This window comes from Acinetobacter sp. YH12117, assembly GCF_013418865.1.
GTDB lineage: Bacteria > Pseudomonadota > Gammaproteobacteria > Pseudomonadales > Moraxellaceae > Acinetobacter > Acinetobacter indicus.
Map to the genome: position 1 here is coordinate 1 of NZ_VPBF01000024.1, position 50676 is coordinate 50676.

Below are 50676 nucleotides of genomic sequence, written 5' to 3' on the forward strand. Positions count from 1 at the left end.
TCAAACGATGAAATAGAGCAGATAGAATTGTCACTTAACCATCGTCCTAGAAAAACACTAGGCTGGTATACACCGAGTGAAGTTATGGCTGGTTTTTATACTGTTGCACTTGCCGCTTGAATCCGCCCAAGTAAAATGACAAGGAATGCAGGAAGAATGAGGATTAAATTTTTACTCAACACCTCGATCAATTCATTTTTGTTGGTATTTAAGATTGACTCCAAAATACCCTCATTAAAATCCTTGTATTTTAAAACTACAAAAGTTTCAAGCACAATAAAACATAAAGCAATGTTCAACAAAAACAAGGCTAAAGGTTTATAAATAAAAAAGAGTGAGCACAACATAGAGGAAACAACGACAACATTGTTCACTCTATATCTATTATTTTTAAATTTAAATAAAAAGCTTAACGATAAAATTAAACTAAAAATGATGAAATATAGCATTATAAAAACTTCGAATGAAAATATACCAATAGCATCAATTTACAAATTGACTTTTCCAATGCGCGATCGCATCAAACGGCAAATGAATCTCAGGCTGCCATTGCATATTAATCCGTTGTTTCAATAAGGTTAGATCATGGCGTTCTACAACTGGCAGATTAAAGTCTTTATGCATTTCTAATGCACGGTTATCAATCCCAATAATAATCACACGTTTCTTTAATTGTAGAGCGCGAATCCCAGCGTGTAGGCGTGTACCGATAAAATCAATCTCATGATCTTTTAATAACGTATTATAGGCAGTTAAATTTGTTGCTATACGCACAATACCATTGAACAGTTCAGGTTGCTGCTGTGCAAGTTGATCGAAATATTGATTATCCTCCGAACCTTGTGCCCAAAAGTATAAGCTTGAATAGTGCTCTTTGAGACACTGAACCAACTGTACATCGGCCTCAATATCACGGCTATAGTCTGTTAAAGTAAAGACCACTGACTGCGCTTTTTGGCTTGGGATTTGCTTGAGATGTTCAGGGGTTAGCTGCCACAAGGTTGGACAGCCCGTATTGATCACATTTTCAATACCACACGCTTTTAGTTTCTCTAAGGTGTACTGATCACGTACAGAATGAAGATACTGTTTAGACAGCGCATAGTTATAAAAAACTTTCGCTTTCAATTCAGGTTTTTCTGCATAGCTATTCCAACCAGCCCCCATTAAAATGGCAGGTTGCATCTTAAAGCCATCAAAAAAGCCAATCGACCATTGGTTTTTACGGGCACGAAAACGCCAATAATTACGAAGTAAATTGGTTCCCCCAACAAAGGCCAACTGATTTTGCCACGCTTTTTTTAAAGTCTTGGCTGCTAATGCATAATGTGTTGGGTAACGACAGAATTGCTCATGGCTAAATAGAGACTCCAAATGCATCATCACCGCATCCATGATGATTTCATCCCCCATATTTAGAGAACCACATGCTGTATCGTAAACTGTAATCATAGCGTCATGCCGTTGGGTAAAATTAAATTTCTTGTAGATTTAAATAGTGTGTAACTGCTGTTTCAATTAAAAACAGTGCATCTAAATGGCTGTGCACATTGATATCACCTTTTGCCACAGCACGTAACTTGGCTGCTAATGCATCGACATTTTGCACAGGTACTAGACAATTTTCAGGCAAAACTTCCCGTGGCCCAGAAGGACAATCCGTGCTGATGACTGGGGTACCCAACGCCAAGGCCTCCAAAATCGCAATACTAAAGCCCTCAAAATCAGAAGACACCACCATCACCGTCGCCGCTTGAATATAAGGATATGGATTTTTTTGAAAGCCAAGAAAATGCACTTGATCTGCGACCCCTAGGTCTTGAGCAAGTTTCTCATTTTCAGCCATGAGTTCACCTGTTCCGACTAACAGTAAAGGTAAATCAATTTGAGCCTTCGCATAAGCACGGATCAGGATATCGTGGCGTTTTTGTTGTTTAAACTTGCCCACATTTACTAAATAACGTGCTGGTAAATCCGGCTGAAATTCTGCTGCTGCCGCTTGAACTACTGCGATATCAATTGGATTATAAATCGTCGTAATACGGCTCTTTTCACCAAAGACCTGACGGAAATCCTGCTCCACACCTTGGCTCACCGCAACACATGGTTTGGATAGATAAACCTTTTTTAATTGTTCTAGCATCTTGCCATCTAAACGACCAGCATATTCCTGACTTGTCGTATTATGGATGACCATATGAACATTCGACAAAGTACTACGGCTTAAAATAAAATCCACTGGGAAAAGATTCGACAAAACTAAATCGGGTTCACCAATGTGCTTGCGGACAAAACGGTCAAAGGCTTTCGCAGCAAGGCCCGGACGCATAATTTTTGGAATAGCACGGAATTTTTGATAATTAAAAAAGTGTGTTCGTACACCATCGGGTATTGGTAAATCAATTATATCTTTAAAGTAAACGATGTGAGCTTCATGACCTGCATCATTAATCCCTTTCGCTAGAGTTAATGCAAAACGTTCCGCCCCATTACCCTGTAAAGTAAAAATAGCTAATACGACCTTTTTCTTCATTAAGTTGAACCTTATTAAAATCGGTTTTTATCTAAAAATATAAAACGCTTTTCTGCTTTAAATAGTACTTGTAAATAACGAAAAGCCATTTGAAATTGCCCCATAACACGGCGCTTCCTAAACATTTTCTTTTCGGATACAGACTTATAGGTAGGCTTGAAGTTTTCAGAGCGACCAATTGTTGATTCAAAGTTTTCCGTATCTGATAAGCCATACGCAATCATTTGATCTTCTTGTATCAAAGCTGCTGGTTCAACCTGATAAGCATTTAAATTATAGGTACTGAAAATAAAAGCATCTGCTGTAGCAGCTGCAGAGTGAGCCGCTTTTTCCAATAATTTTTGCGCACCCGTTGGGAACAATATATAGCCCCCTGTTCCTGTTCTCTCTTGGAACAAGTCTAATAATTTGTACCCTGAACTATTTAAATGACAAGCTGGCTTTTTACTTACGATTTTTTTACGACTTCTAACTTCGAGATTAATTAGATCAGGACATAAATTTAAGGTTTGAGATTGTATATCTTCTAGAAGTTGCACAATATCACTTACCACGACAGCATCATCTTCTAGAATAAGCATAGGTTGATTACGATCTACAACCTGTTGCCATGCTTTTTTATGACTTAGAAAGCAAGCTAACTCTACTTTTTTTAACGGTCGCTGCCACCCGAAAGCTTCCGCATTAAATTGCTCTTCTGAAATCTGATCTATCGACACAGCTTGTAAAAAAGTAGGTTGAATCCCAACTTTTAAAAATTGTTGTTCTTGAAAGACACGTCGTTCCTTAGATTTAGGTAAATTAATAATTAATATTTCCATCTTTACCACCAACGTGTCTTTTCACGCGTATGTTGTTTCTTAAATCTTAAATAAACCGTATTGTTCTCCTCATGTTGTAATCGATCGAATATTTCTAAAACTATCACTCCAAGTGGATGTATCTTGCAAATTTGATCTAAACGCCAACGCATATTTCGTAATGTATCATCAGTCCCTACAACGAATGCTGAAGTTCCATCAAATAATGTTACACGTTCTTGTGGTAACCGATCCCGCTTTAATTCACACACTACCGTAGACTGATCACATAAATAACGTTCAGTTTCTTGTAATTTCAATGTATTAATCAACACAACTGCATTCATTAATGTCGCTTTAAGTGCGATATCATCGTGCAAATCTAAAAAAGTATCACATGCTGATATTAACCATCGAATATTTAAAGTCTTGAGCAAAAAATCTCGCTCATTCATCCATAATGCTTTAAATTTTTCAAAATTTTCTTCGACATCTACTTCACGCCGAATCAAAACAATAAGGCTTGCATGATAATGACTTAATGCCGGTTGACCAACAAACTCATGTTTAAGTTGTTCAATATGCTCATTTAAATCTTTCGCTGAACCATGCGTATACCGGATTTGATCACCGATAATAACTTCATTTTTCAGTTGTTCAATATCTACGCCCTCAAGCTGAGCATAGACTTTATCTGCGCCAAAACGACGCTGATGTCGGCTAAATGAAAACCATTGTTCAAACTTACTTTTCTTTCTTACGGGCATGTTTAAACCATTTAATTTGAATTACTGCCAAGCATCCTTGATCCACTGGGATGGCAACACATAGCGATACCATTTACCACCACCACCATTAATAGCATCAGGTGGATTAATCTCCCCATGGAAAATAATAATTTTTACGCCCTCAGGCTTTACTGGTGGCTTGAAATAAGCCATTGGAATTTTTTGCAGACAATGATATTTATAACTCTTGCACCAGCTATCTGGCCAATAGCTGAGTTTCTTCTCCTGATCTACATACCAAGAAAGATAAGCTTGCTCATTACGGAATTTTTGACGGATTTCATCAAAATGTTCGCGGAAATATGGCAAAAGACCAGGAAAAGCTCCGAGCTTAAAGCGATAAACTGAACTATTACCCGTAATACGCCATGGTCGTTTCCAGTCATGGATAATCAGAAACTCACCCGGATGTGTAAAGAATTCATCAATATTATCGACAATCACCACATCCAGATCTAAAAATAAAGCATTTCCTTTTAAACCATAGAGATCAGGTTCAAAGGTAGACAGCTTATTCCAGCCACGTTCTGGCGCCCCTTCTGGCAAAGCCAGCGGCGGGATCGGAAAACATTCTACTTCCGGATTAATGCCTTCAGTACGGTCAGTCAGGCAGACCATTTTAAAGTCGACTGTGGTATGGCGTTTGACCATATTGTACAAACGGTTAACGTATTCCGAACCGTATTTGGTTCCCCATTTCATGCACAGAACAACATTCTGTTCCTGCATTAAAGAAGATTGAGAGTTCATCTCTGTTTCATGTAAAGCCATGCCGCATGATCCACCTGAGCAATGGCGCCATCATATCACAGAGTTACAAATTAGCAGAATGGCTGCAAAGAAAAGCCACTGCAAAATAACTGTCAGAAAAGCGTCATCGAACTTGCACATTCAAAATGCAGATTAGAACTCATCGCAGAACAACAATAGATTATGAAAATTAGTATTGTCGGTACCGGCTATGTTGGCCTTTCCAATGCCATGATTTTTGCGCAGCAGCATGAAGTAGTGGCGCTCGATATCATTCCTGAAAAAGTCGAACTGCTGAATTATGGCATTTCTCCCCTGCAAGACCCTGAAATTAGCGACTTCCTGAAAAATAAAGACCTGAATTTTAAAGCCACCCTGCATCAGGCCGATGCCTATCAGGATGCTGATTATGTGATTATCGCCACGCCTACCGATTACGACCCGCAGACCAATTATTTTAATACCGACAGTGTTGAAAGCGTAATTCAGGATGTACTGTCAATTAATCCCTGCGCCACCATGATCATCAAATCCACCGTTCCGGTCGGGTTTACCGAAAAAATCAAACAGAAATATCGTAGTGGAAATATTATTTTTTCACCGGAATTTTTGCGTGAAGGCAAAGCCCTACACGACAACCTGTATCCCTCACGGATTATTGTCGGAGAGCAGTCGGAGCGTGCCCGACTGTTTGCCGATATGCTACTCGAAGGTGCCATCAAAAAAGACTGCCCGGTGCTCTTTACCGGTTCCACCGAAGCCGAAGCCATCAAACTATTTGCCAACACCTATCTGGCTATGCGCGTGGCCTATTTCAATGAGCTGGACACCTATGCGCAGCTATTTCAGCTGGATACCCGACAGATTATTGATGGCGTCTGTCTGGATCAGCGGATTGGCAAATATTATAACAATCCGTCCTTTGGCTACGGCGGCTACTGCCTACCCAAGGACACCAAGCAGCTGCTGGCCAACTATCACAATGTACCGAGCAATTTAATTCAGGCCATTGTCGATGCCAATGCCACCCGTAAAGATTTTATTGCCCAGTCCGTCCTGCAACGCAACCCGAAAGTAGTCGGTATTTACCGTCTGGTCATGAAAAGTGGTTCAGACAACTTTAGGGCATCGGCCATTCAGGGCGTGATGAAACGCATTAAAGGCCGCGGCGTGGAAGTGGTGATTTACGAGCCGACCTTGCAGGAAAATGAATTCTTTCACTCCAAAGTTATGCAGGATCTGGATGAATTTAAACAATATAGCGATGTGATTGTTGCCAATCGCCAGTCCGATGAGCTGGCAGATGTGCTGGAAAAAGTCTATAGCCGCGATATTTTTGGTATGGATGATTAAGAGTATTTCCCAGCCCATAAAAAAGGACTCATCTGAGTCCTTTTTTATCTGTTTAACTTATTTTACATAAGTTAACCAGTGTGCATATTTCGGATCTTTGCCCTGCACTGCATCAAAGTAGGCTTTCTGGATTTGCGTGGTGATTGGACCACGGACACCTTCACCAATCTGACGGTCATCGTATTCACGAATCGGGGTGACCTCTGCAGCCGTACCCGTAAAGAAGGCTTCATCGGCAATATAGAATTCGTCACGGGTAATACGGCGCTCAACCACGTCATAACCCAAGTCTTTAGCAATGGTAATAATCGATTGACGGGTAATCCCATCCAGCGCACCACCAGCGATATCTGGGGTATGAATCACACCATCTTTAACCAGGAATACGTTTTCACCCGAACCTTGACACACATAACCTTGTGGATCCAGCAGCATCGCTTCGTCATAACCTGAATGCGCCACTTCTTGGTGTGCCAGAATCGACAGCGTATAGTTACCAGACGCTTTGGCTTTACACATGGTCACGTTTGGATGATGGTGGGTAAATGATGAGGTTTTTACGCGAATACCCTTCGCCATTGCCTCTTCACCCAAGTAAGCACCCCAGCTCCACGCTGCAACCACGGCATGAATAGTGTTGTCTGTTGCCGCAATACCGAGTTTTTCAGAACCAATAAAGATGATTGGACGTAAATAGCAAGATGCCAGTTTATTTTCACGCACCACATCAATTTGTGCTTGCTCTAAAGTTGCCTGATCAAACGGCACTTTCATTTGATAAATTTTTGCAGAATTTAACAAACGCTTTGTGTGCTCTTTTAGACGGAAAATAGCCGTTCCATTCGGGGTTTCATAGGCACGGACACCTTCAAACACACCCATGCTGTAATGCAGGGTATGGGTCAACACGTGAGTTTTGGCCTCACGCCAGTCAACCAGTTGTCCATCTTGCCAAATAAAACCATCACGATCAGCCAAATTCATGCCATAAACTCCAATTTTTCACAATTATTCACTCTCCAGCGCAAATGCTGCAGCTGGATCAATCAGTCTTTGCCATAACTTGCAAACGGTCATTCGGGTATCGTGCCAGTCGCTTGCAGACACTTGCATGGATTGATTTGCAAGGGCTAAGCGGTGGCTCTCTGCGCGTTCACGGAGATAAGCTTGAATCAGAGCAGTCGCATCGTTGCTGGATAAGCAACCTGTCTTTGCGGCATCCTCAAGGATTCGTACATTGTCGGAGTAATGGGCGAGATCTTTATTCGTCCCACTCCACGCTAACACCGCATACTGTGCCATAAATTCGATATCAACGATACCACCTGCATCCTGTTTTAAATGAAAAATTCCATCTTTTTTTTGCTCATTTGATGAACCGAGATGGTCTTTCATCTTCTGGCGCATTTTCAGTACTTCGGCACGCACATGCGCCTGTTCACGCGGCTGGGTCAAAATCCGGCAGCGTAGCTGCTCAAACTTGTCCCGAAGGCAGCGTTCACCGGCAATACTGCGCGCGCGCACCAATGCCTGATGCTCCCACAGCCAGGCACTTTTTAGCTGATAATGCTCAAAGGCTTTCAGGCTGGTGACCAGTAATCCTGCTTCCCCAGACGGACGTAACCGGGTATCCACTTCATAAACGCGGCCATCTAAAGTCTGGGTGGTCATCAATGACACAAACTTCTGTCCCACCCGCATCGCAAACTCAAAACCGCTGATGGGTTTGAGCCCGTCGGTATCGGCCTGTTCATCCATATAATGAATAAAGACCAGATCCAGATCTGAGCCATAACCGAGTTCAATCCCGCCCACCTTGCCATAACCAATCACGGTAAAAGCCATATGATCCAGCGTACAGCGCTGACCTTCAGCATCCAGCGGGAAACCATGTTTTTTCGCGGTAATCTGATAAGCCAGATGCAAGGCAGCATTGACTGACACTTCAGCAATATCGGTGAGCGCATCAGAAACTTTCATCAGCGGACTTTCGGCCAGCACATCACTGGCTGCCACTGCCAGTACATTGGATTTTTTAAACAGGCGCAGTACCCGCATCTGGTCTTCGACCTGATCGACCTCAATCCGCAGCAATTGCTGACGCAAGGAATCTTCCAGATCCTGACGTTTCGGCAATTCAAAATCCATCGACAGAAACTCATCCAGCAGCACCGGATAATGGGTCAGCTCTTCACAAATCCATGGACTGACGGTGGCCATTTTTACCAGACGTTGCAATGCGCCTTTGCTTTCAATCAGCATCACCAGATACACGGTACGGCGCATTACCGATTCCACCAACGGCATCAACCGTACCAGCGCAACTTGCGGCATATCTGACTGCAACACTGCTTCGACCAGATGCGGCCAGAAGGTTTTCAGACGCTGTACCGCTTTGGCCGGTAATTTTTTCAGCGCATGTCCATACCAGAATTCATGCACCAGATTTTTGGCCTGATCATCCAGCACTTCATTCAGGCGCTGTTCCAGCTGGCTAAAACTTTCGACCAGCGGATCAGGTTCTTTTTCTTTAATTAAATGCTCAAACTGATAGATGACCTTGGCGCGTTTTTCATCTAGAAAAGCCATAAAATCTGGCCAGCTCGCAAAACCTAAAGTGCTGATCAAACGCTGACGCAATTCTGGCTCGGTCGGTAAGGACTGGGTTTGCTGGTCATTCAGCGCCTGAATCGCATGTTCAACCCGGCGCAGAAATAAATAGGCATCTTCCAGCTCGGCCACGGCTTTGCTGTCCAGCAATTCAGCTTCATCCAGATGATTCAGGCTGACCAGACATTGCCGGTCTTGTAGCTCCAGCTTGGACCCGCCATAAATCAGTTGAAACACCTGCACAATAAACTCGACTTCACGAATCCCGCCAGCGCCGAGTTTAATATCATCTTCCAGATGACGGCGCTGCACTTCGCGCTCAATCATGGCCTTCATTTCACGCATGGCTTCAAAGGCGGTGTAATCGACATATTTGCGGAACACGAACGGCCGGGTCATCTCCAGCAGTTCATCCCCTTCTTTGCCTCCGGTGACAATGCGTGCCTTGATCCAGGCATAGCGTTCCCATTCACGGCCGTGCTGGCTTAAATATTTTTCCAGCGCCACATGGCTAATCGCCAGTGCCGAACCGTCGCCCCAGGGACGCAGGCGCATATCGACCCGGAACACAAAGCCATCGGCGGTGATATGGTCGAGCAGATAAATCAGTTTCTGTCCCCATAAAATACAGAACTGCTGCACATCAATACATTTACGACCGTTGGTTTCGCCCTGCTCATCGAAGGCAAAAATCAGGTCAATATCGCTGGATAAATTCAGTTCCTGCGCGCCATGTTTACCCATGGCAATCACAATCAGGTCCTGTACTTTACCGTTATAGCCCACCGGCTCGCCATGCTTGGCCACCAAGGGAGCCCGGGCAAAATCTTTGGCTGCTGTTACACAGACATCGGCGAAATCGGACAGTTCACGGGTCAGGGTGACCACATCGGTTAACTGGTTGGCATCTTGCCAGATCCAGCGAAACATCAGCCGGGCACGTAAAATCCGCAGACTACGCATCCACTCGGTTTCATCCTGAATATCCTGCAAGGTCGTTTGCACGGTGTGCTGAATCTGCTGGGTGCTTAAAGGGGTTAAAAACCGGTCAACTGCATAATCTTGTTCTAAGAGGGGTTGGTGCTTGGCCAATACCTGTTCTGCATATTGGCTGGCACCTAAGGTTTTGCGCAATTGTTCCGTATTCATTCACACACCCAAAGCTGACTGTTTTTTCTAGTTATATCAGGAGTCTGGCTAGAGGGGAAAAGAAAATTGCGTTTTCTACATTTTTACTTTTTCGAACTGTATATCCTCCGGCATTAAAGCCTGATGCGCGCTGGTGGCCTGCGGCAAGGTCACAATAAAGGTGGTTCCTTCGCCTTCATTGGATTCCACCACAATTTCGCCTTTGTTCAGGTCGACAAAACGTTTACACAATACTAAGCCCAGACCGGTACCTTTTTCACCCGCCGTACCTTTGCTACTGGCCGTGACCGCAGCCTGGAACAGCTGATCCATTTGCGACTGGCTCATGCCCAGGCCGGTATCCTGAATATAGATGTGTACGCCATCGTCTGCCTGTTCGGCGCGTAAAGTCACCTTGCCGGTACCATCTGTCGGGGTGAATTTTAGCGCATTCGACACCAGGTTCTGGATAACCGAAGTAATCATATTAATGTCGGCATAGACTTTAATATCATCATCAATCTGGTTAATCAGCTGAATATTCTTTTTCACCGCCAGACTGTTCAGGACATCGCAGACAATTTTCGACGACTGTTGCAGCTTGAAGTTAATTGGATGATAGATAAAGCGGCCGCCTTCTGCCATAGCCCAGTTCAACAAGCTTTCCAGCAGGTTATAGGTCGATTGCGCAGTATCATATAAATAGTCGGCAATATTTTGCACACTGGAATCATCCAGCGTCTCGCGTTCTTGCGCCAGAACTTCGGAAAAACCGAGCAGGCCATGAAACGGCGCTCTCAAGTCATGCGCAATAATCTGGAAAAACTTGGTTTTACTAAAATTCAGCGCGGCCTGCTGCTCATACATTTCTTTTAGTTCAGCATGCTCGGCTTTTAACTCCAGATAATTCACCAGGTTAGTGGCCAGATCACTGAGAATTTCAATCGCCTGTAGCGAAAAAGGCTGCTCGTTCTGGTCGAAAAACAGGATTTGTCCAATCGAACGACCATCGGACATTTTCAGATCAAAGGCCATAAAGCGTTTTGCTTCTACGCCTAAAGAGCCAATACGCTCAACCAGTTGTATATAGTGAGGATGCTCGGTATGAATGCAGTCCTGACCATCAAACAGTTCGACAATCTGGATATGATCGGGTGCAATAAAGGCTTTAAAACAGTCCTGATGAGCATACCATAAATAGGGTTCGCCCTCGAAGGCCAGTGCGGAACGCTCTACCCCTAAAATTTTACGGGCAGATGATAAAAAACGCTCAATCTGATTGGTGGCAGTAAATACCCCCAATAACAGAGACAACCTGCATGAACTCAGCTGTTCAGTTTCTGAACCTATTTCAAGCAACTGCAACTTCATATCTGCCTCATCCGAGATCCATTCTTATAGAATATTTAGGCCATTTTTAAAGCCGATTGCTCAGCCCGGTTAACAAACTTTAACAGAGAATATAACACCAAACCCAAAAGAATAAACCAAGCTCCTTCATTAATTTGTAACCTGAAAAAATTTTAAAAAAAGGTATATTTTCATTAAATTTATTAAATAAATTCACTACTTTTTGTTTATCTCTTTTTAAACAGCAAGCTACTTTAACTGATTTTGGTTAAAAATAAATTGGCACATTTTCATACACTTTTTCAGTGTTATGTTAGGTATGATTTCTGTAAATTCATCGGATTTTTAAGGGAATTTCCTGGTTAATTTTCACCGGATAATGGGTTCACCACGTTACTTTAGTTTTACATATTCTGTTCATGTTTTTGGACGATAATATATCCGCCTGATCAGTGAATCGTCATCAAATTATCAATCTGTCTTATTGGTATTGAAAAAATCAGGTTAATCATTCAAATCTGATTAACAGATGTGCTGGATGGAATGATCGAGCTTGAGGGAAAAAGACGGTTTTTTTTAGTATTTTTCTTCCCCAAACAGGTAAGCGTAGATTCATATCAGGCACAAATATCACGAATTAAAATGCATCATTTTTCAGCGAAATGTCGTTATCACGGATATTACGTTGACTGAAAAGGCTTGAGGGTCGATACTCTCAAGGTTTTACTTAAGCAAACCGGTTCGCAGGGGCTGATTCATCACTTTCACCCCCTCAAAACTCAATCAACGCAAGGGGCTATATATGGCTGGTGGAAAGTCAACCATCATTTACACACTGACTGACGAGGCGCCATTACTGGCGACTTATTCGCTGCTGCCGATTATTGAGACCTTTACTAAGCCGGCCGGCGTAGAGATCGTTAAAAGTGACATCTCCGTGGCCGCACGCGTGCTCGCAGAATTTTCTGACTACCTCACCGACGAGCAAAAGGTCACTGACAACCTCGCAGAGCTAGGTCGTCTTACACAAGATCCAGATACGAACATCATTAAACTTCCAAACATCAGTGCTTCTGTTGCTCAGTTGACTGCATGTATCAAAGAACTTCAGTCTAAAGGCTATGCGATTCCTGATTACCCTGAAAATCCGACCACTGAGGAAGAAAAGGTAATCAAGACCCGTTATGGCAAATGCCTGGGCTCTGCAGTAAACCCGGTATTACGTGAAGGTAACTCTGACCGTCGCGCACCAACTGCAGTAAAGAACTACGCGAAGAAAAACCCGCACTCAATGAGCGAGTGGAAACAGTGGTCACAAACTCACGTTTCTCACATGGACGAAGGCGACTTCTACCATGGCGAAAAGTCCATGACTTTAGACCGCGCGCGTAACGTGAAAATGGAACTGATCACCAAGTCAGGTGAAACCATTGTTCTGAAGCCAAAAGTTGCGCTGCAAGACGGTGAAATCATCGACTCGATGTTCATGAGCAAAAAAGCGCTTTGCGACTTCTATGAAAAAGAATTGGATGACTGTAAAGAAGCCGGCATCCTGTTCTCTTTACACGTAAAAGCGACCATGATGAAAGTTTCACACCCGATCGTATTCGGTCACTGTGTGAAAATTTACTACAAAGATGCTTTCGAAAAACATGGCAAACTGTTCGACGAGTTAGGCATTAATGTCAATAATGGTATGGCCGGTCTTTACGAGAAGATCGAAACCCTGCCAACTTCTTTACGTGAAGAAATCATCGAAGACCTGCACGCGTGTCAAGAACACCGTCCTGCACTTGCAATGGTGGATTCTGCAAAAGGCATCACCAACTTCCATTCTCCAAACGACGTCATTGTAGATGCTTCTATGCCTGCAATGATTCGTGGTGGTGGTAAAATGTGGGGTGCTGACGGCAAGCCTTACGACTGTAAAGCAGTAATGCCAGAATCGACTTTCGCGCGTATTTACCAGGAAATGATCAACTTCTGTAAATGGAATGGTAACTTCGACCCACGTACCATGGGTACTGTGCCTAACGTTGGTCTGATGGCGCAAAAAGCGGAAGAATACGGTTCTCACGACAAGACTTTCGAAATTCCTGAAGCGGGTGTTGCCAACATCACGGATCTGGAAACAGGTGAAGTGTTGATGTCCCAAAACGTGGAAGAAGGCGACATCTGGCGTATGTGTCAGGTGAAAGACGCACCAATCCGCGACTGGGTGAAACTGGCTGTTACACGTGCACGTAACTCTGGTATGCCAGCCATCTTCTGGTTAGACCCGTACCGTCCACACGAAAATGAACTGATCAAGAAAGTACAAAAATACCTGAAAGATCACGATACAGACGGTTTAGACATCCAGATCATGTCACAAGTCCGTGCAATGCGTTATACGCTTGAGCGCGTTGCTCGTGGCCTGGATACCATTTCTGTAACTGGTAACATCTTACGTGACTACCTGACTGACCTGTTCCCGATTATGGAACTGGGTACATCTGCGAAGATGCTGTCAATCGTGCCGTTAATGGCTGGTGGCGGTATGTACGAAACAGGTGCCGGTGGTTCTGCACCAAAACACGTACAACAGCTAGTTGAAGAAAACCACTTACGTTGGGATTCTTTAGGTGAGTTCCTGGCACTGGCGGTATCTCTAGAAGAGCTTGGCATTAAAGAAGACAACGCGAAAGCGAAACTTCTGGCGAAGACTTTAGATGCTGCAACAGGCAAACTGCTGGACAACGACAAATCTCCATCACGTCGTACTGGCGAGCTGGACAACCGTGGCAGCCACTTCTACCTGGCAAAATTCTGGGCAGAAGAACTTGCTGCACAAGACGAAGATGCTGAACTGAAAGCGAAATTTGCTCCACTTGCACAAGCTTTAGCTGCAAATGAAGAGAAAATCGTGGCTGAACTTGCAGAAGTCCAAGGCAAATCAGTAGATATCGGCGGTTACTACGCGGTAGATCAAGCGAAAGTAAATGCCGTGATGCGTCCAAGCGAAACCTTGAATGCAACGCTGGCTTCATTACAAGCTTAAACTGGATTTGACTGACCTTTGTTAGTCAACTCATAAAAAAACCGGTGCTAAGGTGCCGGTTTTTTTATCTCACTACTCATTACAAGCTGAACCAATACCTATTTTCCCTCTTTAAATATTTCATGCGTACGTACGTGAACTCATTGGTATTCAATAACCTACAATAGAAATTACAATTTTAAATTATGCTTATTACTCGTTTTGAACAAGCACCTGTTATATGCAAAAAATTGAAATTAATATTGGCAAAAGCAAACAAGTATCTGTCACCATGGACTACGCAGAATATCTTCAACTAAAAGAGGACTCACATCAAACAGGGAAAACACATCGACAAATTTTCCTAGAGTCTTACCGGCTATGGAGGAAACTTAAAATATGCAATCAGGATTGATCAAAATACTCGATTAGTCATTTATTTTTTGATTGTAAATACAGTATCGAATAACAAAGCGATATGAGATAGCTATCCATAAATTTGAGGCAATAAAAAACCCCAAGTCTGAATATGCTTGGGGTTCTTTAAAATCTGTGGTCCCGAGGGTCGGACTCGAACCGACACGTCATCTCTGACAGCGGATTTTGAGTCCGCCGCGTCTACCAATTTCACCACCTCGGGAAGGTGTTGATGCGTATAATAAACTGTTTCACCCGCTTGTCAACGCTCGCCTCCCATATTTGTTTAAAAATAAATCAACCCGATTTTTTTTGTCTTATAATTAGGCAATTTCAGCGATAAAACCAAAAAACGCATATACTACGCCCAATCCTGTTATTGTTTTGCGCATTTATTTAACCATGCAACTTTCTGATTTTAATTTCGACCTCCCTGATGAACTGATTGCCCGTTACCCGCTGGAACAGCGCAGCGCCTCACGCCTGCTGCATGTCAATGCCGAAGGTCAGTATCAAGATCATCAATTTACCGATCTTGTCGATTTACTTGAAGCTGGTGATGTGCTGGTCTTAAATGACACCAAAGTCATGAAAGCCCGCCTGAAAGGTAAACGTGCTACCGGTGGCGCTGTGGAAGTGCTGGTTGAACGCATGCAAGATCAGTTTATTGCGCATTGTCATATTAAAGCCAGCAATTCACCAAAAGCTGGTGCTGAACTCTTCATTGGTCCAGATGAAGTGAAAGTCACGGTACAAGGCCGGCATGAGAACCTGTTTATTGTCGAGTTTTCCCAGCCCATTCTAGAGGTGCTGGATCGCTACGGCGCCCTGCCCATTCCGCCGTACTTTAACCGTGAAGCAGAAGCGATTGATACCGAACGCTATCAAACTGTATTTAATGATCCAACCAAACTGGCCAGTGTTGCCGCCCCGACTGCCAGCCTGCATTTTGATGCCGAACTGCTGGCCAAGCTTGAAGCCAAAGGCATTCAAAAAACCTTTGTAACCTTGCACGTCGGTGCTGGAACCTTCCTGCCGGTACGTACTACTGATATTGAAAACCATATCATGCACAGCGAATGGTGTGATGTACCAGCCGCCGCTGTGGAGATGATCCAGCAGGCCAAAGCACGTGGCAATAAAGTCATTTCAGTTGGCACCACGGCCACCCGTGCAGTCGAAAGTGCAGCACAGGCACACGGTGGCACACTGGCCGCCTGGACCGGTGATACCCAGATTTTCATTTATCCGGGCTATAAATTTAAAGTGGTAGACCGTCTAATCACCAACTTCCACCTGCCTGAATCAACCCTGCTGATGCTGGTGTCGGCCCTATCGAGTCGTGAAAATATCATGCGTGCCTATCAACATGCGGTGGCTCAGCGTTACCGCTTTTTCAGTTATGGCGATGCCATGCTGATTGATCAGGCCCACAGCTAGAGCACTGTCCCATGCCAATCGAGAATATTCAGCACAGCATTCATATTCGCCGCAAGAAGAATCAGCTGGTGTGGAATAATCTCGCCCGGCTCTGGGAAATTGGTGCCCAGGCCAAATCTCAGCAGGAACTGCTTGACCGGCTGCATCCCTGGAATGCCCCGATCAGCCTGCGTTTTGAAAACAAGCTGCCAATTTTGCTTGGCATCATCGGCCTGATACTGATCCTGCTGTTCTGGCTGGCCCCGGCGCACTGGGCCTTGCAGCTGTGTCTGCTGCTGGGAGGCCTTTTGATCTTTGGTGCGTTTCTCTGTTATGAATCCAGCCGCCCAATCACCAATGCCATTCAGGAACTGGAGCAACAGGCACTGGCGCTCAAGTATCAGTTGGCCTTTAACAGCATTCCCCGGCATGAACAGATCATCTTCCAGCCGGTCCGTTTTATTGCGCAAATCAAACAGCTGTTTCCGCTGTTCCAGCAAGGCAATCTCAGCAATGACATTCGCCGCTATGCTCTGACCCACTGGCAGGATGAACAGGGCCAGACCCATCAGGTGATGCTGTTTGAATATCGCTATGTCTCTGAAATTCAGGTCCAAGACCAGAATGGCAACAAAATGCGGCTCAAAGAAATTGAAAAATTCCTGTGGGGTGCCATTGTCTTTGGGGTCGAGTTACAGGGACTGGCGCTCAGCTCGCAGCGTAAAAGCTTTGCCTACCCCTATACCCAGCCGTGGCATACCAGTGATATTCAGATTAACCGGCAGTTAAACATCTATGGCACCGATACTCATCAGATGGCCCGGCAGCTGACTCCGGCGGTGGTGCTGAAACTGGCCAATTTTCTGAACGCGCAGCCCGGCGATCTGCTGTTTCATCCTGAACAGAAAATCCTGTGCTATGTAGGTAGCCAGAACCTGTTTCAGGCCAGCAGCAACTATAAAACCATTCAGGATATTTCGGCTTTACGTGGACATCTGCGTACATTTAAATTACCGTATCTAGAACAATTACAACGCCATTTGCTGCAGCTTTTATAAATTTGGACGTGGGGAGATTTCTATGGGATTGATGATTTTTCTGGCTATTATTCTGGCCGTGCTGATTATCGGGATTCTGATTCGCAACAATATTGTGCGTTATCACAATGCCAGTATTCGTGCCTGGGCCGATGTCACCAGTTATGAGCGCCAGAAAGTCAAGATTCTGGAACAGCTGATTCCAGTGGTGGAGCAATATTCTAGTTTTGAACAGGGCACGCTGGCCAAAGTGACTGAACTGCGCCAGAACGTGTTAAACCTGAAACTGGACAGTACCGACAGCGCCCAGCTGCAACATATTGAGCGTTTGAGTAAAGAGCTGCTGCACAACCTAAACGTGGTGGTCGAGAACTATCCTGAGCTGAAAGCCAATGACATCTATTTAAAAATGATGCACGAAATTGAAGAACAGAATGAAAATGTCGGTGCTGCGATTACCATTTTTAACCGCAATGTCGAGCTGTTTAATAACCAGATTCAGATTTTCCCAAACAACATCATTAACACCTTAACTTTGGGCAAAAAAGCCATTCGCCCGTTCCGTGATCCAAGCATGCAGCAAGGCTTTGAGTATCGCCCGAATTTTTAAAACCAAGATGACCTCTTGATTCAATGTCAAACCGCCTGTCATGATTACAGCGAGATTTCTCCCACGCAGATGACATCCGGTTGACATTTGGCTGTGCTTTGTCACAATCAGAACACTGAGCAAAATATCAATAACAGCTCAGGCATTACCACAGCATGATTAAAAAATAAAAAAGTTAGTTTCGACCATGTTAGAACACCTACAGAGCTTTCAAGCGGCGCTCATTCACGAGTTTTTTCAACTCTATGAGCAGTATGAACAGGACCAGATTTATGCCTGCGCCCTGGTGCTGAATGAATATCTGGGTTTTGAATATCTGGCCATTTCCACCCGGCGCAGCCTGTTTAGCGAGCAGGAAGATCCGGCCCAGTACCTGTCAGACCATGACAAATGGTCAGTCCAGAAATGGCGCTATCGCAGCCAGCCACATCAGCAGCATTTGAATCAGTTTAAACGCCTGTTCACAGACTATTTCCAGAAGCGCCATATCTTTGGGCATCCACTGGCTCAGCAGCGTGACTCCGCGCAACAAAACCATCTACAGGTTTTACTAAATGTGTTTCAGCAGGCCCGGCAGGCCTTGTCGAATGCCTATGGACTGGACCTGAGTTCAATGGTGTTTTTCATGCAGGTGGCCAAACAGCCACAAATGGCAGCGGACTCTGCGCGGCAACTGAATGCGCCTGGCCCCTTACTAGAAGAGTTTCTGGCCCATCAACAGCGCCCTGCTCTGCTGGATGCTTCATCCCATCCACCGGCGATAAAACTGCAACAGATTGATAAAGACCTGCTGATTGATCTGGCGCAGCTGCTGGAAATTGAACCCTATGATTATCTGGAAATAGCCCACGCCGCCTATTTGCTGACGCTAGAACCGGGCTTTATTGACAGCAATCTGTATATCCAGCGTCTGATTCACTCGATTGCCGCCATGGACAGTAATGAACAGGGCCTGTTTGCCCTCCCGAAAGATGAAATCCAGCAACGGATTCAGCAGTTTTATGCCATGTAATTGCCATGATTTTCCTCCACAATATTTACCCAAGAAAACGCATCAAAACTAGCAATTCACGGCAGAATCTAGGAAAATGATGAACTTTTAGCGCAAACAATCAGCGAACTGTTTTTTCGCCTTGATTTGGAACCTGTATGAAGTTTGAAAAATTAGGCCAATCGGGTCGCGCCCGTCGTGGTCGTTTAACTCTTGAACATGGTGTGGTAGAAACCCCCGTGTTTATGCCTGTCGGCACCTATGGCACCGTTAAGGGCATGCTCCCGCGTGATATTGAAGACATTCAAGCACAAATTATTTTAGGCAACACCTTCCATCTGTATTTGCGTCCGGGTCTGGATGTCATTAAAGAACATAGTGGCCTGCACGAATTCATGAAATGGGACAAGCCGATTCTGACCGATTCTGGCGGTTTCCAGGTCTTTAGTCTGGGTGCCATGCGCAAGATTAAAGAAGAAGGCGTTACTTTCCGTTCACCAATTGACGGCTCCAAAGTATTCCTTTCTCCAGAAATTTCCATGGAAATCCAGAAGGTTCTGAACTCAGACATCGTCATGATTTTTGATGAATGTACGCCGTATCCAGCGACCCATGAAGAAGCACAGAAATCTTTACAGCTGTCGTTACGCTGGGCCAAACGCTGTAAAGAACATCATCACAATGTCCTTGAAAATAAAAATGCCCTGTTCGGGATTATTCAGGGCGGGATGTATGAAGATTTACGTGATGAGTCTTTAAATGGTCTGCTAGACGTCGGTTTTGATGGCTATGCCATTGGCGGTCTGTCGGTGGGTGAACCGAAAGAAGAAATGATCAAGGTGCTGGATTATCTGCCGAACAAAATGCCGGAAGATAAACCGCGTTACCTGATGGGTGTCGGCAAACCGGAAGATATCGTGGAAGGTATTCGCCGCGGGGTGGATATGTTTGACTGCGTAATGCCAACCCGGAATGCCCGTAATGGTCATTATTTCGTGACCGATGGTCTGGTACGGATTCGTAACAGCAAATACCGTCATGACCAGAGCCCGCTCGATCCGCACTGTGACTGTTATACCTGCAAGAACTTTACCCGCGCCTACCTGTTCCATCTGGAAAAATGCGGCGAGATGCTCGGTTCAATGCTCGGTACCATCCACAACCTGCGCTATTACCAACGCTTTACCCAAGATATCCGTAATGCCTTGGACAATGGCACTTTTGATGACTTTGTACAGGACTTTTATGCCCGTCGCGGCCTGGATGTGCCGCCTTGTCCGCAAGATTAATCTTTTCAGTATTTGCGCTGAAGAAAAAGACAGGGTAAATTGCAGAACAAGTCAATTTATTATCAATGTTATTGATTCCAGTTTTTAGTTTAGGAAAATGAAATGAGCCTTTTTATTTCTACTGCTCACGCAGCAGGTGAAGCTGCACAACAACCAAGCATGGTTGCTAACCTTTTGATGATTGCAGTATTTATTGCAATTTTCTACTTCCTGATTTGGCGCCCGCAATCAAAACGTGCCAAAGAACACCGTGCCCTGATCGACAGCCTGGGCGTAGGCAGCGAAGTGGTGTTTGCTGGTGGCCTGATGGGCAAAATCACCAAACTTGAAGGTGATTTTGCAGTGGTTGAACTGAACCGCGGCGTAGAAGTAAAAATTCAGCGTGCCAGTGTGATTTCAGTTCTGCCTGAAGGCACATTAAACAACCTTTAATCAAAAATTAGTCGTGCGCCCGCACGACTTTTTCATTTTAAGAAGAAAATTAAATGCGTTACCCAGCATGGAAATATCTACTCATCCTTGTGGTTCTGGTGGTGAGTACATTATATGCCCTGCCAAGTTTGTATCCAGATGAGCCTGCGGTTCAGATTTCTGGGGCCAAAGCCGGTACCCAAATTGACCAAAGCATCGTACAAAAAGCAGAGCAAATTCTAAAATCAGAAAATATTGCCAGCCATGACAACAGCTTTACCAATAACGCAGCCCTGTTGCGTCTGGACTCAAGTGAAGCACAGCTTAAAGCCAAAGATGCATTACGTCAGGGCTTGGGTGATGATTATGTCGTGGCACTCAACCTGGCGCCAACCACTCCAGAATGGCTACAGAAAATTGGCGCCAAGCCAATGAAACTGGGTCTGGACTTGCGTGGTGGTGTTCACTTCCTGCTGGAAGTGGATATGGACAAGGCCATCAGCCAGCGCATGGAGACCTCTGCGACTGACCTGCGTCGACAACTGCGCGACAACAAACTGAAATTCAACAGCCTGTCTTTGAATAACAACACCATTACCGTGCAGTTCGCCAACAATGACGACCGCTCAGCCGTAATGGACTTCTTGCGCCGTAACGGCAACGAGTTTAACCAGCAGGCCCTGGCCACCACAGATGGTGCCATGTTGCGCCTGACCTATACCGACACGCGCAAGCAGGAAATTGAATCCTATGCCGTGAACCAGAACTTGACCACGCTACGTAACCGTATTAACGAGTTAGGTGTGGCCGAAGCACTGGTCCAAACCCAAGGCAGCAACCGTATTGTGGTGGAATTGCCGGGTGTACAGGATACCGCTGAAGCCAAGCGTGTTCTGGGTCGTACTGCGAATCTGGAATTCCGTCTGGTCTCTGATCTGAATGATCAGCATATTGACCCGTATACCGGTCAGCTCAGCAGCCAGACCTTACCGCCGGGCACTGAAGCCTTTGCCTTTGAATCGCTCGACAGTGGCCGTCAGTTGCTGCTGAACCGTAGCCGTATTTTAACCGGTGAACGCGTACAGAATGCATCGAGTGGCTTTAGCCAGGATACTGGCGGCGCCGAGGTAAACATTACCCTCGACTCTGCAGGCGGCAAGCTGATGGCAGACGCGACCCGTAATGCGGTCGGCAAACGTATGGCGGTACTGTTCATTGAGAACAAGCAGCGCATCAGCTATGTAACTGATCCGGAAACCGGCGTCCAGACTGAAGTGCGTACCCCATACACCGAATCTGTGGTGATTAACGCCGCAACCATTCAGGCGGTATTAGGTTCACAGTTCCGGATTACCGGTCTGGATTCACCGCAAGAAGCGGCTGAACTGGCACTGATGTTACGTGCAGGTGCCCTGGCTGCGCCAATGTACTTCGTTGAAGAACGTGTGATTGGTCCTAGTCTGGGTCAGGAAAATATCGACAAGGGTGTAACCTCGACCCAGATCGGTTTTATTCTGGTTGCAATCTGGATGGTGGTGTTCTTCCGTCTGTTTGGCGTGATTGCCAACTTCGCGCTGGTATTTAACCTGGCGATGATCCTGACAGTGATGTCATGGATTGGTGCTTCTTTAACCTTGCCAGGTATTGCCGGTATCGTGATTACCATTGGTATGGCGGTCGATGCCAACGTCCTGATCTGTGAGCGGATACGGGAAGAGATCAAATGGGGGGCCTCACCCAAACAGGCCATCGTAGCCGGTTATGACCGGGCCTATAACACCATTTTCGACTCGAACTTAACCACCTTCCTGGTGGCGTTCATTCTGTTCGCGATTGGTACCGGTCCGATTAAAGGCTTCGCCGTGACCTTAATGATTGGTATTGTCTGCTCGATGTTTACGGCCATTACCGTAACCCGTGCGATTGTACAGATCATTTATGGCAAACGCCGTAACCTGAAAAAGTTGAGCATTTAAGGAGATCGATGATGACTGAGAATACTCAACTGAATCCGAAAAAATACGGCCGTCCGGATGATGAGCGCGTCATTCCGTTTATGAAGATTGCGTTGCCGGCGGCATTGCTTTCGATCATTTTAACCGTGGCCAGCATCTTCTTTATTGCCACCAAAGGCTTAAATCTGGGTCTGGACTTTACCGGCGGTATTGCCGCAGAGCTGAACTACAGCAATCCGGTGAAAGCCAGCGATGTCTCTTCTGCCCTGACGCAGGCCGGTTTCCGTGATCCGGTGGTACAGACCCTGGGTTCTGAACGTGACCTGATGGTGCGTATGCCGGTGCAGGACGAGATTGAAGTCGAAGACCTGACCCAGACCATTACCGCAGCGGCACAATTGCCGGGCAACAGCGCCGATGTGACCAAGGTCGATGTGGTCGGCGGTCAGGTCGGTAACGAGCTATATGTGCGTTCTGCAGGTGCCGTGGCACTGGCGCTGATCCTGATGCTGATTTATGTCACCATCCGCTTCGAGTTCAAACTGGCGATGGGTGCGGTACTGTCCCTGTTCCACGATATTATCGTGACGGTGGGTATTTTTGCGATGATGCAATGGCCATTTGACCTGACCGTTTTGGCAGCCCTGCTGGCAATTATCGGCTTCTCGCTCAACGATAACATTGTAGTCTCGGACCGTATTCGTGAAAACTTCCGTAAAATTCGGGGCGCTTCGCCGCTGGAAGTGGTCAACATTGCCTTAACCGAAACCTTACGTCGTACCATCCACACTTCGATGACACTGTTACTGGTGGTGGTGGCGATGATGCTGATGGGCGGTGATGGCCTGAAATGGTTCTCGATTGCCATGTTTGTCGGTGTCTTTGTCGGGACTTATTCTTCGATTTATATTGGTACCGCCTTTGCACTGTGGCGTGGTCTGAACCGTCAAGACTTTATTGTGCAGGTAAAACCGGAATTTGAAGAGGAAGAAATTCCTTAATTCTTATCCCTCCCATACCAGCAAAAGCCCATCTCCGGATGGGCTTTTTTAATGGCGGATCAGTTGCAGCTTGGGAAACTGAAATCCCTTGCAGGAACGTTCAGAACGCCAGGCTACGGTCAGCATACAGCCACCAATCTTCAGATGCTGATAGGCAAACGTACCCAAGCCCTCATGATGGCAGAATCCACCCTGCTGATGCGGATGAACCCCGCTATTCAGCTGGTTCAGGCTCATGCGAATACCCAGCCCTGACGCTTTCAGAACAGCCTCCTTGGTGGTCCAGACCTTAAACCAGTAATCTGTCTCCTGGCCATAAGCCTGCCACAATTCCCATTCAGCCGGATGAAACATGTGCCTGGCCAGACTCTCAAAGCGCACCTTGCGATCCAGATCTTCAACATCCACCCCAACATCTTGCAGCTGCTCGCTATAGGCCAGTGCATAGTGCTGACGGCTGTGACTATGATTCAGGGCCAGCTGCGGATACGCAGGCAAAAACGGCTTGCCATACGCAGTACGGTCAAAATCTTCCGAGCAGATTGGCGCGTTTAAATAGGCCGATAGGCGCTGGTTACGAAAAGCATAAATGGCCTGCTTTTGCTGCTGGATGTGCGCTTTACGCTCCAGCGCCGGCTGCTGCGGTGCAATCTGTGCCAGACGGGCCAATTCTAAAATGATCTGTGCGCTCATGTGTAGACGCATTTCCTGCATAAACAAAAACCAGCGATCAAGATCACTGGTTTTTTCAAAGATAAGAAAGAAAGTTTAATTGCCCTGTACCAAACGACGTGCGCTGATAATCCCCGGCTGCTGCTCCAAACGTGCCAGCAGACGTGACAGTTGGGCCAGACCTTTGACTTCAATTAACAGCTTCATATTGGCAATACCATCATTTTCGGAAATGGTATTCACCTGACGAATATTAATCTGATCGGAGAAAATCACCTGAGTCAGATCTTTCAGCAGACCACGGCGATCATAGGCTTCCACTACAATCTGCACGCTTTGACCACGGGTTGGCTGCATTTCCCAGTCGGCTTCGACCGCACGTTCCGGCTCCTGGCTGATCATGCGTACATAATCCGGACAGGCCACCTTATGAATGCTGACGCCGCGATTCAGGGTAATATAGCCGGCAATGGATTCACCATGTACCGGCTGACAGCACTGGGCAATATGCAACTCGACGTTATCCAAACCATCAATCAGAATGCCATGCGCCGACAAGGTATGGCTGGCACGCGGATTCAGGGTCGGTTTTAATACCAGTTCCGGTTCATCCTGATCCAGATGCATATGCCGGTTAACCTGGTTAATCAGCGCATGCAGGCTGATTTCACCATTGACCAGACCAATCAGAATGTCTTCACCGAGTTTGACATTAAAGTGATTGCAGTAATCATTCAAGTCGATACTTTTCGGGTGAATCGCCAGACGCGACAATTCCTTATTCAGAATATCACGGCCAATTTCCAGATTCTTGCTGCGGTCCTGCTGTCTGAACCAGTGGCGTAACTTGTCACGCGCCCGCGCAGTCTTGATATAACCAAGTGAGTTCACCAGCCAGTCACGGTTTGGTTCACGGTCTTTCTTGGTCAGAATTTCGACCTGTTCACCGGTTTTTAAGGTATAGGTCAGCGGCACATAACGCTGATTGACCCGCGCGGCATAACACTTGTTACCAACCTCGGTATGCACATGGTAGGCAAAGTCCAGCACGGTCGAGCCACGCGGTAATTCTTTAATATCCCCATCGCGGCTAAACACATAAATCTTTTCAAAATCTTCAAACTCTTGCAGCTGCTCGAAGTTTTCAGTTTCATCATCGGACTTATGCGCACTGGCATCATTACGCTCCTGATAATGCTCCAGCACCGCACGCAAAGAATGCAAACGATGGTTGAAGGAATGATCGGTGGTTTTGCTGCCTTCTTTATAGTTAAAGTGCGAACACACGCCAAGTTCCGCTTCTTCATGCATTTCCATGGTACGGATTTGCACTTCCAGCGACTTGTTTTCAGCAATCACTGCAGTATGTAGCGAGCGATAACCATTGGCTTTCGGATTGGTAATGTAGTCATCAAACTGATGCGGAATATGCCGCCACAGCTGATGTACGATACCGAGCGAGTGATAACATTCCGGAATGGTTTTGACCAGTACCCGCACCGCACGAATGTCATAGAGCTGGTCGAAGCTCAGGTCTTTACTCTTCATTTTTCGATAAATCGAATAAATGTGTTTAACCCGGCCGGTAATTTCCGACTCAATGCCATGCGCCGCCAGTTCACTCTTGAGCTTATCAATTACAAACTGGATATATTGCTCACGTTCCAGCCGTTTTTCATTCAGTAAAGACGCAATTTCTTTATAACGGTCCGGCGCCAGATAACGGAAAGCCAGATCTTCCAGCTCCCATTTTAACTGGGCGATGCCCAGACGGTGCGCCAGCGGCGAGTAAATGGTCAGAATTTCACGCGCGACCCGTTCCTGACGCTCTTTAGATGCAGTGGTCAGTTCACGTAAGGCATAGGTACGTTCGGCCAGCTTGATCAGCACCACACGCACATCTTCAGTCACGGAAATCAGCATTTTATAAATGCCGGTCAGATGCTCGCGCTGGTTGTTATTGAAGTGATCTTCCAGCCGTTTATTCTTTTCAATCAGCTCGGACAACTTACCCATCGACAGGGTACCTTTGACCAGGGTATGTACGCTGTCACCGAAATGCTCACGCACTTCTTCCAGGGTCATCACCCCTTCACGCACACTGCGGTACAGCATAGCAGCCGACAAGGTATCTTCATCGACATGCAAATGAGCCAGAATATCGGCCATTTCAATTCCGGTATACAAGGTATTGGACCGGTGCTTGACTGTCGTTTCCAGCTCTTTTTGTAACGTATAGGTGGCAACTTCTTCGAGTTTTGCTAATGCTGCCCCATCTAAGATGTCACGAACCCGGTCCAGCCATTCTGCCAGATCCTGTCGTGCTTGCTCGGCATGTTCTACAGTCGTTTCCTCAGACAATTCGTTTAATCGTCCAGGAAGTTGTTCACGTACTGTGACCATACCCTACTCCTACCTCTATATACTTCATTTTCTATAAATCGTTTATTGATTTTTCTTGCTCAAATAAGGCAATCGATTCTACATGACCGGTATGGCTAAACATATCCATCACCCCGGCTTTGCTTAAACGATAGCCCTGTTGCACCAGCATCCCCGCATCCCTTGCAAGTGTAGCCGGATTACATGACACATAAACGATTCTTGCCGCACCAAATTTGGGCACATAATGCATGACTTCCTCGGCACCGGAGCGCGGAGGGTCAATCAATAATGCATCAAATCCTTGATTTGCCCAAGAATGATGCGAAAAATCTTTTGTTAAATCTTGTGAAAAGAATTTCACCTGAGTTAACCCGTTCAGCTGGGCATTTTCCGCACCACGATGCACCATTTCATCTGAACCTTCCACGCCAACCACCGTACCGTTTTCGCCGACACAGCGCGCCAAAGGTAAAGAGAAATTGCCTAATCCACAAAACAGATCCAGCACACGCTCACCTGCCTGCAACTGAAGCAAATCACATGCCAGCTTGACCATTTGCGGATTCACGGTGGAATTTACCTGGGTAAAATCCAGCGGATGAAAAGCAAATTTCAGCTCAAATTCCGGCAGTGCATAATGCAGACGCATGGCCTGATCGGGTTGATCTACACGTTGCACACTGTCTGGTCCCGCAGGCTGCAGATACAGTTGCCATTGTTTCTGTAACGCAAATTTGAGCAGTTGGTTGACATCTGACTCAGATAATTTTTCCGTATGCCGGACCAACAGGGCAATTTCCGTATCACCCATTGCCAATTCTACATGACCAATGTCGGCTTTGCCTTTTAGACTTTGGAGTAGTTGTTTCAGGCGGGTGATTGAACCGAGTTCACGGTCCAGAATCAGACAGCGGTCAATTGAGGTCAGCCGGTTGCTCTGGCGTTCCCGGAAACCGACCACCAGTTTGTCTTTATTCGAGAAATAACGCACCCCGATCCGGGCACGGCGGCGATAATCCTCCCGGGTTGAACGTAACGGTGTCAGCCATTCATCCGGTTGAATGCCGGCAAAATGCTGCAGGTGCGACTTGAGTACATCCTGTTTTAAACGAATCTGCTCATCCAGCTGGATATGCTGCATATTGCAGCCGCCACAGACACCAAAATACGGACACGGCGGCTCGACCCGCATCTCGGCAGGTGCAGATAACAGTTCGATACAGTCGGCTTCTTCTAACCGTTTGGTGACATGATGAATCCGTGCTTTGACTGTTTCACCCGGCAAGGCGCCTTGAATAAACACCTTCTTGCCGTGTTTATCCTGCGGATGCTCAGGCTGTGAACCATAGTGTGCAATCCCGCGCCCTTCATGGGACAGCGACTCAACCTGAAAGGTATGGATCAGGGGTTGAGCTGGACGAGCGGATGGACGATGTTTCATGAGCACCTAAAGTGTGGAAGATGGGAAATCTGCAGCAGTAAAGTCTGTGGCTTGTGCATTCTGGCGCCAGGCTGCAAGGAACTCGCCATGCTGTGGCAGGCTGGATAAATACTGGATGGTGGTCTGAACCCACAGGCGATGATCATCCAGCTGCAACTGCCCTTTCAGCAAGAGCCAGCGCAGATAGATCAGCCAGGTATTCAGCACATCGCCTTCACAATAGCTGGTGAGTTTGAGCCATTCACCGGCGCGGATATATTCCGGCACATGATAACCGGCTTCGCCGCGTTTACCCGGAAAACCGAGCAGATGCGCCATATCATCCAGTTTCTGGAAATTCCGGCCATTAAACATGGCCATCACATCCATCAAGTCAATATGCCGCTGATGATAGCGGTTCTGGTAGTTATTATAGCGCTTTTGCGTGTCAATTTCGCCCTGATCAAACAGACTTGGCGCAGACAGGCCATGATACATGGCGCGGTATAAAATTACCGGCAAATCAAACTGCGAACCGTTCCAGCTCACCAGGGTCGGATGGCGCTTGTCAAAAATCGACAGAAATTTTTTCAGGATTTCGGCTTCGGTATACTGTTCCCGGCTAAAAGAAAACAGGGTCATTAAGCCGGTTTCATCAATCCACAGGCCGGAAATACAGACAATTTCATGCAGCGGCAAACGCTGAAAATCCATACCTGATTCCTGACGGCGCAGCTTCATCAGTGCCTGCTCCAGATCTGCCTCCGGCAAATCCAGACCATACAAATGCGCCCCCGACTTCAGGTCGGTCCATGTTTCAATATCAAATACCAACACCGGTAGACGCATAATTTTCTCTACAGCTTGACAGTGGTTTATTCAGGATCTTGAACTGAAAATAAACCGGTCGATAAATAACGGTCACCCCGGTCGCAGATAATGCAGACAATCACCGCATCCGGGTTTTCTTCTGCCAGTTTCAGCGAAGCCCAGACTGCACCACCCGATGACGTTCCGGCACTGATGCCTTCTTTTTGCGCCAGTTTACGCATGGTCCGCTCGGCTTCAATTTGTGGAATATCAATAATCCGGTCGACACGACTACGATCAAAAATGGTCGGTAAATATTCTTCCGGCCAGCGGCGAATACCGGCAATACTGGAACCATCTGAAGGCTGTAAACCGACAATCTGAATATCCGGATTCATTTCTTTCAGGTATTTGGATACCCCCATAATGGTGCCGGTGGTCCCCATCGAGCTGACAAAGTGGGTAATTTTACCGCCAGTTTGCTGCCAGATTTCCGGCCCGGTGGTCAGGTAATGCGCTTCGACATTGTCCGGATTACCAAACTGGTTCAGTACCAGACCTTTGCCTTCGGCCTGCATTTGCAGGGCCAGATCACGCGCTCCTTCCATGCCCTGTTCTTTGGTCACTTCAATCAGTTCGGCACCATAGGCACGCATGGCATCTTTACGTTCCTGACTCATGTTGTTCGGCATGATCAGCTTCATATTATAACCACGCATGGCAGCCACCATGGCCAGTGCAATCCCCGTATTTCCGCTGGTGGCTTCAATCAAGGTATCACCCGGTTTGATCTGACCGCGCTTTTCCGCCTGCATAATCATGTTATACGCTGGGCGGTCTTTGACTGAACCTGCCGGATTGTTGCCTTCCAATTTGGCCAACACCGTGGCTTGGGTATGACTTGCAAGACGCTGCAAGCGTACCAATGGCGTTTTGCCCACATAATGATCTAATAGAAATTCATCGGCTTGGAAATCAGGGGTGGTATTACTCATTATTTGCACCTTTCTCTAGGTGCGCATATTGTATGAAAAAAACCACCCGCCTGCACTCTTTTCACCAGCTTTTTCGTGAAAGTGCTTAAAGCACAGTCAGTTTTAAAATAAAGCATGCTAAACTGCTCGGCAGAACGAATAAACTGCTTTAACCATGTCAAATATCAATAAAAAGTTATTTAAGCGCCTACATTTAAATCATGCTTATGGGCAACTGATTGCCCTGATATTTGTGCCCATTATGGTGCTGGCGGCAGTCGGTGCAGGGCTGGTTCTGACCGAAACCTCGAATGCAGCGCGCGCCCAGCAAAAGCAGATGGCGATTGCAATTTTAACCCGCTATGAAATGCTGTCTGAAGTGGCCTTGCAGCAGCTCAACACCTTTCCCTGGCAATATGAGCAGGCGCGCAGCTATATGCAAAACCTGCTCAATGAAAAGCATTTACTTCGGACTGCCATTATTGATTCCCAAGGCCGTAGCCGCCTGAGTATGGGCTATCAGGATCAGGCCGGCTGGCCCAGTTTTCCGCGCGATGCCGCCTTCTTTGGCCCCATTCAGCATAAAGACAGCCATGTCTATGGCTTACGTATTGATGAAAGCCAGAGCCAGTATGCCTGGTTGCTAATCGAGCTGGACAATCAGCCCCTGGAAATTGCCCGTTATCGGGTCATGACCGTGCTGATTGCCACTGGCCTGTTGACCCTGATGCTGCTGTTGCTGTGCCTGAATTTCTATTCGCGTCGCTGGATTGCGCCAATGTACGAAATCCGTATGCAACTGCAACGCCTGAATGCCGACACGCTAGATCAGCACATGGTAATTAACAGTACCGGCGAGCTGCGTTTATTGCAGCGTGATATTGCCAATGTGGTCAAGCGTCTGCATTTCAGCTTTCTGGAACTAAAAGAACATACCGAACAGACCGAAGATGACTTGCGCCGCACCCTAGATACCTTGGAAGTCCAGAACATTACTTACCGTCAGGCACGTGACCAGGCGATTTCCGCCAACCAGTCCAAATCGGTCTTCCTGGCCAACATCAGCCATGAATTGCGTACTCCCCTAAACAGTATTGATGGCTTTATCCATTTATTACTGCGTCAGGGCAACCTCAGCAATGAGCAGAATCTGTATCTGCAAACCATTCGCAAATCCTCGGCGCATCTGCTGGCGCTGATTAACGACGTCCTGGATTTCTCAAAAATTGATGCCGGCAAACTGGAACTGGAAACCGCACCTTTTGATCTGGAAGAAGCCATTTATGATGTAATGGACATGCTGTCGCCGCTGGCCGCGCAGAAGCAGATTGCGATGGCCTTTTATTATGCTGACAACGTGCCAAAGCATGTGATTGGCGATGCCCTGCGCTTTAAGCAGGTGCTGACCAACCTGATTTCCAATGCCATTAAATTCACCCCGGATGGTGAAATTATTGTACGTGCGCGCATTGAACATGAAGATATCGGTCAGAGCATGATTCATTTTAGCGTGCAGGACAGCGGTATTGGTTTAAGCGGCACCGACCGGAAAAAACTGTTTGAATCCTTCTCGCAAGGCGATGCTTCTGTGACCCGTCAGTTTGGCGGGACCGGTCTGGGTCTGGCGATTTCCAAGCAGCTGGTACATTTAATGCAGGGCCAGATTGGCTTTGAAGACAACCAGGAACGCGCACCGACTGAAAAAGGCTCGACCTTCTGGTTTACTGCCGTATTCAGCATTGATGAAGATGAAATTATTGTGCACCCACGCTTTGCCAACAAGCATGTGGTGTCCTATCTGGCGCATCCGGCAACCGCCAATGTGCTGCGTCACTATCTGGAAAATTATCAGGTCCAGCATACCGAAACCACTTCGATTCTGGACTTATTCAGCCGACTCAATCACCTGTCTACACCGGAAGAAGACACCTGGTTAATTGTCGATCATAGCGGTGACACCGAAGCCTTACTGAAAGAAATTCGCAGCCGCTATCAGGGCAATCTGGCCATTTACGGCTACCAGATGGCGCTTGATCCAAGCATGCTGAATGAATATCGCACCCGCCCGCTGTATCAGCCTTTAAGCCGTGGCGCGCTGATTCAGTTACTGAACAATGAAAATCCGTTTGAAGATACAGGCACCGAAGTCTTTGATGGACAGGGGCTGCATGTGCTGGCGGTAGATGACCACTTGCCAAACCTGATTGTTTTAGAAGCCTTGTTAGGTGAACTGAATGTCACCACCACCAAAGCGCTGAGCGGTCAGGAAGCCCTGAATATCCTGCAAGAGCGGATTGAACAGGATGCCAAACCGTTTGATCTGGTGTTTATGGATATTCAGATGCCGGTGATGTCCGGGATTGATACCACCCGCGCCATCCGCTCGCTGGAGTCCACCCTCGACAAGCATAAACGCCTGCCAATTATCGCCCTGACCGCGCATGCGCTGGCCGATGAAAAACAGAACCTGCTGAAAGTCGGCATGGATGATTACGTCACCAAGCCAATCCAGATTGAACAGATCATCCAGATTCTGACCCACTGGACCACTGAAAACTTTAACAAGGTGCCGGCAGTGGAAAAAGCCGTGGTGATTGAAGCGCTTGATCCGCTGGTTCTTGACTGGCAGCAAAGCCTGATGCTGGCCGCCAACAAGGAAGATCTGGCACTGGATCTGCTGCGTATGCTGCTCGACAGCTTTGCCACCGAACTGCATGAAATGCAGCAGCTAATTGAACTGGAAGATTTCCCGCAACTGGAGCATGTGCTGCATCGTCTGTATGGCGCCACCCGTTATGTCGGCACCCCAAGCCTGCAGGACGCCACCGGTTCTTTTGAGCAGTTTGTTTCAACCTTGCGTAAAGAACGCCGCAAGGCTGATGACGCCTTTATTCAGGAAGTGTTACGACGCTTTGATGAATTACAAGCCGTGATTGCTCAGGTTGAACATGCCGCCGAGCAGATTCTAAACAAGCACACGCAGTAGTCTGACTCGACTAAAGTCAGGGTGTTGAAAGATGGATGTGACTGCCCTGTCATGTATCATGCGTATCTGCATGCTATGCTCAACAGAGGAAAAATAAGAGTTTAGACCATGACCATAGTACAGGTAGAAAAAAATAACGGCATTGCCATTGTGCGACTGAATCGCCCGGAAAAACGCAATGCCATGAGCTTTGCATTATTAAAACAGCTGGTCAAAACTGCCAGGCAGCTAAAAAAAGACCGTAGCTTGCGCTGCGTCATTCTGACTGGTGAAGCCGAAGTGTTTAGTGCCGGTATTGATCTGGCCGATTTAAACAATCCGCAAAATCGTGCCTTTGCCGCCTGGGAATTACTCAAACCCGGCCAGAGCCTGTTTCAAAAAGCCTTTCTGATCTGGCAGGAATTGCCCGTCCCTGTGATTGCTGCGATTGAAGGTTACTGTTTTGGAGCCGGGATGCAACTGGCACTGGCAGCAGATATTCGTATTGCCCATCCTAAAACCCAGATGTCAATTATGGAAAGCCGCTGGGGGCTGGTACCGGATATGGGTCTGAGCCGCTCTTTAAAAGGCCTGATTGGCCTGGACCTGGCCAAAGAACTGACCCTCACCGCCCGTATTTTTGAAGCGCAATATGCCAAAGAAATTGGCTTAGTCACCCACTTAAGTGACACACCACTGGATCATGCCCAGATTCTGGCGCAGGAACTGGCGCAGCGTTCTCCGGATGCGCTGGCTGCGGCCAAACAGGTGCTAGATGCCATGGAACATAATCCACAAAAATCCTTACGTCTGGAAAAAATCTGGCAGCTGAAATTACTGCTTGGCAAAAACAGTCAACTGGCGCGTAAAAAAGACAAGCAACCTGACACCAGTTTTTTACCGCGTCAATTTAACTAAGCATAGAGCATCAAGATCGGGAAGAGAAGCATGAGTTTTGATCGCAATACGCCCATCGCCTTTCTGGGTATGGGCTTAATGGGCACACGCATGGCAGCACGTCTGATTCATGCCGGTTTTCGGGTCGCGGTCTGGAACCGCACTGCTGCTGCCTGTGAGGAACTGCTGGACATGGGTGCTGAAGCACTGGCCCTAGAAAAGATTGGTCAATATCCGGTAATTTTAAGCTGCCTGGCCGATGACAATGCAGTCCAAGCCGTTTTTGAGCAGATTCAGCCGCATTTACAGGCCAAGCAAGTAATTGTGGATTTCTCCAGCCTGTCTGTGGATAAAACCCTGACACTGGCTGAACAGGCAGCCCGTCAGCAGGTGAAGTGGATTGATTCACCAGTGTCGGGCGGCACAGCGGGCGCAGAACAAGGCACCCTGGTTATCTTTGCCGGCGGTGATGCCGCCACCATTGAAAAACTGACCCTGATTTATAATGTGCTCTCACAGCGCGTGACCCGTATGGGCGCCAGTGGCACCGGACAGGCCACCAAAATCTGTAATCAGCTGATTGTCGCGGCCAACAGTACCCTGATTGCCGAAGCTGTCGCGCTTGCAGCTCAAGCTGGGGTAGACACCACTTTACTGGCACCCGCACTGGCCGGTGGATTTGCTGACTCCAAACCGTTTCAGATTCTAACCCCGCGCATGGCCAGTCATAGCTTTGAACCGGTGCAGTGGAAAGTCCAGACCCTGTCCAAAGACCTGAACAATGCCCTGACCCTGGCTGCGCATTATCAGCTGAATATTCCGGTGGCACAGCAGGCTTTGCAACAACTGCAAGCGCATCAGGCCAAAGGCTTTGCGGAAGCAGATTTATCCACGGTCATTCAACAGGTGGAACAGACCACTTAATTTCACCCTTTGCACAGGGAATGCAGGACATTGTTTATGACGAAACTTGCCGTAAATCTTTCTATGATTTTTACTGAAGTGCCGCTACTTGAGCGCTTTGCACTGGCCAGACAACACGGCTTCCAGCATGTTGAAATCCAGTTTCCGTATGAACTGAGCATTGCGCAGATTCAAAGCCAGCTAACCTTGCATGAACTGACGCTGTGCCTGATTAATGTTCCGGCCGGAGATTTAATGCAAGGCGGCAACGGGCTGGCCGGTGTGCCGGGCAAGGAAATCGAGTTTCGTCATGCCGTTGAACAGGCCATTGAATACGCGGTTGCACTCAAAGTGCCAAGTGTCAATATTCTGGCTGGTAAACAGCCTCAGGATGCCGATCTGCTGCCTTGCCTCAGAACACTGGCCGAGAACCTGAAAATGGCCAGCCATATGCTTAGCAGCCAGCAGATCCAGCCGGTAATGGAAATGATTAATGGCACCGACATGCCGCGCTTTTTAGTACAGAACATTGCCCAGGCCCAAGAGATGCTTGAAGCGGTGCAACATCCGGCGCTAAAAATGCAGTATGACTGCTATCACATGGCCATGATGGGTGAAAACGTACTGGAAGGACTGATCGAGAATATCCAACAGATTGGCCATATCCAGTTTGCCGACTGCCCGGGTCGTCATGAACCGGATACCGGCGATATTGCCTTTGCGGAAGTGTTTGACTGGCTCAAACACAGTAACTATGCAGGCTATGTGGCGGCGGAATATCGACCGAGCAAAGATTCAGCAAATTCCTTTGCGTGGAAAAACAAATACTTTGCCGAATATCAATAATTCGGCACTGTCATAGATTTGAAATTTAGGCTCAAAGCCGCTATATTAGACAATGAATAATTGTCAGGAAATTATACCCTTTATGAATTTAGAACCATCGCCCGGCGCTTCTAATTCTCACGATCTCGCAATGACTTCCCCAAACAATGACGTACACGCTTGCCTGCAAGTTGTGCGCGATGCCCTTGAAGATGTAAAAGCCAAAGAAATTGTTGAGCTTGATGTTAGCAGCATCAGCAATGTTGCAGATGCTATTGTGATTGCTAGCGGCACCTCAACCCGTCATGTTAAATCTCTTGCTGATAACGTTGCTGAAGAAGCACGTAAAGCAGGCTTCCGCCCGATTGGTATGGAAGGTGAACGCGATGCTGAATGGATCTTGATTGATCTGGGTATCGTGGTGGTACATGTCATGCTTCCAACTGCCCGTAAGTTCTACGACCTAGAAAGCTTATGGCGTACAGCACCTGAATCTGTAAACTAAGATTTCCCAAAAAGCGACCTGAAGGTCGCTTTTTTATTGGGTCAAAATAAGAGCTGGTCACAGCTGAATCCAGACACCGACTGATTTTTCCACTTCCCAATAGCTGAACTTAAACCTCTCGGCAGTGCTTCTCGATCTCCCCCCCAACCCAAAGATTGAATCGTATGTAATAAAAGATTCTATTTAGTCACAGATATAAAAAATCCCCCTCAATCGAGGGGGATTTTGAACGCGGGTATCGGACGTCTTAGTGACCCGTACCGTTAATCGCTTTGGTCATGTCTTCAACCACTTTCTTGGCATCACCGAAGACCATCATAGTCTTGTCGTTATAGAACAGGTCATTGTCCAGACCTGCATAACCAGTCGCCATTGAGCGCTTGATCACCATAATGGTACGTGCTTTATGTGCTTCCAGAATTGGCATACCGTAAATTGGCGAGTTTGGATCGTCTTTGGCTGCCGGGTTGACTACGTCGTTGGCACCTATCACCAATACCACATCCGTTGCCGGGAAGTCCGAGTTAATCTCGTCCATTTCCAGAATGTCTTCATACGGCACGTCGGCTTCAGCAAGCAAGACGTTCATGTGACCTGGCATACGACCCGCCACCGGGTGAATCGCAAAACGCACCGTTACACCCTGCTCTTTCAGCAAGTTGGCCAGTTCTTTCACCGCATTTTGCGCACGGCCTTGTGCCATACCATAACCCGGCACAATCACCACGCTGTCCGCATTGGACATTAAGAAGCCAGCATCATCTGCAGAACCTGAACGGTAGTTACGCTGTACCTGCTCACCCGCACCTGCGGTAGGCGCTGCCGCCCCACCCATCGCACCACCAAACAAAACGTTGATGATTGAACGGTTCATGGCTTTACACATGATGTACGACAGAATTGCACCTGATGAACCAACCAGTGAACCCGCCACAATCAGCATGTTGTTTTCCAAGGTAAAACCAATCCCTGCTGCCGCCCAGCCCGAGAAGGAGTTGAGCAGTGATACCACCACCGGCATGTCGCCACCACCGACTGGGGCAATCCAGACCCAGCCAAAGGCTAAAGCCAGTGCGGTCATGGCCCAGAACGAGGTCATGCTACCGCTTAAGAAGAAGTGAATCCCAAAGCCCAGCATGGCAATGAAAATCAGTGCCTGAACCGGTTTAACCCAGCCACCCGAAATGGTCTTGGCCCATTTTTTCGCTGCCAGTTTACCGTAAGCAAATACCGATGCAGTAAAGGTAATCGCACCAACAAAACAGCCCACGAACAATTCAAACAAATGCACTTTGCTCATTTCATGGAAGCTGACGCCATTGGCTGCCAACAGCTCTGGACCCAGTTCAACCAGCTTGTTGTTATGAATAATCGCTGCAATTGCAATTAACACCGCTGCCAGACCGACCAGTGAGTGCATCAGTGCTACGGTTTCTGGCATTTGCGTCATCGGTACGGTACGCGCACGGGCAATCCCGACAATGGCACCCAGAATCATCGCCCCCACAATCATCCAGATAACCGGATGATCCGCCACAAAGAAGGTAGTCAATACGGCAATCGCCATGGCGATCATGCCGTAACGGTTACCAGCAATCGCCGTTTTTGGCCCAGACAGGCCTCGTAAAGTTAAAATAAAGAGGACAGCCCCAATCAGGTAGAACCAATCCGCATAGTCTCGAATAAATTCCATCAATTAGCCCTCTTTTTTCTTTTGTTTTGGTTTAAACATTTCCAGCATACGCGCAGTCACTGCGAAGCCACCGAAAATATTAATACTGGCCAGGAATACTGCAATCGCACCAAGTACGCTCACCACGTTAATGCTCTGGAACTGCACATTGGCATCCACACCTAACACAGGCAAGCCGACCGTTTGAATCATCGCCCCCACGATAATGATCGAAGACAGCGCATTGGTTACCGCCATCAGTGGCGTATGCAATGCAGGTGTAACCCCCCAAACCACGTAGTAGCCTACGAAAATGGCCAGGACAAAAATTGTAATTGTTTCAACCATGACTGTTCTCCTTAACCTCGTTTCAACAGCACTTGGCCGCCGTGCGTAACCAGTAGGGCTTTTTGAATTTCATCGTCCTGACTGATGGCAAAATTCTTTTCACTATCAAAAAGGGTTTCCACAAAATTCAGCACATTACGTGCATACAGCGCCGATGCTTCAGTAGAGACCGTTGATGGAATATTCGGTACACCGAGAATTTTCACGCCGTTGTCGGTCACCACGGTTTCACCGCATTGAGAACCTTCAACGTTACCACCCGTTTCTACCGCCATATCCAGAATGACTGAACCCGGTTTCATCTTGGCCACAGTTTCCGCCTTGATTAAACGCGGTGCATCACGACCTGGTAACAGCGCTGTGGTAATCACGATGTCAGCATTGGAAACGGCTTTATCGACAATAATGGCCTGATCTTTGATGTACTGTTCGCCCGGCATCCAGCCATAGCCATTTTTGGCAGCATCAGCGGCTTTTTGCTGTTCTTCTTCAGACATCGGCACGTCTAGCCATTTCCCGCCCAGAGATTCAACCTGATCTTTGGCAGTTGGACGCAGGTCAGTGGCTTCTACCACCGCACCCAGACGTTTTGCGGTCGCAATCGCTTGCAAGCCGGCAACACCAACACCCATGATCACGACACGGGCAGGTTTAACTGTCCCTGCTGCGGTCATCAGCATCGGGAACATACGCTGGTATTCAGCTGCAGCCAGCAATACCGATTTATAACCGGCCAAGTTGGCTTGTGAGGACAGCACATCCATGTTTTGCGCACGGGACAAGGTTCGTGGCAATAATTCCAGGGCAAATGCAGACACCTGCTGTGCAGCAAATTGGTCAAGTTCAGTATTGCGGTATGGGTCAAACATTGCCACTACGGTAGAATTAGGAGCAAGTTTTTGAATTTCTTCACCTTTCGGTGCGCGAACTTTCAAAATTATTTGACTGCCGGTATAGGCATCATCCGTAATTTTGGCACCTACGTGCTCATAGGCGCTATCGATATAGGCAGCTTTTAAGCCTGCACCACGTTCAATAACCACGCTATGACCCGCGTTGATCAACTTCTTTACTGTCTCTGGCGTTGCAGCGACACGATTTTCACCGACGACAGTTTCGGTTGGGATTCCGATCTGCATGAGCGTTCCTCAAGCTAATTTTTCTTAAGTAAACATCGCCGAAACGATGCTTCCCCTCAGGTTATGTCCTTGTTGAATTTTTGGATTCTAATTGAACTTTTTTAAATTACCACCCAATATTTATTTAATAAATACCCATATTTTGAACTGATGATTCATAAAAAGAAGGGTGGCAGATATAATTGATCAGTTTGGCTTTCTATTCTTCATGGCGACGCTCTGGAAATAAGGTGTATAAATTTTCAGCACAGCTCCTGACTTTTTACAGCGAATTGCGTCCTGTTTTGTTTTTTCTTTCCTTAAAATTGATTGTTTTGACAAATCTTATCGTGTAGTGCCGGCTTACAACAGGCTGATAAATACCAATAATGAACGGCTTTTTCGCAGCAAAAAATGAATATCCAGTTCATGATTGACTAAAATGACATCTTAATCACAGAAGAATCCAGGAGAAATTGGTCAAAACTGCCCAATGTTCGGGCAGAAAAGTAAATCCTTCGTCAAATGCATCAATTGGCTAAATGATTTCCTGCCTGATGATCTGGCCTTAACCCATACATCTGGCTGTGAAAATGCGATAAAAAATTAAAAGTTTTTTTATTGATCATTTTGCCTGATGATGAATAAAGCAGCGCAACTGCTTAAATTTGCGTATTTTGCACTATTTTTGTGCAACAATTACCTATAAGGAATCAACAGGTATTTAACTTAAAAAAATCACCTTAAAATTTTCATAAAATGAGAATAAAGCCTATCTTTACACATTCATTTCTTCGAGCAGACAGCTTATACTCAACGCATGAAAATCTGGTGACACCTGCCCTCTTGATTAAATTGCTCTGAATATGTCCATTTCCCTGACCAGAACGCAGTTAGGTTCACTATTTGCACTGTGCGCGGCCTTTTTATTTAGCACCAAGGCTATTTTTATCAAGCAGGCTTATGCGCTTTCACCTCTGGTGGATGCCACTACCTTAATGACCCTGCGGATGGCCAGTGCGCTGCCGTTTTTCCTGCTGATCTGCTGGTTTAACCGGCATCGTAATGCACAGATTCAGCTGCGCGAATGGATACTGCTCGTGGCTGCCGGGCTGCTCGGCTATTATTTTGCCAGCTGGCTCGACTTTCTGGGGCTCATGTTTATTAGCGCCTCACTGGAACGGATTATCCTGTTTCTGTATCCCACCTTAACCGTTCTAGCCAGCAGCCTGATCTACAAGCAGCGCTTAAGCCTGAAAACGATACTGGCCTTGCTGCTCAGTTATGGTGGAACGGTACTGGTGATGTTACAAGAACAGCAAAACATGCCAGATGGCCATTCCTTCTGGCTCGGTGCCAGTCTGGTATTTGCCAGTGCGGTGGCTTTTGCCGCCTATTTACTGGTGACGCCGCGGCTGATCCAGAAATTTGGCAGCTGGAATTTTACCGGCCTGGCGCTAAGTGTGGCCTGTTTCGGCACCTTACTGCATTATCTGCTGGCCGTACCGGAGCCACTGCAACGGCTGAGTCAATTACCGGGCAGCGTCTATGCCTATGGCATTGGACTGGGTATTCTGGTCACGGTGTTGCCAACCATTTTATTAATGCAAAGTATCGAACGCCTGGGAGCCGCTCATTCGGCCATGATCGCCTCTATCGGCCCGATTCTGACCATTGTGCTGGCCACCCTGTTTTTAGATGAATATTTAAATGCCTGGCAATGGCTGGGTTGCGCCCTCAATATCATTGGGGTGATGATGATTAGCCTGTCCAAGAAAAAGCTGATGGCCTGATCCATGATCAGTCAGCTCAGCCTGTTCCGGACTGCTACGCATGTATCTCGCACGTGCAAAAAGAATGTTGCAAATGGTGATCTTTGGCCGTCATGCTGAATATTGCCGAAGATGCGATTGAATGAATTGACCTGAACTGGACCTTGTATGAACACCTCTCCCGATATTAGTCAGGATAAAACCCTGCTCTGGCTTATGGCGCTGGCTTGCGGTCTGTGTGCTGGGGCCAACTATTATTGCCAGCCGCTGATTAACTCGATTCATACTTATTTTCAGGTGCCCGAATCCCAAGTCGCGCTCACAGTGACGTTTGCCCAGGTGTCCTATGCACTGGGGCTGTTATTTATTGTTCCAGTTGGCGATACCGTCAATAAAACCAAATTCATTCCGCTGCTGATGTTTCTGGCCGCGTTTGGCCTGTTTCTATGTGCTTTTTCAGTGAATCTGCCAATGCTCTGGATTGGCACCATCATGACCGGGCTATTTTCAGTGGCCGCACAGATTCTGATTCCGTTTGCCACCATGTCGGTCAAGCCGGAGAAAATGGGCGAAGTGGTCGGACTACTGATGAGTGGTTTACTGGTCGGGATTTTACTGTCGACCAGTCTGGCCGGACTGTTATCCAATTTATATGGCTGGCAGCTGATTTATATCATCAGTGGCGTGTTGATGATAGGACTGGCGATTATTCTGAAAAAACGCTTGCCGCATATTCCGACGGTGCGTATGGCCTATGGCAAAATCCTGCATTCGATGCTGCAACTGATCCGCCAGGAAAAACGGCTGGTCTATCGCGCCCTGATTGGTGCCAGTGCCTTTGCCGCCATGAGCGTGCTGTTTTCCACCATTGCGGTGTTACTTGGCTCCTCTTTTGGTCTGCCCGATGTCGCAGTCGGTTTAGTCACTTTAATTGGGGTATTCGGCGCACTCTCCACCAAAAAAATTGGCAAAATTGCCGACCGCGGCCATGGCAAGCTGATCACCTGGGCCGGACTCTCTTTATTGGCGGTCAGCTGGAGCTTCCTGTATTTCGGCGCGCAGTATTTATGGAGCTATATCATTGGTTTTGGCCTAATTAACTTAGGTCTGGCCAGTGTACATACCAGTAACCAGAACGTGATTTTCCATTTACGCCCCGATGCCAAATCGCGCCTGAACGCAGTCTATATGACCAGCTATTTTATTGGCGGCGCCTGCGGTTCTGCACTGGGCATTTACGCCTGGCATCATGGCGGCTGGAGCATGAGCTGTCTGGTTGGTTTAACCCTGGTGCTCTGCTCGGCCTGTTTTGCCTGGTTAGATCAGTAACATCTGCGCCGCCAGCAACTGGCTTAAAACTGTATAAATCGTGCAGGCAGGTTTAAGACACCTGCACCATCGGATAATGCGGCTGGGCCGAATCAATACTGGCCGGATATTCCAGCAGAATCTGAATAAAGGATGGAATTAAGGCAGCAAAAATACTGGTTGCCCCAGCCAGAATGTCACGGTTTAGCAGGCTGTTATAGTTGGCACCGCCACTGGCAAACTGGTGACGCAGACTGTCAAAGCGTTTAAATACCGCCATCAGCAAAGCGACTGACTGTTTATTTTGCAAGGTCTGTTGCAGATCAATCTGCTCTTGTGCGGCACGCTGCTGCCATTCATCGCGCGTGAGCTGTAAATGCTGATAGGCCCAGAATTCCGGATGGGTATAGGGATGTGCCAACAGGGCCTGAATCTGCTGCTGGTATTTTTCCCATAACACATAATCAATTTTTCGGGTTTCATCCTGCTGGTGCAGAAGCTGAAAAAACTGCTGTAACTGCGCAGCGGGTGGACTGGCCGCATCTTCACGGTAAATGGCCTGAAAGGCAATCCATAAACTCATAAATTTAAAATCCAGCTCCTGATCCAGACTCAGGGCTTTTTTAAACCAGCTCAGACTACGCTGTATTTTCAGATTAAAATGCACCGAATTTTCATTCTTTTTACTGCGGTAAATTTCCTCAACCACCAGCATCTTTGTTATCCTTTTTCTTGTCTTACTGCATCAATGTAATGGTTTTTTTATTTTCTCTCAACCTTTTGATCCTTCAATTTATTTATTACCCGTCTATTTTCCAGCACAAATAAATCCGAGTATTTTCCTTTTATTTAAATAAAATAAATAAAAAATATGGGAGCTTAAAATATATTTAAAACACATTTTATCTAGCAGCTACTTAAAATAAAGAAATGTAAAGTTATATATAAAATCGCGAAAAATGTAATTACACAAAAGATTACATTCTTAAAAATCTTATGTAGGACAGCCAATTAAAAATGCCGGCTTAAAATCACCGCTTACAACTAAATAAGATGTAACAGAGCCAGGGTTTTTCATGAGATGTTTCATGTTAAAAAGAAGCTATCTGTTTTTCTCAGATGATTTCAGCGCGCTAGCGATAGCGTCGATATCTATAAAAGAGGTGTTCAAATGCAAAATCAAAACAATGGTTTAAACCAACAGCAACAGCAGCCTCAACAGCAAGGCAATCAGCAGCAACAAGACCGTCTGCAGCAACAGCAACCTCAACAACAGCAAAATAACCAGCAACAAGGCAATCAGCAACGCCAGCAAGATCAACAGCAGCAACAGCCACAACATCAGGGTAACCAGCAGCAACAACAAAACCAGCAACAGCGCCAGCAAAATGATCAGCAACAGGATCAGCTGCGCCAACAACAGCAACAGCCTGGTCAGCAACAAAACCGCCAGCAGCAACAGCAACAACCGCAGCAATATGGTCAACAACGCCATAACCAGAATGCGCAGCAGCAAAACAATCTCTTAGATGATGAAGATATGTAAAACCATTTTTTGTTTTTCACTTATTTTTATTATAAATAATCGAAGGAGATGATCATGGTCAACAATGCAAATGATCCACATGGGTACTGGCGTGACAACCATGCAGACCGTCCTTACTACAATGATTTTAAAAGAGATATCCCAGATATTGATTATGATCGGGACTTATCTTCTGCTTATGACCTCGGTACACGTGCCCGCAGTGAATATGGCACAGATCGCGACTTTGAAAGTTCTGAAGGCGACCTGAAACAGCGCTGGGAAGAGTTTAAAGCAGATTCTCGCTTAAAATGGGAACAGGCCAAGCACGCGATTAAAGATGCCTGGGATAGAAACTAGATTGCCCTCAGTCTGGTTCTAATACGGTTCAGAGTTATAGGTCATTATGACCTATAACTTTTTTATATCTAAGGGTTTTATCTCTGCAGATTTTCTATTTTGGGTTGTCTATTTGATTTATATATTCCTATTATTTTTGCTTGACTACTTCAATAATACTCTGACTAATTGCCCGCGACAGCTGTTCCAGTTTTTTCCTTTTGGTGCCATTAAATACACAGCGATAATGATGCAGTTTATTCTGATACGAAATACAGTAAAAAAATGTTCCGACCGGTTTTTCCTTAGTTTCAGAGCCACCACGTTTTAATAAACCGGTACAGCCAACAAAAATATCAGAATCAATGATCTGTTTGGCTTTTAAAACCAGCTGTTCTGTCACTTCGGCAGATTCAGGAGAGTATTTTTCCAGGAATTTCTTTGAAATTTTTAAAATACTGACTTTTAAATTGGCGTCATAACAGACCAAGCTACCATTTAAAATATCGCCTGAATTTTTATTTAATGAAAAACGATAGGCCAGATACCCTGCCGAAGCACTTTCAATAAAGGTGACTTTTAATTTCTTTTTGGCAAGTAACTGGCAGCATTTATTCATTTATACCCATCCTGAATATAATTATTCCTTCCGATTTAAACATAGCTCTTTTTCAGTGCTTTTTTCTGAAAAGTAACATTTCATTTATTTTTTAAAACTAAAAATATAACCCTCTGATTTTTATACCTATAGGTTAATTGCCCATATACATACTTTACATGAAGGCACACAACTCAGGCTTAAGTTTACAGCCAACTAGATTACTGTTTTCTAGGGTTAAATCATGGAGCAGAATAATGCCAACGGTCATCAAACAAAGATTATTAGACATACTCAATGATGTGCCTGAAACCTATTTTGATCTGGTGTCCTTTTATTTAGATGCCGATATTGCTCCCACCGCCAAACAACAAAAAGCCCTGTTCAGTTTAAAACATGAAATTGAAACCCTGCCGTTGGCCCTACCCGATTTCCCTCGCCAGCTGGATCAGCTGGAGCACTGGATGATCCAGCATGAACAGCAAGCCCAGCTCGAATTTGAATATTATTTAAAGCGCCGTGCCTGGGGACAGCCACGCGAATATTTTCACTGCCTGTCCGATGCTTATGAGTTTCTGATCAAGATTGCCCCGACCCAGCGTGCGCAGGCAGCCTGGCTCTACAGTTTTAGCCAGCACTGGGATGACCGGCGCTATACCGAGCTGATTCAGCTGTATCTGCAAGCTCTGGCCTATGGTCACACGCAGCAGCATCAGCTGTATCAGTTCAATGCACTGCTTGAAACCCTGCAGCTAGATAACTTTGTACTCGGTCTGGAAGATGGCTATTTTCATCAGGCTGCAATTCAGCTGGCACTGGCGTACTGCCCTACCGATTTCATGCCTTTGATCTTAGGGTTTCATATTGGCAAACAGCTGTGCTCGCTGCATCAGCTGATCATTGCGCATGAACTAAAAGAACTCGGTATTCACACCCGCTGTTTTCAGCCACAGCAGCGTTCAACATCACGGCATACGCCCGTGCTACATGCCATTGCCAGTCTGGCCCCGGACGAAAAACAGCAGGCTCAATATCTGCGCCTGATTCAGCTGGGCTATGCCTTAAGCCAGCAAGGCATGAACGAAGAAAAAATCCTGCAGCGGCTGCATCTGCACGACATTATCCAGAAAATTTTCCAGCATAAAGCCCTGATGGGCAAATTCATTCATGACAATAAATGTATTTTTACCAACCGCAGCATCAACCAATGGCTGGAAACCATCGAAGGCGTGGATGGTTTTATCCAGCAGCTGCTGGAAACCGACTGGATCCGTTTAGGTCAGGACCCGGAGCAGAGTAAATTCTGGCGTCTGATTCATCAGCAGGAAAGCCAGATGTTCGGGCTGTTTAACCGTACCGAACAGCAGTTTATTTATGACTGGATTCTGGGAGATGCCGCAGCACAGCATCCTGCCCCATCTGCGCTGCAAAGTACATCAGACCATTTTAAAACCAGCGATTATTTTAATTATATGGCCGAGCTGGAGCTGGAAGAAATTCAGCTCAAATACGCCCAGGCCTCATCTTTTGACGACAAAATCCGGCAGCTATTGCCTTATTTGGCCCCGCATAAATCTGCCAGCGATGCCGGACGCTGGTGTACCCAGCAATACAGCCAGGCCCTTTTCCCGGCGCTGTCGCAGGCGCTCGACCCAATGCATCATAAAAGTTAATTACGGAGAACAGCAACAATGAAAAAAGATCAACAACCGAGTGAAATGGCCGGCGCAGATGCGGCAAACCGACAGAACAGTAATGATAAATCCGTTCAATTAGACCCGTATCGCAGTGATGCGACACAACAGGCGCTCACCACCAATCAGGGCGTTAAAATTGCCGATAACCAGAACAGCCTCAGAGCTGGCATTCGCGGGGCCACCCTGCTCGAAGATTTTATTTTTCATGAAAAAATGACCCACTTTGACCATGAACGGATTCCGGAGCGTATTGTGCATGCGCGTGGCACCGGTGCGCATGGTTATTTTGAAGCCTATCCGGGCAATGAAAAATATACCAAAGCCCATTTTCTAACTACCCCAGAACATAAAACGCCAGTCTTTGTACGCTTCTCGACCGTACAAGGGCCGCGCGGCTCGGCAGATACGGTACGCGATATTCGCGGCTTTGCCATCAAGTTCTATACCCAGGAAGGCATTTATGACATGGTCTGCAACAATGCCCCGGTGTTCTTTATTCAGGATGGCATGAAATTCCCGGATTTTGTGCATGCCTTAAAACCGGAACCAGATACCGAAATTCCAACCGGTGCCAGTGCACATGACACCTTCTGGGACTTTGTTTCGCTGGTGCCAGAAAGCTCACATGCGGTGATCTGGGCCATTTCCGACCGTGGTATTCCAAAAAACTTCCGTAGTATGCAGGGCTTTGGCGTACATACCTACCGCTTTATTAATGCCGAAAACAAATCGGTGTTTGTGAAATTCCACTGGACCCCGAAACAGGGTATGGCCGCCTTGGTCTGGGATGAAGCACAGAAAATTGCCGGGAAAGACCCGGATTATCATCGCCGCGATTTGTATCAGGCCATCGAGAACGGTTTCTATCCGGAATGGGAACTGGGTGTGCAGATTGTGGAGCAGGAAGATGAAATGAGCTTTGACTTCGACCTGCTTGATCCGACCAAGCTGATTCCGGAAGAACTGGTGCCGGTCATTCCGATTGGCCGGATGGTGCTCAACCGCAATATTGACAATTTCTTTGATGAAACCGAACAGGTCGCCTTCTGTCCGGCGCATATTGTGCCGGGAATCGACTTCACCAATGACCCACTGCTGCAGGCGCGGATTTTCTCCTATACCGATACCCAGCTCAGCCGTTTAGGGGGTCCGAACTTCCATCAGCTGCCGATTAACCAGGCGGTGTGTCCGTTTCACAATAACCAGCGCGATGGCATCCATCAGAGCCGGGTTCATCGCGGTCAGGCGGCGTATCAGCCCAACTCGATTGACAATGACTGGCCACGAGAAACCCCACCCGCAGCCAAAGGTGGCGGTTTTGAAAGCTATCAGGAACGCATTGACGGGCATAAAATCCGTCAGCGCAGTCCATCCTTTAGCGATCACTTTTCGCAGGTGCGTCTGTATTTCAAAAGCCTGAGCCTGCCTGAACAGAAACACGTGGTCGATGCCTATGTCTTTGAGCTGAGTAAAGTGCAGCGCAAACCTATCCGTGAGCGTGTGGTGCACAATATGCTGGCCAATATTGATGCCAATCTGGCCAAAATGGTCGCCGATAAACTCGGCATTGCACTAGATGAAAGCCAGCTGCCGCCTGATCTACCCGAGGAAAAAACCTCAGCCAAGTTATCCATGACGGCATTTTTACCGCCGAATATTGAAGGCCGTAAAATCGCGGTACTGGTACATCCCCATGCCGCCACCGACAATATTGAGCCGATTCATCAATGGGCCTTAAAAGAAAATGTGATGCTGGATTTTCTGACACCCACCCCTGCCCCAACCACCACCATTGAAGATGACATGATTCCATCCGATGGGATGCAGCAGGCCGAACCCTCAGTGCTGTATGATGCAGTGATTGTGCTGGATGGCAACAATCTGGATGCCTTTAAGCGCGATGGTGTGGCCTGCCATTATGTGATTGAAGCCTATAAACATTTAAAACCGGTGGTGTTGTTAGGGGATAAAGCCGAGCTGCTGGAACATCTGCGTCTACCGCCAGATGAAGGCGTATTTAGCGATGCCAGTTTCCAGAATGTGGCGGAAGGCTTTAAAGAAGCGATTCGTCACAACCGGGTCTGGGCACGTGAAGCCATTGCAGAATCTATTCCGGCTTAATTGTCCTGCACTCATACAAGCTGAATCAACAAAAGGGAAGCCAATGGCTTCCCTTTTGTTTGAATAGATGGATGAGATTCAGATTAAAACTTGATGTACATAGTGCTTTCCTCTCACCTTAATCTGCAATCTGCGCCGTTTGATACCGCTCCAGCTCCTTGTCACTCGAGATCTGTGGAGGGGCTGCAATATCCAGCGGTTCTAAGCTCATTAAGGGCACTTTGATCTTCTTTCCCTTTGGGGTCTTCGGCTGATCTTCATCAACGGTAATTTTCTGAATAAATGTCGCCAACCAGAGTATAAACTCTTCTTTATTGCTGCTTTTCGGCACAATGCTCAAGTCCAGTTTCAGCTCGTTGGCATATAAAGGGTTGACCATCAGCTCATTAAAGTCGATGCAATTGACCAATAATTTAAGACGTGTTTTTTTGATTTCAGCACGCAGCTCAATCATTAACATATTTAAATCATTGATAATATCTCCTCTAAAGTCCTTATTTTGCTCGACATTTCTATAGATTATTTCAGCAAGTTTAATATACTGGGGCATACGATCATCCATTTATTATTCTGAATATAGTAATATTGAAGGATTTTGCGTAATTTTATGTAGTATTTAATAGGTATTTTGCAAGAAAAATGCTTCTTGTTACATTGGAATTACATATTTTTTTAAACAAATCAAAGAATAACTATAATTTTTGAATTGATTGTCAATTTTTCCAGTGAATTAATTTTATTATTTTTATTCTAGCTGGGAAGATTATATATGTATTTTGATTATATATTCTAATTGAATTTAAAGATCATTTTCGGGAGTATTCATTTAATTTATAAAATAACTTAAACTTAATATCAATAATTATAATTTATATTTTAACAATATAACAGTTAAAATAGCAGCAAGCTAAAATATGGATATTCACCCTCCCACCTTCGGACAGCCAACAACAATCTTTTTTCGTCAGCCGGATTTTGTGCTACTATCTCGCCCCTGCACGCCCGGTGGATGTGAGTAAAACCCTCTGCCTTGTGCTGCCCAATCTGTGCGAATAGCGCCTCAGTTTTGTTTCCCGTCGTTGCAAGGTTTGCTGTTGAATGTCAAATGTAAATACGCTTGAAAATATCCAACTGCCAAGAATTTCCGTGGCTCCAATGATGGACTGGACCACCCGAGATTATCGTTTCTTTGCGCGTCTGTTTAATCCAAACGTGATTTTATATACAGAAATGGTCACCACTGGTGCCATTATTCATGGTGATGCCAAACGCCATCTGGACTTTAATCAGGAAGAACATCCAATTGTGCTGCAATTGGGCGGTTCCAATCCTCAAGATCTGGCCATCTGTAGCAAAATGGCACAAGACTGGGGCTATGATGAAGTTAACCTGAATGTCGGCTGCCCAAGCGACCGCGTGCAAAACAATAAAATTGGCGCCTGCCTAATGGCCGAGCCTGATCTGGTGGCAGAATGTATCGCAGAAATGCGTCATGCGGTGGATATTCCGGTCACGGTTAAACACCGGATCGGGATTGATGACATGCATTCGTATGAAGAAATGCTGCATTTTGTCGATACCGTTGCCAAAACCGGCTGCAATAATTTTATCGTGCATGCCCGGATTGCACTGTTACAAGGCCTATCACCCAAAGAAAACCGTGAAGTGCCGCCTTTACGCTATGAAGATGTTTACCGTTTAAAGCAGGATCGCCCGGAGCTGATCATTGAAATTAACGGCGGCATTAAAACCCTGGCAGAAACACAGGCACATTTACAGCATGTCGATGGGGTGATGATTGGCCGCGAAGCCTATCACAATCCGTATTTACTGGCCGAACTGGGACATTTCTGGAATCTGCCCCTCCCGGACCGTTTCGAGATTATGCAGCAGATGATGCCATATATCGCACAGCGCGTGGCTGAAGGGGCACCGCTGTCGATTATCACCCGTCATATTCTGGGCCTGTTCCAGAACTTACCGGGCGCACGCAAATGGCGTCAGGCGCTAAGTGGTGGTAATGCCAAAACCTTAAAAGATGTAGAAGTGGCTATTCAGAATATTCAGGCCGCGATGCAGCGTACTGAAAACTATCTGCAGGAACACGCTGTTCAGCCTTAAAAGATCAACAAAAAGTCCTCAATTGAGTAATGCCAGTCAGTTAAGAGATTGACTGGCTTTTTCTTGGGTATTTTTGAGGTTTTCCTTTTACAACCCTTGGATAACTCCTCACTCTTCTCTCAGGTATAACATACCGATTAGATTTCTCCATTAAACTTTCCAGATGTTTGGGTAGATTACCTGCAGAAGCCAAAGAGTCGAATCTGAGTAAATTAAGAAGGGCAATAGATGCAATATGAA

General features: G+C 46.5%; 42 protein-coding genes, 1 tRNA gene and 2 pseudogenes. 23 read left to right on the forward strand and 22 right to left on the reverse strand.

Translation table 11 applies throughout. The features are described from left to right. A pseudogene (locus FTU55_RS09460) lies at positions 1-120 on the forward strand (IS30 family transposase); the annotation flags it as partial. On the opposite strand, the gene FTU55_RS09465 reads toward FTU55_RS09460, so the two are convergent. From FTU55_RS09465 to FTU55_RS09490, 6 genes are all read right to left on the reverse strand, one after another. Further along, the gene (locus tag FTU55_RS09465; protein ID WP_180046899.1) at positions 96-374 is read right to left on the reverse strand and encodes a hypothetical protein; all 279 of its coding nucleotides are present in this window, start codon (positions 372-374) and stop codon (positions 96-98) included. The pseudogene FTU55_RS09460 and the gene FTU55_RS09465 overlap by 25 nt on opposite strands. Before the next feature lie 109 nt (positions 375-483). Next, positions 484-1452, reverse strand: coding sequence for a polysaccharide pyruvyl transferase family protein (locus tag FTU55_RS09470; protein ID WP_180046901.1), 969 nt, complete (start codon positions 1450-1452; stop codon positions 484-486). A gap of 22 nt (positions 1453-1474) precedes the next feature. Beyond that, a complete protein-coding gene (locus FTU55_RS09475; protein ID WP_180046903.1) occupies positions 1475-2533 on the reverse strand; it encodes a glycosyltransferase in 1059 nt (352 codons plus the stop codon). Between the two features lie 14 nt (positions 2534-2547). Then, positions 2548-3354, reverse strand: coding sequence for a glycosyltransferase family 25 protein (locus FTU55_RS09480; RefSeq protein WP_257223331.1), 807 nt, complete (start codon positions 3352-3354; stop codon positions 2548-2550). Positions 3355-3356: 2 nt separating this feature from the next. Continuing rightward, positions 3357-4100 carry a hypothetical protein gene (locus FTU55_RS09485; protein WP_180046907.1) on the reverse strand — a complete coding sequence of 248 codons (744 nt, stop codon included), beginning with the start codon at positions 4098-4100 and terminating at the stop codon, positions 3357-3359. 21 nt (positions 4101-4121) lie between these two features. Continuing rightward, entirely contained in the window at positions 4122-4892 is a 771-nt protein-coding gene (locus FTU55_RS09490; RefSeq protein WP_257223332.1) for a glycosyltransferase, read from the reverse strand. A gap of 162 nt (positions 4893-5054) precedes the next feature. Here FTU55_RS09490 and FTU55_RS09495 point away from each other — a divergent pair, with 162 nt between their 5' ends. Further along, a complete protein-coding gene (locus tag FTU55_RS09495) occupies positions 5055-6224 on the forward strand; it encodes a nucleotide sugar dehydrogenase (RefSeq protein WP_180046909.1) in 1170 nt (389 codons plus the stop codon). A gap of 57 nt (positions 6225-6281) precedes the next feature. On the opposite strand, the gene FTU55_RS09500 is transcribed toward FTU55_RS09495, so the two are convergent. The 3 genes from FTU55_RS09500 to FTU55_RS09510 form a co-directional block, all read right to left on the reverse strand. Continuing rightward, on the reverse strand, positions 6282-7208 hold the full coding sequence (locus FTU55_RS09500) for a branched-chain amino acid transaminase (protein WP_005180046.1): 927 nt from the start codon (positions 7206-7208) through the stop codon (positions 6282-6284). Positions 7209-7232: 24 nt separating this feature from the next. Next, positions 7233-9983: a bifunctional [glutamate--ammonia ligase]-adenylyl-L-tyrosine phosphorylase/[glutamate--ammonia-ligase] adenylyltransferase gene (gene glnE / locus FTU55_RS09505; protein WP_127800694.1), complete on the reverse strand. Its 2751-nt coding sequence runs from the start codon at positions 9981-9983 to the stop codon at positions 7233-7235. A 75-nt stretch (positions 9984-10058) separates the two neighbouring features. Beyond that, entirely contained in the window at positions 10059-11333 is a 1275-nt protein-coding gene (locus tag FTU55_RS09510) for a GAF domain-containing sensor histidine kinase (protein ID WP_168383318.1), read from the reverse strand. 781 nt (positions 11334-12114) lie between these two features. On the opposite strand from FTU55_RS09510, the gene FTU55_RS09515 reads away from it, so the two are divergent. Next, complete coding sequence (locus FTU55_RS09515; RefSeq protein ID WP_168390989.1) at positions 12115-14352, forward strand: NADP-dependent isocitrate dehydrogenase; 2238 nt, start codon at positions 12115-12117, stop codon at positions 14350-14352. A gap of 532 nt (positions 14353-14884) precedes the next feature. Here the strand turns inward: FTU55_RS09515 and FTU55_RS09520 are convergent. Further along, a tRNA-Leu gene (locus FTU55_RS09520) sits at positions 14885-14971 on the reverse strand. 179 nt (positions 14972-15150) lie between these two features. On the opposite strand from FTU55_RS09520, the gene queA reads away from it, so the two are divergent. The 8 genes from queA to secF all read left to right on the forward strand — a co-directional run bounded on the left by queA (position 15151) and on the right by secF (position 23461). Then, positions 15151-16188, forward strand: coding sequence for a tRNA preQ1(34) S-adenosylmethionine ribosyltransferase-isomerase QueA (gene queA, locus FTU55_RS09525; protein ID WP_168382661.1), 1038 nt, complete (start codon positions 15151-15153; stop codon positions 16186-16188). 11 nt (positions 16189-16199) lie between these two features. Further along, complete coding sequence (locus FTU55_RS09530; protein ID WP_104487901.1) at positions 16200-17225, forward strand: hypothetical protein; 1026 nt, start codon at positions 16200-16202, stop codon at positions 17223-17225. Between the two features lie 22 nt (positions 17226-17247). Continuing rightward, a complete protein-coding gene (locus tag FTU55_RS09535) occupies positions 17248-17814 on the forward strand; it encodes a LemA family protein (RefSeq protein WP_104472048.1) in 567 nt (188 codons plus the stop codon). A gap of 187 nt (positions 17815-18001) precedes the next feature. Continuing rightward, positions 18002-18826, forward strand: a complete 825-nt coding sequence (locus FTU55_RS09540; protein WP_180046911.1) for a DUF4303 domain-containing protein — start codon at positions 18002-18004, stop codon at positions 18824-18826. Positions 18827-18963: 137 nt separating this feature from the next. Further along, on the forward strand, positions 18964-20094 hold the full coding sequence (gene tgt, locus FTU55_RS09545; RefSeq protein ID WP_180046912.1) for a tRNA guanosine(34) transglycosylase Tgt: 1131 nt from the start codon (positions 18964-18966) through the stop codon (positions 20092-20094). A gap of 102 nt (positions 20095-20196) precedes the next feature. Next, a complete protein-coding gene (gene yajC, locus FTU55_RS09550; RefSeq protein WP_005180065.1) occupies positions 20197-20526 on the forward strand; it encodes a preprotein translocase subunit YajC in 330 nt (109 codons plus the stop codon). Positions 20527-20579: 53 nt separating this feature from the next. Next, the gene (secD, locus tag FTU55_RS09555; protein WP_016658621.1) at positions 20580-22481 is read left to right on the forward strand and encodes a protein translocase subunit SecD; all 1902 of its coding nucleotides are present in this window, start codon (positions 20580-20582) and stop codon (positions 22479-22481) included. Positions 22482-22489: 8 nt separating this feature from the next. Further along, positions 22490-23461 carry a protein translocase subunit SecF gene (gene secF / locus FTU55_RS09560; RefSeq protein WP_171065090.1) on the forward strand — a complete coding sequence of 324 codons (972 nt, stop codon included), beginning with the start codon at positions 22490-22492 and terminating at the stop codon, positions 23459-23461. A 48-nt stretch (positions 23462-23509) separates the two neighbouring features. Here secF and FTU55_RS09565 read toward each other — a convergent pair whose 3' ends face one another. From FTU55_RS09565 to cysM, 5 genes are all read right to left on the reverse strand, one after another. Next, on the reverse strand, positions 23510-24154 hold the full coding sequence (locus FTU55_RS09565; RefSeq protein WP_252725340.1) for a 4'-phosphopantetheinyl transferase superfamily protein: 645 nt from the start codon (positions 24152-24154) through the stop codon (positions 23510-23512). A 75-nt stretch (positions 24155-24229) separates the two neighbouring features. Next, positions 24230-26536: a bifunctional (p)ppGpp synthetase/guanosine-3',5'-bis(diphosphate) 3'-pyrophosphohydrolase gene (locus FTU55_RS09570; protein ID WP_045796610.1), complete on the reverse strand. Its 2307-nt coding sequence runs from the start codon at positions 26534-26536 to the stop codon at positions 24230-24232. Positions 26537-26567: 31 nt separating this feature from the next. Next, entirely contained in the window at positions 26568-27959 is a 1392-nt protein-coding gene (rlmD, locus tag FTU55_RS09575; protein WP_180046917.1) for a 23S rRNA (uracil(1939)-C(5))-methyltransferase RlmD, read from the reverse strand. 6 nt (positions 27960-27965) lie between these two features. After that, positions 27966-28787 carry a 3'-5' exonuclease gene (locus FTU55_RS09580; RefSeq protein WP_016658616.1) on the reverse strand — a complete coding sequence of 274 codons (822 nt, stop codon included), beginning with the start codon at positions 28785-28787 and terminating at the stop codon, positions 27966-27968. 26 nt (positions 28788-28813) lie between these two features. Then, positions 28814-29743: a cysteine synthase CysM gene (gene cysM / locus FTU55_RS09585; protein WP_045796607.1), complete on the reverse strand. Its 930-nt coding sequence runs from the start codon at positions 29741-29743 to the stop codon at positions 28814-28816. 154 nt (positions 29744-29897) lie between these two features. On the opposite strand from cysM, the gene FTU55_RS09590 reads away from it, so the two are divergent. The 5 genes from FTU55_RS09590 to rsfS all read left to right on the forward strand — a co-directional run bounded on the left by FTU55_RS09590 (position 29898) and on the right by rsfS (position 35817). Further along, on the forward strand, positions 29898-32708 hold the full coding sequence (locus FTU55_RS09590) for an ATP-binding protein (protein WP_104473600.1): 2811 nt from the start codon (positions 29898-29900) through the stop codon (positions 32706-32708). 108 nt (positions 32709-32816) lie between these two features. Next, positions 32817-33605 carry a crotonase/enoyl-CoA hydratase family protein gene (locus tag FTU55_RS09595; RefSeq protein WP_016658615.1) on the forward strand — a complete coding sequence of 263 codons (789 nt, stop codon included), beginning with the start codon at positions 32817-32819 and terminating at the stop codon, positions 33603-33605. Positions 33606-33635: 30 nt separating this feature from the next. After that, positions 33636-34508 carry an NAD(P)-dependent oxidoreductase gene (locus FTU55_RS09600; protein WP_005180090.1) on the forward strand — a complete coding sequence of 291 codons (873 nt, stop codon included), beginning with the start codon at positions 33636-33638 and terminating at the stop codon, positions 34506-34508. 36 nt (positions 34509-34544) lie between these two features. After that, entirely contained in the window at positions 34545-35333 is a 789-nt protein-coding gene (locus FTU55_RS09605; RefSeq protein WP_127799676.1) for a hydroxypyruvate isomerase family protein, read from the forward strand. A gap of 82 nt (positions 35334-35415) precedes the next feature. Then, positions 35416-35817 (forward strand): ribosome silencing factor, encoded by a 402-nt coding sequence (rsfS, locus tag FTU55_RS09610; RefSeq protein WP_005180097.1) that lies wholly within the window; start codon positions 35416-35418, stop codon positions 35815-35817. A gap of 247 nt (positions 35818-36064) precedes the next feature. On the opposite strand, the gene FTU55_RS09615 is transcribed toward rsfS, so the two are convergent. From FTU55_RS09615 to FTU55_RS09625, 3 genes are read right to left on the reverse strand one after another with little or no spacing between them, the layout of a single operon-like run. Next, positions 36065-37510 carry an NAD(P)(+) transhydrogenase (Re/Si-specific) subunit beta gene (locus FTU55_RS09615; protein ID WP_005180098.1) on the reverse strand — a complete coding sequence of 482 codons (1446 nt, stop codon included), beginning with the start codon at positions 37508-37510 and terminating at the stop codon, positions 36065-36067. A 3-nt stretch (positions 37511-37513) separates the two neighbouring features. Then, on the reverse strand, positions 37514-37837 hold the full coding sequence (locus FTU55_RS09620) for a proton-translocating transhydrogenase family protein (RefSeq protein ID WP_005180100.1): 324 nt from the start codon (positions 37835-37837) through the stop codon (positions 37514-37516). Between the two features lie 11 nt (positions 37838-37848). Then, on the reverse strand, positions 37849-38976 hold the full coding sequence (locus tag FTU55_RS09625; protein WP_168370001.1) for a Re/Si-specific NAD(P)(+) transhydrogenase subunit alpha: 1128 nt from the start codon (positions 38974-38976) through the stop codon (positions 37849-37851). Positions 38977-39821: 845 nt separating this feature from the next. Here FTU55_RS09625 and FTU55_RS09630 point away from each other — a divergent pair. Both FTU55_RS09630 and FTU55_RS09635 read left to right on the forward strand, forming a co-directional pair. Then, complete coding sequence (locus FTU55_RS09630; protein WP_180046918.1) at positions 39822-40748, forward strand: DMT family transporter; 927 nt, start codon at positions 39822-39824, stop codon at positions 40746-40748. 147 nt (positions 40749-40895) lie between these two features. After that, the gene (locus FTU55_RS09635) at positions 40896-42056 is read left to right on the forward strand and encodes an MFS transporter (RefSeq protein WP_180046920.1); all 1161 of its coding nucleotides are present in this window, start codon (positions 40896-40898) and stop codon (positions 42054-42056) included. Between the two features lie 52 nt (positions 42057-42108). On the opposite strand, the gene FTU55_RS09640 is transcribed toward FTU55_RS09635, so the two are convergent. After that, positions 42109-42750 carry a hypothetical protein gene (locus FTU55_RS09640; protein WP_160240983.1) on the reverse strand — a complete coding sequence of 214 codons (642 nt, stop codon included), beginning with the start codon at positions 42748-42750 and terminating at the stop codon, positions 42109-42111. A 456-nt stretch (positions 42751-43206) separates the two neighbouring features. Here FTU55_RS09640 and FTU55_RS09645 point away from each other — a divergent pair, with 456 nt between their 5' ends. Together FTU55_RS09645 and FTU55_RS09650 are read left to right on the forward strand one after the other, a co-directional pair. Then, the gene (locus tag FTU55_RS09645) at positions 43207-43581 is read left to right on the forward strand and encodes a hypothetical protein (RefSeq protein ID WP_127800932.1); all 375 of its coding nucleotides are present in this window, start codon (positions 43207-43209) and stop codon (positions 43579-43581) included. Positions 43582-43635: 54 nt separating this feature from the next. Next, a complete protein-coding gene (locus tag FTU55_RS09650) occupies positions 43636-43920 on the forward strand; it encodes a hypothetical protein (RefSeq protein ID WP_005180111.1) in 285 nt (94 codons plus the stop codon). 130 nt (positions 43921-44050) lie between these two features. Here FTU55_RS09650 and FTU55_RS09655 read toward each other — a convergent pair whose 3' ends face one another. After that, positions 44051-44518, reverse strand: a complete 468-nt coding sequence (locus tag FTU55_RS09655; protein ID WP_163141205.1) for a CinA family protein — start codon at positions 44516-44518, stop codon at positions 44051-44053. 236 nt (positions 44519-44754) lie between these two features. Here FTU55_RS09655 and FTU55_RS09660 point away from each other — a divergent pair, with 236 nt between their 5' ends. Together FTU55_RS09660 and katE are read left to right on the forward strand one after the other, a co-directional pair. Next, a complete protein-coding gene (locus FTU55_RS09660) occupies positions 44755-46170 on the forward strand; it encodes a hypothetical protein (RefSeq protein ID WP_180046922.1) in 1416 nt (471 codons plus the stop codon). Between the two features lie 18 nt (positions 46171-46188). Beyond that, positions 46189-48315 (forward strand): catalase HPII, encoded by a 2127-nt coding sequence (gene katE, locus FTU55_RS09665; RefSeq protein ID WP_016658604.1) that lies wholly within the window; start codon positions 46189-46191, stop codon positions 48313-48315. Between the two features lie 118 nt (positions 48316-48433). Here the strand turns inward: katE and FTU55_RS09670 are convergent, their stop codons facing one another. After that, the gene (locus FTU55_RS09670; protein ID WP_373685472.1) at positions 48434-48877 is read right to left on the reverse strand and encodes a hypothetical protein; all 444 of its coding nucleotides are present in this window, start codon (positions 48875-48877) and stop codon (positions 48434-48436) included. Positions 48878-49413: 536 nt separating this feature from the next. Here FTU55_RS09670 and dusA point away from each other — a divergent pair. Then, the gene (gene dusA, locus FTU55_RS09675; RefSeq protein ID WP_163145427.1) at positions 49414-50436 is read left to right on the forward strand and encodes a tRNA dihydrouridine(20/20a) synthase DusA; all 1023 of its coding nucleotides are present in this window, start codon (positions 49414-49416) and stop codon (positions 50434-50436) included. 40 nt (positions 50437-50476) lie between these two features. Here dusA and FTU55_RS14995 read toward each other — a convergent pair. After that, positions 50477-50676 (reverse strand): annotated as a pseudogene (locus FTU55_RS14995) (DDE transposase); the annotation flags it as partial.

Excerpts from the sequence above, each read along its gene's own strand:
- FTU55_RS09470 (WP_180046901.1), bottom strand. The coding sequence starts at position 1,452 with ATGATTACAGTTTACGATACAGCATGTGGTTCTCTAAATATGGGGGAT.
- FTU55_RS09475 (WP_180046903.1), bottom strand. The coding sequence starts at position 2,533 with ATGAAGAAAAAGGTCGTATTAGCTATTTTTACTTTACAGGGTAATGGG.
- FTU55_RS09480 (WP_257223331.1), bottom strand. The coding sequence starts at position 3,354 with ATGGAAATATTAATTATTAATTTACCTAAATCTAAGGAACGACGTGTC.
- FTU55_RS09485 (WP_180046907.1), bottom strand. The coding sequence starts at position 4,100 with ATGCCCGTAAGAAAGAAAAGTAAGTTTGAACAATGGTTTTCATTTAGC.
- FTU55_RS09490 (WP_257223332.1), bottom strand. The coding sequence starts at position 4,892 with ATGGCTTTACATGAAACAGAGATGAACTCTCAATCTTCTTTAATGCAG.
- FTU55_RS09495 (WP_180046909.1), top strand. The coding sequence starts at position 5,055 with ATGAAAATTAGTATTGTCGGTACCGGCTATGTTGGCCTTTCCAATGCC.
- FTU55_RS09500 (WP_005180046.1), bottom strand. The coding sequence starts at position 7,208 with ATGAATTTGGCTGATCGTGATGGTTTTATTTGGCAAGATGGACAACTG.
- glnE (WP_127800694.1), bottom strand. The coding sequence starts at position 9,983 with ATGAATACGGAACAATTGCGCAAAACCTTAGGTGCCAGCCAATATGCA.
- FTU55_RS09510 (WP_168383318.1), bottom strand. The coding sequence starts at position 11,333 with ATGAAGTTGCAGTTGCTTGAAATAGGTTCAGAAACTGAACAGCTGAGT.
- FTU55_RS09515 (WP_168390989.1), top strand. The coding sequence starts at position 12,115 with ATGGCTGGTGGAAAGTCAACCATCATTTACACACTGACTGACGAGGCG.
- queA (WP_168382661.1), top strand. The coding sequence starts at position 15,151 with ATGCAACTTTCTGATTTTAATTTCGACCTCCCTGATGAACTGATTGCC.
- FTU55_RS09530 (WP_104487901.1), top strand. The coding sequence starts at position 16,200 with ATGCCAATCGAGAATATTCAGCACAGCATTCATATTCGCCGCAAGAAG.
- FTU55_RS09535 (WP_104472048.1), top strand. The coding sequence starts at position 17,248 with ATGGGATTGATGATTTTTCTGGCTATTATTCTGGCCGTGCTGATTATC.
- FTU55_RS09540 (WP_180046911.1), top strand. The coding sequence starts at position 18,002 with ATGTTAGAACACCTACAGAGCTTTCAAGCGGCGCTCATTCACGAGTTT.
- tgt (WP_180046912.1), top strand. The coding sequence starts at position 18,964 with ATGAAGTTTGAAAAATTAGGCCAATCGGGTCGCGCCCGTCGTGGTCGT.
- yajC (WP_005180065.1), top strand. The coding sequence starts at position 20,197 with ATGAGCCTTTTTATTTCTACTGCTCACGCAGCAGGTGAAGCTGCACAA.
- secD (WP_016658621.1), top strand. The coding sequence starts at position 20,580 with ATGCGTTACCCAGCATGGAAATATCTACTCATCCTTGTGGTTCTGGTG.
- secF (WP_171065090.1), top strand. The coding sequence starts at position 22,490 with ATGATGACTGAGAATACTCAACTGAATCCGAAAAAATACGGCCGTCCG.
- FTU55_RS09565 (WP_252725340.1), bottom strand. The coding sequence starts at position 24,154 with ATGAGCGCACAGATCATTTTAGAATTGGCCCGTCTGGCACAGATTGCA.
- FTU55_RS09570 (WP_045796610.1), bottom strand. The coding sequence starts at position 26,536 with ATGGTCACAGTACGTGAACAACTTCCTGGACGATTAAACGAATTGTCT.
- rlmD (WP_180046917.1), bottom strand. The coding sequence starts at position 27,959 with ATGAAACATCGTCCATCCGCTCGTCCAGCTCAACCCCTGATCCATACC.
- FTU55_RS09580 (WP_016658616.1), bottom strand. The coding sequence starts at position 28,787 with ATGCGTCTACCGGTGTTGGTATTTGATATTGAAACATGGACCGACCTG.
- cysM (WP_045796607.1), bottom strand. The coding sequence starts at position 29,743 with ATGAGTAATACCACCCCTGATTTCCAAGCCGATGAATTTCTATTAGAT.
- FTU55_RS09590 (WP_104473600.1), top strand. The coding sequence starts at position 29,898 with ATGTCAAATATCAATAAAAAGTTATTTAAGCGCCTACATTTAAATCAT.
- FTU55_RS09595 (WP_016658615.1), top strand. The coding sequence starts at position 32,817 with ATGACCATAGTACAGGTAGAAAAAAATAACGGCATTGCCATTGTGCGA.
- FTU55_RS09600 (WP_005180090.1), top strand. The coding sequence starts at position 33,636 with ATGAGTTTTGATCGCAATACGCCCATCGCCTTTCTGGGTATGGGCTTA.
- FTU55_RS09605 (WP_127799676.1), top strand. The coding sequence starts at position 34,545 with ATGACGAAACTTGCCGTAAATCTTTCTATGATTTTTACTGAAGTGCCG.
- rsfS (WP_005180097.1), top strand. The coding sequence starts at position 35,416 with ATGAATTTAGAACCATCGCCCGGCGCTTCTAATTCTCACGATCTCGCA.
- FTU55_RS09615 (WP_005180098.1), bottom strand. The coding sequence starts at position 37,510 with ATGGAATTTATTCGAGACTATGCGGATTGGTTCTACCTGATTGGGGCT.
- FTU55_RS09620 (WP_005180100.1), bottom strand. The coding sequence starts at position 37,837 with ATGGTTGAAACAATTACAATTTTTGTCCTGGCCATTTTCGTAGGCTAC.
- FTU55_RS09625 (WP_168370001.1), bottom strand. The coding sequence starts at position 38,976 with ATGCAGATCGGAATCCCAACCGAAACTGTCGTCGGTGAAAATCGTGTC.
- FTU55_RS09630 (WP_180046918.1), top strand. The coding sequence starts at position 39,822 with ATGTCCATTTCCCTGACCAGAACGCAGTTAGGTTCACTATTTGCACTG.
- FTU55_RS09635 (WP_180046920.1), top strand. The coding sequence starts at position 40,896 with ATGAACACCTCTCCCGATATTAGTCAGGATAAAACCCTGCTCTGGCTT.
- FTU55_RS09640 (WP_160240983.1), bottom strand. The coding sequence starts at position 42,750 with ATGCTGGTGGTTGAGGAAATTTACCGCAGTAAAAAGAATGAAAATTCG.
- FTU55_RS09645 (WP_127800932.1), top strand. The coding sequence starts at position 43,207 with ATGCAAAATCAAAACAATGGTTTAAACCAACAGCAACAGCAGCCTCAA.
- FTU55_RS09650 (WP_005180111.1), top strand. The coding sequence starts at position 43,636 with ATGGTCAACAATGCAAATGATCCACATGGGTACTGGCGTGACAACCAT.
- FTU55_RS09655 (WP_163141205.1), bottom strand. The coding sequence starts at position 44,518 with ATGAATAAATGCTGCCAGTTACTTGCCAAAAAGAAATTAAAAGTCACC.
- FTU55_RS09660 (WP_180046922.1), top strand. The coding sequence starts at position 44,755 with ATGCCAACGGTCATCAAACAAAGATTATTAGACATACTCAATGATGTG.
- katE (WP_016658604.1), top strand. The coding sequence starts at position 46,189 with ATGAAAAAAGATCAACAACCGAGTGAAATGGCCGGCGCAGATGCGGCA.
- FTU55_RS09670 (WP_373685472.1), bottom strand. The coding sequence starts at position 48,877 with ATGGATGATCGTATGCCCCAGTATATTAAACTTGCTGAAATAATCTAT.
- dusA (WP_163145427.1), top strand. The coding sequence starts at position 49,414 with ATGTCAAATGTAAATACGCTTGAAAATATCCAACTGCCAAGAATTTCC.